At 61.6% G+C, this 56,820-nt stretch carries 51 protein-coding genes and 4 pseudogenes (1 of these 55 cut by a window edge); 15 read left to right on the plus strand and 40 right to left on the minus strand.

Annotation, left to right across the window (positions count from 1 at the left end; genetic code table 11):
• The 3 genes from BFE01S_RS28955 to BFE01S_RS28965 all read left to right on the plus strand — a co-directional run.
• Positions 1-514, plus strand: the 3' portion of a protein-coding gene (locus tag BFE01S_RS28955) for a DinB family protein (RefSeq protein ID WP_028228506.1). Its footprint begins 17 nt before the window's first position; 514 of the gene's 531 nt are visible here — the last part of the coding sequence; its start codon lies off the left edge, out of view; it ends in the stop codon at positions 512-514.
• A 122-nt stretch (positions 515-636) separates the two neighbouring features.
• Positions 637-1,041, plus strand: coding sequence for a hypothetical protein (locus BFE01S_RS28960; protein WP_028228507.1), 405 nt, complete (start codon positions 637-639; stop codon positions 1,039-1,041).
• 314 nt (positions 1,042-1,355) lie between these two features.
• Complete coding sequence (locus BFE01S_RS28965; protein WP_028228508.1) at positions 1,356-1,568, plus strand: hypothetical protein; 213 nt, start codon at positions 1,356-1,358, stop codon at positions 1,566-1,568.
• A 74-nt stretch (positions 1,569-1,642) separates the two neighbouring features.
• Here BFE01S_RS28965 and BFE01S_RS28970 read toward each other — a convergent pair whose 3' ends face one another.
• The 14 genes from BFE01S_RS28970 to BFE01S_RS29040 all read right to left on the minus strand — a co-directional run bounded on the left by BFE01S_RS28970 (position 1,643) and on the right by BFE01S_RS29040 (position 17,544).
• Complete coding sequence (locus BFE01S_RS28970; protein WP_028228509.1) at positions 1,643-3,229, minus strand: rhodanese-like domain-containing protein; 1,587 nt, start codon at positions 3,227-3,229, stop codon at positions 1,643-1,645.
• Positions 3,230-3,309: 80 nt separating this feature from the next.
• Positions 3,310-4,356, minus strand: a complete 1,047-nt coding sequence (locus BFE01S_RS28975) for an ABC transporter substrate-binding protein (protein WP_028228510.1) — start codon at positions 4,354-4,356, stop codon at positions 3,310-3,312.
• 32 nt (positions 4,357-4,388) lie between these two features.
• Positions 4,389-5,126, minus strand: coding sequence for an ABC transporter ATP-binding protein (locus BFE01S_RS28980; protein ID WP_028228511.1), 738 nt, complete (start codon positions 5,124-5,126; stop codon positions 4,389-4,391).
• Complete coding sequence (locus BFE01S_RS28985) at positions 5,119-5,958, minus strand: ABC transporter permease (RefSeq protein ID WP_028228512.1); 840 nt, start codon at positions 5,956-5,958, stop codon at positions 5,119-5,121. Before BFE01S_RS28985 ends, BFE01S_RS28980 begins: the two co-directional genes overlap by 8 nt.
• Before the next feature lie 71 nt (positions 5,959-6,029).
• Positions 6,030-7,391: an LLM class flavin-dependent oxidoreductase gene (locus BFE01S_RS28990; protein ID WP_028228513.1), complete on the minus strand. Its 1,362-nt coding sequence runs from the start codon at positions 7,389-7,391 to the stop codon at positions 6,030-6,032.
• 37 nt (positions 7,392-7,428) lie between these two features.
• On the minus strand, positions 7,429-9,093 hold the full coding sequence (locus tag BFE01S_RS28995; RefSeq protein WP_028228514.1) for a rhodanese-like domain-containing protein: 1,665 nt from the start codon (positions 9,091-9,093) through the stop codon (positions 7,429-7,431).
• Between the two features lie 66 nt (positions 9,094-9,159).
• Positions 9,160-10,383 carry an acyl-CoA dehydrogenase family protein gene (locus BFE01S_RS29000; protein WP_028228515.1) on the minus strand — a complete coding sequence of 408 codons (1,224 nt, stop codon included), beginning with the start codon at positions 10,381-10,383 and terminating at the stop codon, positions 9,160-9,162.
• 57 nt (positions 10,384-10,440) lie between these two features.
• Entirely contained in the window at positions 10,441-11,598 is a 1,158-nt protein-coding gene (locus BFE01S_RS29005; protein ID WP_028228516.1) for an LLM class flavin-dependent oxidoreductase, read from the minus strand.
• A gap of 139 nt (positions 11,599-11,737) precedes the next feature.
• Entirely contained in the window at positions 11,738-11,932 is a 195-nt protein-coding gene (locus BFE01S_RS29015) for a hypothetical protein (RefSeq protein ID WP_028228517.1), read from the minus strand.
• Positions 11,929-13,008, minus strand: coding sequence for an ABC transporter ATP-binding protein (locus BFE01S_RS40605; RefSeq protein WP_084170217.1), 1,080 nt, complete (start codon positions 13,006-13,008; stop codon positions 11,929-11,931). The genes BFE01S_RS29015 and BFE01S_RS40605 overlap by 4 nt, the downstream gene beginning before the upstream one ends.
• Positions 12,998-14,041, minus strand: coding sequence for an ABC transporter ATP-binding protein (locus BFE01S_RS29025; protein WP_028228518.1), 1,044 nt, complete (start codon positions 14,039-14,041; stop codon positions 12,998-13,000). The genes BFE01S_RS40605 and BFE01S_RS29025 overlap by 11 nt, the downstream gene beginning before the upstream one ends.
• On the minus strand, positions 14,038-14,919 hold the full coding sequence (locus BFE01S_RS29030) for an ABC transporter permease (RefSeq protein WP_028228519.1): 882 nt from the start codon (positions 14,917-14,919) through the stop codon (positions 14,038-14,040). The genes BFE01S_RS29025 and BFE01S_RS29030 overlap by 4 nt, the downstream gene beginning before the upstream one ends.
• The gene (locus BFE01S_RS29035; protein WP_028228520.1) at positions 14,916-15,941 is read right to left on the minus strand and encodes an ABC transporter permease; all 1,026 of its coding nucleotides are present in this window, start codon (positions 15,939-15,941) and stop codon (positions 14,916-14,918) included. The genes BFE01S_RS29030 and BFE01S_RS29035 overlap by 4 nt, the downstream gene beginning before the upstream one ends.
• A complete protein-coding gene (locus BFE01S_RS29040) occupies positions 15,934-17,544 on the minus strand; it encodes an ABC transporter substrate-binding protein (RefSeq protein ID WP_028228521.1) in 1,611 nt (536 codons plus the stop codon). Before BFE01S_RS29040 ends, BFE01S_RS29035 begins: the two co-directional genes overlap by 8 nt.
• 223 nt (positions 17,545-17,767) lie before the next feature.
• On the opposite strand from BFE01S_RS29040, the gene BFE01S_RS29045 reads away from it, so the two are divergent.
• Positions 17,768-18,583 (plus strand): IclR family transcriptional regulator, encoded by an 816-nt coding sequence (locus BFE01S_RS29045; RefSeq protein ID WP_028228522.1) that lies wholly within the window; start codon positions 17,768-17,770, stop codon positions 18,581-18,583.
• Positions 18,584-18,928: 345 nt separating this feature from the next.
• Here the strand turns inward: BFE01S_RS29045 and BFE01S_RS29050 are convergent, their stop codons facing one another.
• Positions 18,929-19,594: a GntR family transcriptional regulator gene (locus tag BFE01S_RS29050; RefSeq protein ID WP_042338921.1), complete on the minus strand. Its 666-nt coding sequence runs from the start codon at positions 19,592-19,594 to the stop codon at positions 18,929-18,931.
• A 564-nt stretch (positions 19,595-20,158) separates the two neighbouring features.
• On the opposite strand from BFE01S_RS29050, the gene BFE01S_RS29055 reads away from it, so the two are divergent.
• Positions 20,159-20,716, plus strand: coding sequence for a flavin reductase family protein (locus BFE01S_RS29055; protein WP_028228524.1), 558 nt, complete (start codon positions 20,159-20,161; stop codon positions 20,714-20,716).
• Positions 20,717-20,787: 71 nt separating this feature from the next.
• Positions 20,788-21,969: a porin gene (locus BFE01S_RS29060; RefSeq protein WP_156967187.1), complete on the plus strand. Its 1,182-nt coding sequence runs from the start codon at positions 20,788-20,790 to the stop codon at positions 21,967-21,969.
• Between the two features lie 337 nt (positions 21,970-22,306).
• On the opposite strand, the gene BFE01S_RS29065 is transcribed toward BFE01S_RS29060, so the two are convergent.
• The 13 genes and pseudogenes from BFE01S_RS29065 to BFE01S_RS29120 form a co-directional block, all read right to left on the minus strand.
• Positions 22,307-22,981 (minus strand): GntR family transcriptional regulator, encoded by a 675-nt coding sequence (locus BFE01S_RS29065; RefSeq protein WP_028228526.1) that lies wholly within the window; start codon positions 22,979-22,981, stop codon positions 22,307-22,309.
• Between the two features lie 564 nt (positions 22,982-23,545).
• A pseudogene (locus BFE01S_RS43525) lies at positions 23,546-23,759 on the minus strand (IS5/IS1182 family transposase); the annotation flags it as partial.
• A gap of 286 nt (positions 23,760-24,045) precedes the next feature.
• Positions 24,046-24,297, minus strand: coding sequence for a hypothetical protein (locus BFE01S_RS29070; RefSeq protein WP_028228527.1), 252 nt, complete (start codon positions 24,295-24,297; stop codon positions 24,046-24,048).
• Between the two features lie 308 nt (positions 24,298-24,605).
• A complete protein-coding gene (locus BFE01S_RS29075) occupies positions 24,606-25,952 on the minus strand; it encodes an MFS transporter (protein WP_028228528.1) in 1,347 nt (448 codons plus the stop codon).
• 44 nt (positions 25,953-25,996) lie between these two features.
• The gene (locus BFE01S_RS29080) at positions 25,997-27,568 is read right to left on the minus strand and encodes an FAD-dependent oxidoreductase (protein ID WP_028228529.1); all 1,572 of its coding nucleotides are present in this window, start codon (positions 27,566-27,568) and stop codon (positions 25,997-25,999) included.
• 26 nt (positions 27,569-27,594) lie between these two features.
• A complete protein-coding gene (locus BFE01S_RS29085; RefSeq protein WP_028228530.1) occupies positions 27,595-28,671 on the minus strand; it encodes an aromatic ring-hydroxylating dioxygenase subunit alpha in 1,077 nt (358 codons plus the stop codon).
• Between the two features lie 240 nt (positions 28,672-28,911).
• A complete protein-coding gene (locus BFE01S_RS29090; RefSeq protein ID WP_028228531.1) occupies positions 28,912-29,757 on the minus strand; it encodes an amidohydrolase family protein in 846 nt (281 codons plus the stop codon).
• Positions 29,758-29,807: 50 nt separating this feature from the next.
• Positions 29,808-30,911: a zinc-dependent alcohol dehydrogenase gene (locus BFE01S_RS29095; RefSeq protein WP_028228532.1), complete on the minus strand. Its 1,104-nt coding sequence runs from the start codon at positions 30,909-30,911 to the stop codon at positions 29,808-29,810.
• Positions 30,912-30,934: 23 nt separating this feature from the next.
• A complete protein-coding gene (locus BFE01S_RS29100; protein WP_028228533.1) occupies positions 30,935-31,729 on the minus strand; it encodes an amidohydrolase family protein in 795 nt (264 codons plus the stop codon).
• Between the two features lie 7 nt (positions 31,730-31,736).
• Positions 31,737-32,990: a Rieske 2Fe-2S domain-containing protein gene (locus BFE01S_RS29105; RefSeq protein ID WP_028228534.1), complete on the minus strand. Its 1,254-nt coding sequence runs from the start codon at positions 32,988-32,990 to the stop codon at positions 31,737-31,739.
• Between the two features lie 56 nt (positions 32,991-33,046).
• Entirely contained in the window at positions 33,047-33,343 is a 297-nt protein-coding gene (locus tag BFE01S_RS29110) for a hypothetical protein (RefSeq protein ID WP_028228535.1), read from the minus strand.
• 9 nt (positions 33,344-33,352) lie between these two features.
• Positions 33,353-34,537: an acyl-CoA dehydrogenase family protein gene (locus BFE01S_RS29115; RefSeq protein ID WP_028228536.1), complete on the minus strand. Its 1,185-nt coding sequence runs from the start codon at positions 34,535-34,537 to the stop codon at positions 33,353-33,355.
• Positions 34,538-34,610: 73 nt separating this feature from the next.
• Positions 34,611-35,753, minus strand: a complete 1,143-nt coding sequence (locus tag BFE01S_RS29120) for a WD40/YVTN/BNR-like repeat-containing protein (RefSeq protein WP_028228537.1) — start codon at positions 35,751-35,753, stop codon at positions 34,611-34,613.
• Positions 35,754-36,032: 279 nt separating this feature from the next.
• On the opposite strand from BFE01S_RS29120, the gene BFE01S_RS29125 reads away from it, so the two are divergent.
• The 6 genes from BFE01S_RS29125 to BFE01S_RS29150 are packed head-to-tail and all read left to right on the plus strand — an operon-like array spanning position 36,033 to position 41,115.
• The gene (locus BFE01S_RS29125; RefSeq protein ID WP_028228538.1) at positions 36,033-36,992 is read left to right on the plus strand and encodes a PDR/VanB family oxidoreductase; all 960 of its coding nucleotides are present in this window, start codon (positions 36,033-36,035) and stop codon (positions 36,990-36,992) included.
• A 58-nt stretch (positions 36,993-37,050) separates the two neighbouring features.
• Positions 37,051-38,064, plus strand: coding sequence for an amidohydrolase family protein (locus BFE01S_RS29130; protein WP_028228539.1), 1,014 nt, complete (start codon positions 37,051-37,053; stop codon positions 38,062-38,064).
• A 27-nt stretch (positions 38,065-38,091) separates the two neighbouring features.
• Entirely contained in the window at positions 38,092-39,090 is a 999-nt protein-coding gene (locus tag BFE01S_RS29135; protein ID WP_028228540.1) for a DODA-type extradiol aromatic ring-opening family dioxygenase, read from the plus strand.
• Positions 39,091-39,107: 17 nt separating this feature from the next.
• Positions 39,108-39,770 (plus strand): RraA family protein, encoded by a 663-nt coding sequence (locus BFE01S_RS29140; protein WP_028228541.1) that lies wholly within the window; start codon positions 39,108-39,110, stop codon positions 39,768-39,770.
• 2 nt (positions 39,771-39,772) lie between these two features.
• The gene (locus tag BFE01S_RS29145; RefSeq protein ID WP_028228542.1) at positions 39,773-40,450 is read left to right on the plus strand and encodes an RraA family protein; all 678 of its coding nucleotides are present in this window, start codon (positions 39,773-39,775) and stop codon (positions 40,448-40,450) included.
• Positions 40,447-41,115 (plus strand): 4-carboxy-4-hydroxy-2-oxoadipate aldolase/oxaloacetate decarboxylase, encoded by a 669-nt coding sequence (locus BFE01S_RS29150; protein WP_028228543.1) that lies wholly within the window; start codon positions 40,447-40,449, stop codon positions 41,113-41,115. The genes BFE01S_RS29145 and BFE01S_RS29150 overlap by 4 nt, the downstream gene beginning before the upstream one ends.
• A gap of 66 nt (positions 41,116-41,181) precedes the next feature.
• Here BFE01S_RS29150 and BFE01S_RS29155 read toward each other — a convergent pair whose 3' ends face one another.
• From BFE01S_RS29155 to BFE01S_RS29175, 5 genes are all read right to left on the minus strand, one after another.
• A complete protein-coding gene (locus BFE01S_RS29155; RefSeq protein WP_245621221.1) occupies positions 41,182-42,636 on the minus strand; it encodes a DHA2 family efflux MFS transporter permease subunit in 1,455 nt (484 codons plus the stop codon).
• Positions 42,633-43,706, minus strand: a complete 1,074-nt coding sequence (gene dctP, locus BFE01S_RS29160) for a TRAP transporter substrate-binding protein DctP (protein ID WP_245621222.1) — start codon at positions 43,704-43,706, stop codon at positions 42,633-42,635. Before dctP ends, BFE01S_RS29155 begins: the two co-directional genes overlap by 4 nt.
• 80 nt (positions 43,707-43,786) lie before the next feature.
• The gene (locus tag BFE01S_RS29165; RefSeq protein ID WP_084170219.1) at positions 43,787-44,857 is read right to left on the minus strand and encodes a porin; all 1,071 of its coding nucleotides are present in this window, start codon (positions 44,855-44,857) and stop codon (positions 43,787-43,789) included.
• Between the two features lie 55 nt (positions 44,858-44,912).
• Complete coding sequence (locus BFE01S_RS29170; protein WP_245621223.1) at positions 44,913-45,401, minus strand: DoxX family membrane protein; 489 nt, start codon at positions 45,399-45,401, stop codon at positions 44,913-44,915.
• A gap of 48 nt (positions 45,402-45,449) precedes the next feature.
• Positions 45,450-45,953 (minus strand): hypothetical protein, encoded by a 504-nt coding sequence (locus tag BFE01S_RS29175; protein ID WP_042338930.1) that lies wholly within the window; start codon positions 45,951-45,953, stop codon positions 45,450-45,452.
• Between the two features lie 153 nt (positions 45,954-46,106).
• On the opposite strand from BFE01S_RS29175, the gene BFE01S_RS46300 reads away from it, so the two are divergent.
• Positions 46,107-46,523 carry an IclR family transcriptional regulator domain-containing protein gene (locus BFE01S_RS46300; protein ID WP_084170220.1) on the plus strand — a complete coding sequence of 139 codons (417 nt, stop codon included), beginning with the start codon at positions 46,107-46,109 and terminating at the stop codon, positions 46,521-46,523.
• A 43-nt stretch (positions 46,524-46,566) separates the two neighbouring features.
• Positions 46,567-46,862, plus strand: a pseudogene (locus BFE01S_RS46645) (hypothetical protein); the annotation flags it as partial.
• On the opposite strand, the pseudogene BFE01S_RS46650 reads toward BFE01S_RS46645, so the two are convergent.
• Positions 46,793-47,086 (minus strand): annotated as a pseudogene (locus BFE01S_RS46650) (phage integrase central domain-containing protein); the annotation flags it as partial. The pseudogenes BFE01S_RS46645 and BFE01S_RS46650 sit on opposite strands and share 70 nt — an antisense overlap.
• Here BFE01S_RS46650 and BFE01S_RS40610 point away from each other — a divergent pair.
• Positions 47,044-47,475, plus strand: a pseudogene (locus tag BFE01S_RS40610) (O-methyltransferase); the annotation flags it as partial. The pseudogenes BFE01S_RS46650 and BFE01S_RS40610 sit on opposite strands and share 43 nt — an antisense overlap.
• Here the strand turns inward: BFE01S_RS40610 and BFE01S_RS40615 are convergent.
• From BFE01S_RS40615 to BFE01S_RS29215, 6 genes are all read right to left on the minus strand, one after another.
• Entirely contained in the window at positions 47,444-49,180 is a 1,737-nt protein-coding gene (locus BFE01S_RS40615) for a cyclic peptide export ABC transporter (protein ID WP_042338947.1), read from the minus strand. The pseudogene BFE01S_RS40610 and the gene BFE01S_RS40615 overlap by 32 nt on opposite strands.
• Before the next feature lie 58 nt (positions 49,181-49,238).
• Positions 49,239-50,075: an ABC transporter ATP-binding protein gene (locus BFE01S_RS29195; protein ID WP_084170222.1), complete on the minus strand. Its 837-nt coding sequence runs from the start codon at positions 50,073-50,075 to the stop codon at positions 49,239-49,241.
• Positions 50,076-50,181: 106 nt separating this feature from the next.
• Entirely contained in the window at positions 50,182-52,188 is a 2,007-nt protein-coding gene (gene fhuB, locus BFE01S_RS29200; RefSeq protein WP_028228551.1) for a Fe(3+)-hydroxamate ABC transporter permease FhuB, read from the minus strand.
• Between the two features lie 5 nt (positions 52,189-52,193).
• The gene (locus tag BFE01S_RS29205; protein WP_169742678.1) at positions 52,194-53,150 is read right to left on the minus strand and encodes an ABC transporter substrate-binding protein; all 957 of its coding nucleotides are present in this window, start codon (positions 53,148-53,150) and stop codon (positions 52,194-52,196) included.
• Positions 53,140-55,689: a penicillin acylase family protein gene (locus tag BFE01S_RS40620; protein ID WP_456088838.1), complete on the minus strand. Its 2,550-nt coding sequence runs from the start codon at positions 55,687-55,689 to the stop codon at positions 53,140-53,142. The genes BFE01S_RS29205 and BFE01S_RS40620 overlap by 11 nt, the downstream gene beginning before the upstream one ends.
• Before the next feature lie 23 nt (positions 55,690-55,712).
• Positions 55,713-56,820, minus strand: a 1,108-nt coding sequence (locus BFE01S_RS29215) for an AMP-binding protein (protein WP_028228553.1), incomplete at its 5' end; no start/stop codon positions are given.

Consider the following 56,820-nt stretch of genomic DNA (forward strand, 5'->3'; position numbering starts at 1 on the left):
TTTGGCTTCGCTATTCGAGTACAAGACCTGGGCCGACGAGAATCTCATCCGCGGACTGCTTGAAAACGAGAGTCTGGCTCACGACTTCAAGTACCAGACGGCAACGCGAATTTTCGAGCACGCGCACATCGTCGATTGCCTGTTTCAGGCGCATTTGCAGCGTAAAAACCATTCGTACTCGCGCACCGAGTCTGATGAACCGCCCGATCCGAAAGTGCTATTTGAGAGCATCCGGAATCTCGATCGCTGGTATGTCCACTACCTGGCGAATCTCGACGAAGCCGACTTGAGCGAAGCCATTACGTTTTCCTTTACCGATGGCACGACTGGCACCATGACCCGCGAGGAAATGCTGGGGCACCTCATTGCACACGGCGGATATCATCGCGGCGAGGTGGGTCAGATTCTGACCCAGCTTACGGGGTCTTCGCCGCGCGACACGTTCACAGGGTTTCTTCATGAAGTCGAGCCGCAGCGGAGTGTCGGTGAGTCTCCCGGGAAACACCGCAACTAGCCGCGGCTGCCCGGTTCGATGTCCGCAATAAATAGACTCCGTGCCCGCACCGTTGCAAGTTGACTGTAGGGCGCGCGCGATAGCATCCCGGGAGTGCATTCGATCCTGAACCCACTCCTTCGATGAATCACGCCCGCGCCTTTTTCGACGAACTCAATCGCCACTATCTGGACCTGCTTCGGGACGAGGGCACGCTCTATTGGTCTACCCACACCGGCCAAAGCGACGCACACGACGCTTTGGCCGCCGCTTCGCTCAAACGCAAGATGTTCGCGGGGGATGCCTCGCGTCTGGTACAGGTGCGCGAGCATCTTGCGAGGCTCAATGCCGCGGAGGCATCTCCCGCCCGGGACACGCTGATCGGCGGCTTGCGCGGATGGCTGAAAGTTCTCGAAGCCAATGCAACGGGCAGCGAACGCGCCGCAACACTGCTGTCCGAGCTTCTCGAACAGGACCGGGCGAACTCGACTCCTCGATTACGATCGTTCACGGCGCACAGCGGATTGCAGCCAACGACGAATCGTTAGCCGCCTTGTACGCGGCATTCGAACGCTGGATTGAAAGCGCGCGGCCTTGAAGGTGTCCGCAGCAGTATTTAGGAACCCGAATTCAAAAGGGCGCCGCCAATCGTGCCGTCATCGGAAAGCACGAGCCGCCAGATACTCGATCCGCGCTCGTGCCTGGCCAGATAAACGTCCCACCCCTGATTGCCGACACCGATAAAACGCAGCGATTCCAGCGGACCTGGCTGGTCGAGCGCCGCCTTGCTCTATGACCACGCCGGGGACCATGAGCCGCGCGATCCCGACAGCCGGCTCGGCGCCCGGGCTGGTGGAATCCCGTGGCGCCACTGCCACGCGTCGACGGTAACGCCGACCTGCACGGTCTCGAACCCGAAGAGCGCAAAGTCTGGTTCGACCTCGATGAGGGTGTCGCCCATATGGCGGTGCCTGGTACGACGCGTGTACGCAAGACCCGCCTGTGCGAGGTCCTGGTCGCCCAGGATACGCGCCTGCAGGAAATCCTGAACGCGGCGAAGGACCGGGCCGCGTAATCCCGCGTTCGCTGGTGGCGCGCGAGGTTGCACGGATGCACAGAGGGAACTACAACGCTCACCCCGGCATCACCTCACGGCGCCAGCGGACGAAACGCGCCGCGCTCCTGCTCATCCAGTTGCGCGACCAGTCCCAGTTCCCACTCGAGATAGGCGCGCGATGCCGCCTTGTTTCCCGCATGCCGGTCATGGACGAAGAACAGAAAGTCGATCCGCTCAACGGGCGTCAACCCTTCCGGCGCGTGGCGCACCTCCCCGCCGTGCGCCTCCCACGCTGCGAGGCCGCCCTCCAGCACGGTGAATACACGCCACTCCGTCGACGGCAGATCCGCCACCGCCCATGCGGCGAGACGCGGATCGTCGACGATGAACGTGACCGCTGAGCCGGATCGGCCGAGTGCATCGGCAATCCGCGGACGGATCGACCAGATGCTGCCGGGCACGTGGCCCGCGAGCCATGCCGCGCTCGCGCGTAGATCCAGGACCGATGCAGTTCCATTGGCGAGACGTCGACGGAGTTCGTCTGCCGAAACCGTCGGCAACGCGACCGCGTTGGGCGCACTCGGGTCGGACAGCGCGAGCCCGCTGCGCAGGCCCCCTTCGAGCACCCACGCCTCGTGCCCAAGCTGCCTTAGCCAGCTCGCAGTGACGGGCGCACGTACACCGTCGCCGTCGTCGTCGTCGAACAGCACGACGATCGCGTGACGCACACCGATGTACTGGTCCGTCGCCTGCTGCAACTGTCCGCCGGGCGCGTGCTGCGCGCCCGGAAGCGTGCCGGCGGCGAACTCCTCCGCCGTGCGGACGTCGCACAGGTAAACGGTACGCTCGCCCGCATCGACCCAACCGCGCACCGTGCCGGCATCGGCCCACTGCACGCCGGCGCGCTGCGCGAGCGCGCGCGCCGCCGCGATGTGCTCCGGCGTGGCGCGCACCTCATCGCGATAGCGGCGTTGTTGACCGCGCTCCAGCGGCAGGTCGGCGAGCGACCATCCCTGCGTGCCGTTCTCGAGCGCATACACCGGATTGCGCACCCCGAGATTCAGCAGCGTCTGCGCGCCGATAATGCTGCGCGTGCGACCCGCGCAATTGATGACGATCGGGGTATGGTCGTCCGGTACGAGCGAATCGATCCGCAACGCGAGTTCGCCGTTCGGGCAGCACGCCGCACCGGGAATGCTCATCGCGGCGAATTCGCTGACCGGACGACCATCGAGCACCACGGGCGGCTTTGCCGAGCGTTGCCATTCCAGCAGCGTCGCGGCGGACACATGCGGCGTGTGCGCGACCGTCTCGACGAGTTCTCCAAACGCCTTCGATGGCACGTTGACGCCTTTGAACAATACGAGTCCGGCTTCCTGCCAGCCGCGCACGCCACCTTCCAGCCGATGCACAGCGGTGTAACCGAGCCCGGCAAGCCGGGCTGCGGCCGCGCGGGCCGGCCCACGTTCTCCGTCGTCGTCATCGAAGAGCACGATGCGCACGCGGCGGTTCGGGGCGAGCCGCCCCACGTCGCGCTCCAGCACGCTATACGGCAGCGGCACCGCGTAGAACGGGTGGCCTTCGCCATACTGCCCATGCTCGCGAATGTCGAACAGCGCGATTTCGCCGCCATCGTGCAGCCAGCGTTTCAGGGTTGCTGCCGGGATCGTGTGGGTCATGCTTCGCATCCGTCGTGCACGGTCGATTGCCCGCGCGAGTGTTCATCCACCTCCGCGCAGATATGGCGCGGGATCTCCATTCAATTCTTCGACGGGATCGGCCAGACCGCTTTCTGTACGCCGTTGAACTGCGGATCGTATTCGACGTCGACCTTCACTTTCTTGTGGATCGCGTGGCCGTCGTACAGGATGTCCGCGATGTGCTGCTCTTCGCCGATCAGTCCCGCGTCGAACTTCACGAAGCTGCCGCTGCGCACCTGATACTCGAACGCGGCCCGCTCGTCGGAGACCTTGAGCGTGTCCTTCAGGACCGCAATCACGTCGTCGCGATGCGCGTCGTGCCACGCCCAGTAGCCCGACATGCGCGAAAAGAAGTCCTGCAGCGCGGCGACCTTCGCCGGGTCTTTCAGATCGGCGGATGTCGTGGCCCACACGTTGAGCGCCGGAATCTGCGTATCGCGATCGGTCAGCAGGATATGACCCGCGCCCGATTTGATCGTGGGCAGGATCGGCCCGAGCGCGCCCGCGTACACATCCACCTCGCCGGCGTTGAAACCGGCCGCGGAGGTGGCGCCATCGGCGAACTTGACGGGCTCGATGTCCTTTTCCGTGATACCCGCCTTCACCAGCGTCGCGAGATATTGCGAGTGGTTGTAGCCACCATAGTTGTAGCCGACCTTGTGCCCCTTGATCTGCGAGACGCTCTCGATCTTCGAGCTGGTGCGCACGGCCGTCACGACCGGAGGGTAGTCCTTCGAGTAGAAGTTGCGCCAGCCCGCGACGATGTGCAGCGGCGCAGCGTCCTTCGTCCATTCGGTGCGCGCGTTCGACTGTTCGATGGTGAGCGAGGTATCGCCCATGTGACCGAGGTCGATCCGGTTTGCGTACAGCGCCGACAGGTTGGCGGCAGGCCCCGTCAGCAGCACCCATTCGATCTGGTACGGTGCGGCGTTCACCACGCCGGATTTGCGGATCAACGCGGGAAACGCCGGATCCTGATAGGCGATCACGAGCTTCGTGTTCTTCAGGTCGGGCGGATTCTGGGCGCTGGCATTGCCGGCGAACCCGAGCGTGGCGGTAGCGAGCAGGACAGCGACGCCCGCACGGAAGATGTTCTTCAGCGACATACGGTACCTTGTTCGAAGGATGGAAAAATACGTCAGGAAAGGCTCTGCGAAAACTGGCTGAGCAGATCGCGCTTGAGTGCATTGAATTCGGGCGACGTGACGTCGCGCTCCCGCGCGAGCTCGACACGCGTCTCGTGACAGATCCGCCCTCTCGCAAGAATCACGATGCGGTCCGCGAGCACGAGCGCCTCGTCCAGATCGTGCGTGACGATCACGAGGCCGAACCTGTACTTCGCCCACAGCTTCAGCACGAGGCTCTGCATGCTGCGTCGGGTGAATGCATCGAGCGCGCTGAACGGTTCGTCCAGCAGCATCAGCTCCGGACTGCGATAGAGCGCCCGCGCCACCGCCACGCGCTGCGCCTGACCGCCGGACAGGTTGACGGGCCAGCTTTCCAGCTTGTCCTCCAGACCGACGTCCTGCAGCGCGGTGCGGGCACGCGTGCGTGCGTCGGGCAGCCCGGCCTCGTTCAGCAGGACGTTCTTCCACACGCGCAATGCCTGTATGAGGCGCGGTTCCTGAAACACCACCGACGTATTCCGCGTGACTTCCGCGCCGCCGCCCGATGCGGACTCCAGCCCGGCCAGCAATCGCAGCAGCGTGGTCTTGCCGGTACCCGATGGCCCGACGAGCGCGACACACTCGCCCTTGCTCACCGAGAAGTCGACGTTGTCGAGCACGGTGTGCTCGCCATAGCGCTTTCTGACGCCCGTCAGTTTCGCAACGACGGGCGCCCGGTCGATGGCCGGTGCGGCAATGACTTCAGACATGGTTGCCCCTCCACGCGAGCGCCTTGCGTTCGACGTAGCGCAGCAGTGCGTCCACGCCGATTCCGAGCAGCGCATACACGAGAATGCCCGCGATGATGATGTCGGTGCGCTGGAACTGGTTCGCGTTGTTGAGGATGTAGCCGATGCCGGCGCTCGCATTGATCTGCTCCGCCGCGACGAGCGCGAGCAGCGCAATCGCCGCGGAATAGCGCACGCCGACGAGGATGCCCGGCAGCGCCATTGGCAGGATGATGAGACGGATCTGGTGGCGCCGCGACAGGCGGAAGGTTCGGCCGAGTTCGAGCAGCTTCGGATCGATGCCGCGGATCGCGTGATAGGTGCTCAGATACATCGGCGATAGCGCCGCACCGGCGATCAGTGCAATCTTCGACACTTCGCCGATGCCGAACCATACGACGAAGATCGGCACGAGCGCGATGAACGGGATCGTGCGCAGCATCTGCAGCACGCCGTCGAAGCCGCGCTCGGCGGGTTTGCTGAGGCCCGCCGCGATACCGAGCAGCAGTCCCGCTCCGCCGCCGATCAGGAGCCCGAGCGCCGCGCGCGCGAGCGAGATCTTCAGCGCGTCCTGCAGGTCGCCGGACTGCCAGAGTTCACGGAACGCAGCCAGCACGGATGCCGGCGAAGGCAGCACGAACTCGCTCGCCACGCCAAGCGACGATGCCGCCTGCCACAGCACGATCAGCAGTACCGGCACGACGGCGCGCCAGGCAGGCTCCCGCAGCCCCGACAAGCGGGCGGAAGGTCGGGCAGGCGCCGCGGAAGGTGCCTCGGAAGGCGCCGCGGTCAGGGTCGATTCTCGGGAAGACATACGTGTCCTCGTTCAGGTTAACCGGATCGCAGCCAGCCATGCGGCTAGCCGCGCATCACACATGCTGGCGCTCAGGTCCCGGCGTTGACCGGTTCCGCGGCCTTCGCCGCTTCCGCCATGCGCGCATAGCGGCTCGATGGCCGCGGCAGGCCGTAGTGCTCGCGCAGCGTGGCCCCTTCGTAGTCGCGCCGGAAAATGCCCTTGCGTTGCAGCAGTGGCACAACGTGATCGACGAAGTCCGCGAGGCCCGACGGGAACACATCGGCATTGAGATTGAAGCCGTCGGCGGCGCGCGTATCGAACCAGCGCGCGATGTCTTCCGCGACGGTCTCGGGCGTGCCGACCACCATCCGGTGCGCGCCGGGATTGCGATCGAGCAGATCGCGCACGGTCAGGTTCTCGCTCCGGGCGAGCAACACGGTGGCGCGGATGAAGCCGCGCGACACGTCGGTGCGGGTGCCCGCGTCGATGCGCGCATAAGGCAGCGGCCCATCGAGTTGCAGATCCGCCGCGTCGAGACCGAGCGCACGCGCGAACTTGTTGAGTTCGGAACTGCGATCGAGCAGTGCATCCATCTCTGCCTTGCGCGCACGGGCCTCGGCGAGCGTGCCGCCGATCACCGGGTACAGACCCGGCAGCACCAGCAGATGGTCGGGGTCGCGGCCATGCAAGGCCGCGCGGGCCTTGATGTCGCGATAGAACGCCTGCGCGCCATCGAGCGTGGTCTGCGCGGTGAACACCGCATCCGCGTGACGCGCGGCGAGCGCAACGCCTGCCTCGGAACCGCCCGCCTGCACCAGCACGGGCCGCCCCTGCGGGCTACGCGGAAGATTGAGCGGTCCCTCCACCTGGAAGTGCTCGCCGCGATGCGCGATCGCGTGCACGCGTGCCGGGTCCGCGTAGCGGCCGGTTGCCCGGTCGGCGATCAGCGCGTCGTCTTCCCAGCTGTCCCACAGCCTGACCACCACCTCGACGAATTCCTCCGCGCGTGCATAGCGGGCGTCCTTGTCGAGCGGCTCTCCGATGCTGAAATTCGCGGCCGCATCCGGGTCATAGGTCGTCACCGCATTCCATGCGACGCGGCCGGCGCTCAGATGGTCCACCGAGGCGAAGCGGCGTGCCAGATTGAACGGATCGTTGAAGGTAGTCGATGCCGTACCAACCAGTCCGACGTGCTGCGTCACACCCGCGAGCGCGGTCAGCAGCACGGTCGGTTCGAGCGATTGTGCCGGCCCGTGCGCATGGCCGCGCAGCGCGAGCGCGTCGGACAGGAACACGGCATCCAGCTTGCCGCGCTCCGCGATTCGCGCGATCTCCGTGAAGAAGCCGAGGTCGACGATCGACTTCGGATTGGCGAGCGTCCGCCATCCGGCGGGATGACGGCCGGTTCCCGTGACATTGGTATTCAGGTGGAGTCTGCGTGGCGCAGTCATGGTCGCGTTCCTGTGCAGGTGAACCAGCGCGTGCCGTTCATGCCGTACCGCGCAGCGTCGCGAGGCGCGCCTCGCTGCGTGCATGGGTCGGGGTGCCGAAATCGATCACGTCGATCGACGCGATCCGGTCGCGCTCGACCTGTTCGACGAGTTGCAGCTCCCACGCAAGATAGCCCCGCATCTGCTTCGCGGATTCTTCGGGTGCGTAGTGATAGGGGCTGTACCAGGCGTCGTCGTCGCCGGTCAGATTCCCTTCGTCGCCGGTGGCATGCGGAAGTCCGAGCGCGAGCCAGCGCTGCGTGCCGCCGAGCAGCGCCACGACCCCGTCGCGACGGTTGCGCAGTTCGGCCGCGAGCAGCCCCGCAAGCACACCGTCGCCCGACGTGATGACGAGTTGACGCGACCGGTCGTCGATCCGCTCCAGCACGGATTCGAGCGCGCTTGCCGCCACGAAGCGTGCGCCCGCGATGTGCGCGCGACGAAACGCGAGACTGCTGTCCACGTCGACGACCTGCGCGGTGCCGGCCTCCAGCGCCTCTGCAACGCGGTCTGACTCGATCCATCGGGCGCGGCCCGGTGCGCGGAAAATCACGGGCGCTTCTGGTCCGCTTTCGAGTTCGACCGCCGCGTCATCGCCGGTCAGCACGAACACCTGCAGATAGCCGAGTTGCACGAGCCACGATGCCGTCATGCGCGCCCGCACGCCGTCGTCATCTGCGAGCACGACGCGCGAATGCAGCGTGCCCACGTATTCGTCGGTCGCCTGCACGAGCTGTCCGCCGGGTGCCGACCGCCAGCCGGTACGATGACCCGCTTCGTATTCCAGCGGACTGCGCACGTCGAAGCGGTAAAGGGTCTGCGTCCCGGCTTCGCGTTCGAAGCCAGCGAGCGTTGCATGATCGATCTCGATCACGCCGGCCCGCTTTGCAGCGCGTTGTGCAAGGGCACGTGCATCGGCGAGCGTCGCGTCGTCCGGACGCGGCGCCGTGCGGATCTGGCCGCGTTCGAGTTCGAGCCCTTCCAGCAGCCACGACATCGACCCACCCGTCAACGCCGCCACCGGATTGGGGATGCCGGCATTCACGAGCGACTGCGCGCCGAGAATGCTGCGCGTGCGGCCCGCGCAGTTCACCACGATCAGCGTGTCGGGCGACGGCGCCGCGGCAAGGGCACGGTACACGAGTTCCGCCCCCGCGCATTCGACGCCGCCAGGAATGTTCATCGTCTGGTATTCGGGGAATGGGCGGCTGTCGAGCACCACCATATCCTCGCCCGAATCCAGCAGGCGCCTGAGCGTGACGGCGTCGATGTTCGGCGTCGCGAGCCGATGTTCGATCGCTTCGCCGAAGGCTTTGCCAGGCACGTTGGTGCCGGTGAACACTTCGAATCCAGCGGCCTCCCAGCCGCTCACGCCGCCTTCGAGAATCGAGACATCCGTGTAGCCGAAGCGGGCCAGTTGCGCCGCCGCGCGCGCGGTGTATTCGCCGCCTTCATCGACGAGCACGACGGGCGTGTCGCGACGCGGCACGAGCTGCCCGACGAGGAGACCGAGCCGGCCCACCGGCGCGATCGACGAATAGAACAAACGGCGACGCGCGGAGACACCCTCCTCCCGCACATCGAGAATGGCGAGCTCGCGCCGTGCGGCGAGCGCATCGCGCAGTGCGGAAGGCGTGACCAGCGGAAAAGTCGTTTGAGTCATGTTGAGCAGAACCGGATCTGAGGAAATGAGGATGGCCAGGTCGATGGAAGCGATCGAAGCGTTCGTTCAGAAGAACGCGGCCGTAGGCAGCGGCACGCCGTTGATCGCGTGATTGCCGATCGCTCTGGCCTTGTAGAGCCCTGGGTTGTGCGACGCGATGGTGCGGATATTGCGCCAGTGACGGTCGAGCTGCGCGGCCTGCTTCGCCGCCGATGCGCCGCCCACGTCGAAGAGTCGCGTGCCGGCTGCGAGCGCGAGCTGATCCACCACCACCTTCGCTTTCGCGCTGCGCAGCGCGGCTTCCACGAACAGCGGGTCGTTGGGCTCGCCTGCGATTGCGCTGTCGAATGCTTCGCCGAGCACGGCTGCCGCATTCAGCACGGCAGCCTCGGCGACAAATGCCGCGCTCTGCAGTTCGCCCACGGCTTCCTGCAGCAGCGGATCGTCGGCGGGTCGGGGCGCCACCGCGTGGTAGTAGTTGCGTTCGCGCTGCTGCACGAGCCGCACCGCGTCTTTCGAAATCCGCCGCAGAATGCCCGCAACGATCGTGGTCAGATAGAGCTGCGCGAAGGTCGCCTGTTGCGGGAGCTTCACGTCGTCGTCGAGCACGAGCACATCGTCGGCCGCAACGTGAACATCGCTGAACACGGTCGTGCCGCTCGCCGTCTGGCGCTGGCCGATACCGTCCCAGTCGTCGCGCACGTCCACGCCCGGCTGGCGCACCGACACCCGCGCGCCGACGAAGCGGCCGTCCGGCATCTTCGCATTGACGATGATGTGATCGAAGTACAGGTTGCCGGTGCTGTAGTACTTGGTGCCGCTCAGCCTGAACGCGCCGCCATCCGGTTGCAGCCGCGTATTGCCGTCGCCATCGCCGATGTTCTGCGTGCCGAGTTCACTTGCGCCGAGCCCGAACAGCTCGTTGTCGTTCACGTGCTGGAGCCAGCGCTGGTATTGCGGCAGATGGCGCGCCCGCAGCGCCTTTTCGACGAACGCGAAGTGGTTGCGCAGGATGTGCGGAATGTTGGAGTCCGCTTCCGCAAGATCCAGCACCAGCTCGTAGAGTTGCGGCAACGTCGCGCCCGCGCCGCCTTCCGTGGTCGGCACGCGGAACACCCCGAGCCGTGCGGCACGCACCAGCGCGATCGCATCGAAGGTGTCCGCTTCGCCGCGGTCGCGCGCCAATGCGCCTGCCGCGAGCGCGGCGACGAGATCCTGCAAGGCAGGTGAACCGGGTCCTGCCGCGCGGGCGGTCAGGTCATCCGCGAGTGTCGAGTCGATCGTTCCCATCTGTACTGTTCCCTTGAAATCGTTGACGTGCATTCATGTAGCGGCGCGCGACCGCGCTCAACCGGCTGCGGGCACCCGCACCCGGAGGCCGGCCTGCTCCAGCAGCGGCAGCACCGCCTCGCCGAAGTACGCGAGATCGGGCTCGAAATCGAAGAACGTAAGCTGCACGCCGTCGATACCGGCCGCTTTCAGCCGCAGCAGGTCGTCCACCACGCGCTCGGGCGAGCCGATGATCTGGATGTTGCCGCCGAGCACGCGCTGCTCGCGCTGGTGGCCCTTCCATGCTTTCGCATCGCTGCGACGGCCGGTGAAGCCGTCCACCGCACCGAAGTCGGCATGCGACACGATCGCGTCGTAGTACGCGAGCGCTTCCTTCTCAGTGGGCCGGCACACGATGGTCGGATTGATCAACGTGCGCACCGTGCGGCGCTCGGCTTCAGCGGCCGCGCGCACCTGTGCAGTGTGCGCGGGCAGTACCTCGAGCGCCGCGTCGATCTGCGCGCCTGCGGAACTCGTGATGAAGATCAGGTCGGAGTACTTCGCTGCGTATGCGATACCGGCGGGCGAACTGGTCGCGTTCACGAGCACCGGTCGCCCGAAGCGCGGCTTCGGCGAAACGAATGCATTGCGCGTGCGATACCACTCGCCGTCGAACGTGAGGTTGTCTTCGGACGACCAGAGCTGCTGCATCACGTCGATGAATTCGCTCGCCATTTCGTAGCGCTGATCGTGTTCGAAATGGCCAACGCGGCCGAACATCTCCGCTTCGTCGATCGAATGGCCAGTCACCATGTTGAGGCCCCAACGCCCGCCCGAGATGTGATCGAGCGTCGCGCCGAATTTCGCGAGATGCAGCGGGTGCCAGTTGCCATAGAGAATGTGCAGCGTCGACACGAGCAGGATGCGGCTCGTGACGGCCGCGAGCGACGCGATCGTGATGAACGAGTCGAGCGATTCGCGGCGGTAGCGGGTGACGCCGCCGTGTCCGTCCTTGCCGAGCCACTGCGCGAGCCCGAAGACCAGATCGAAGCCGAGATCTTCCGCCTTGCGTGTGAGCCGTGCGTTGTAGTCGAAGCTCCAGTCGGTCGTGCGCGGCAGCGTCGACATCGACCAGCCGCCGCTCTGGATCGGCAGGAACAGGCCGAGCATCAGCGGCTGCGAGAGCGCCCGTGACAGCGGGCTATCGGGAAACGCGGCGGGCGACTGGGTAGACATGGGGCACCGTGGAGAAATAGGGAAGAACGCGATCAGGCGTTGCGGACCGGCGCGAGCGAGGCATACGCGCCCATCGGCGTGTTGCTGAAACCGTTGAGGCTCGCCGCATGAATCGCGTAGAAATACAGTTCGAGAAGATTCACCGATGGCACCTGCTCGTGCGCGATCTGCTGGAGCTGATCGATGGTTCGGGGACGATCACCGCCTGCAGCACGTCCGTTTGCGCACCGGTAGCCAGGGTCGATGCCCCCCCTTGCGCGGCGAGCGAGACACCGGGCAGCAACTGGCTGGCCGCGGACGCGGCCATCTGAAAGAACTGACGGCGGGTGATCAACTCAGGTACTCCTTCTTCGCTTCGGGTTGGCGTGCTGCTGCGAATTGGCGGGGCGCATCCGCCGTGACGACGCGCGGTGCGTGACGAGCGTGACGAGCGTGATGAGCGTGATGAGCGTGATGAGCGGGTTGCACGACCTGCGCGCCGTCGCGATACAGATGACACGCCACGACATGTTCGCCGCCGACCGTGACCGGTTCGGGCGGCACTTCGCGGCAGAGGGACTGGACATGCGGACACCGCTGCTGAAAGCGGCAACCGGCAGGCGGCGCATAGGGATTCGGCAGCTCCGCGGCCGTTGGTGGCGGCAACGGTGCGCCGCGTGCCGGAATCGATGAGATCAGCAACTGCGTGTACGGATGCGCGGCGTCCTGCCACAACCTTTCTCGCGGCAGCACTTCGACGATCTGACCGAGATACATGACCGCAATGCGATCGGCGAGATAGCCCACGGCAGCGAGATCGTGGCTGATGAACAGACACGCACTGCCGCGTTCCTGCTGCAGATCGGCGAGCAGGTTCAGCACCTGCGCCTGCAAGGAAACATCCAGCGCGGAGACAGGTTCGTCGCAGATCAGCACCTCGGGATCGAGACTCAGCGCACGCGCGATGTTCACGCGTTGCCGCTGGCCGCCCGACAGTTCGTGAGGCATGCGCGCTGCCAGCGCGGGCGCGAGGCCCACGCGATGCAGCAGCGCATCGACGCGCTCGCGCCGCTCCGCACGCGTGCCGATGCGATGCACGTCGAGCGGCAAGGTCAGCGTGCGGCGTACGGTCTTGCGCGGATCGAGTGCGCTCAGCGGGTCCTGAAACACCATCTGCATGCGTCTGCGCCACGGAAGTAGCTGCGCCTGGCTCAGCGTACCGAGGTCTTCGCCGTCGAGACGCACGGTGCCCGATGCCGGTTCGATCAGCCGCACGATGGCCTTGCCGAGTGAACTCTTGCCGCAGCCCGACTCGCCGACGAGCCCCAACGTTTCGCCGCGCGCGACATCGAGCGACAGCGTGTCGATCGCGGTGAGCACGCCTCGCCGCGTGTGATAGCGCACGCTCAGGCGGTCGACCTCAAGCAGCATGGCTCCTCCTCTCGTTCGCATGCGCGATCGTGCTGCTTTCAGCGTTTGCGTCCACTTCGTCGAGTACGCAGCGGATTCCGCCTGTACCGAGCGAGCGCCACGCAGGTACCGCCTCGCGGCACGCTGCATGTGCGAATACGCAGCGAGGCGCGAACGCGCATCCGCTCGCGACCGCGCCAGGTGCGGGCACTGCACCTGCGATCTCCGTCAATCGCTCGCGCACGGCGCCACGGCGCGGTCTCGCGGCAAGCAGGCGCTGGGTGTACGGATGGCGCGCGTCGTCGAACAGTTCGTCCACGGGCCGCTCTTCGATCTTGCGGCCCGCGTACATCACCGCCACGCGATGCGCGAGCTGCCCCACGATGCCGAGATCGTGCGTGATCAGCAGCAGCGCCATGCCCGTCTGCTGCTGCAGGTTGCCGAGTAACGCGAGAATCTGCGCCTGGATCGTCACGTCGAGCGCGGTGGTGGGTTCATCGGCGATCAGCAGGCGTGGCTCGCCCGCCAGCGCCATCGCGATCAGCACGCGCTGGCGCATCCCGCCCGACAGTCGATGCGGATAGTCGTCGATACGGCGCGCCGGTTCCGGAATGCCGACAAGCCGTAGCAGTTCGAGCGTTTCGCTATGAGCCGCGCGACCCGTCAGGCCGCGATGCAGGCGCAACGCTTCGCCGATCTGCCGGCCCACCGTGCGCACCGGATTGAGCGCGGCGAGCGGGTCCTGAAAGATCATGCCGATGCTGCCGCCGCGCAGCCGCCGCCACGACGCTTCCGGCAGGCGCGACAGATCGGTGCCATCGAAACTCAGGCGGTTCGCGCCGACACGCGTACGGTGCGGGTCGAGCAGGCCCATGAGTGCCAGCGCGGTGGTCGATTTGCCGCAGCCCGATTCGCCGACGAGCGCGAGCGTCTCGCCGGGATGAATTGTCAGCGACAGACCGTCGACGGCCAGCGCGCCGCCACGCGCTGCACTGGACGCCGCATTGAACGAGACAGTCAGGCCGTCGACGTCGAGCAGGGGCGTACCGCTCATCGCGTCCTCCGGCGATGCGGATTGGCGAGATCGTTCAGCCCGTTGCCGATCAGGTTCAGGCTCAGCACGGTCACGAGTACGGCGAAGCCCGGCAGCGCGGTCATGTACCACGCCGTTTGCAGCGCTTCGCGGCCCGAGCCGATCATGCTGCCCCACGTGACGACGTTCGGATCGCCGAGCCCGAGGAACGACAGCACGGCTTCGGTCAGGATCGCGTTGCCCGCGAGAATGGAGAGCATCACGATCGCCGTGGTCGCGACGTTCGGCAGCACGTGCGTGACGACGATGCGCGGTCGGCGCATGCCGGTCACGATCGCCGCCTGCACGTATTCCGCGCGGCTCACGCGCAGCGCTTCGGCCCGTACGAGACGCGCGACCTGCGGCCAGTTCGTCAGCGCGACGCCGAGCACGATGGTCGCGACGCTCGGGTGCAGCACGACCACCATCACGATCGTGAAGAGCAGCGCCGGCATGGTCTGGAACAGCTCGGTGATGCGCATCAGCAGATCGTCGACGAGGCCACCGTAGAAGCCCGCTACCGCGCCGATCACGAGACCGGCAAACGTGGCCAGCAATCCGGCGGCCAGGCCGATCTCGAGCGATACGCGCGCGCCGTACGCGATACCGCTGAACATGTCGCGTCCCATCATGTCGGTGCCGAGCGGAAACGCGGGGTCCGCGCCGGGCCAGGAAAACGGCGTGCCGACCATGTCGAGCGGGTCGTTGTGCGTGAAGTACGGCGCGCCGATCGCCAGCACGCAGATCGCGAGCAGCAGCAACGCACCCATGGTCAGGCTGGGCGAGTGCGAAGCAAGCGTCAAAGCATGCCGCCAGCGCGACTCGCGCGTTTGCGTGGAGGTCAGCAGTGCATCGCTCATCGCTCCACCTCGATACGCGGGTCGAACCAGCCATACACGAGATCGACACCCAGGTTCACGAGCAGCACGAGCACCGAGCTGAAGAAGAGGATGCCCAGCAGCAGGTTCAGATCGCGCGAGGCCACGGCGTCGAGCGCGAGCTGCCCAAGCCCCGGCCAGCTGAACACCGTTTCGATCGCAACCGAGCCGCTGAACAGCGCGCCGAACTGCAATGCCGTCATCGTGACGATGGGCAGCAACGCGTTCGGAACGACGTGCGACACGATGGTCCTGCTGCGCGACACACCTTTGGCGCGCGCGGTGCGGACGAAATCGAGGTGGCTCACTTCGAGCACCGAGGCGCGCATCAGTCGGGCGTAAATGGCAAGGTAGTACGCAGCGAGGCAAAACACGGGCAACACCATGTGTGCCGCGAGATCGCGTACGTGTGCCCAGCCCGTGGACACCACGCCGGGTGTCGCAATGCCGCCCGCCGGCAGCCAGTGCAGATGCGCGGAGAACAGCACCATCAGCATGAGTCCGAGCCAGAACAGCGGCGTCGCGAAGCCCAGCGTGGCGAGCACGGACACGACGATGTCGATCCAGCGCCGGCGCGACACCGCGGCCACAGTGCCCGCGAGGCAACCGAACACGAGCGCGATCACGAGCGCGCCGACCATCAGCAGCGCAGTCGCCGGCAACCGGTCCACGATCAGGCGCAGTACCGATTCGTTGTAGCGGAACGACCAGCCCAGATCGAGGTGGGCGATACGGTTCAGATAGGCCAGAAACTGCAACGCGAGCGGCTGGTCCGTGCCGAACTGATGGCGCAGCGCAGCCAGATACTCGGGCGTTGCCGCGCCCGCTTCGCCCGCCATCACGTCGGCGAGATCGCCAGGTGCCAGGCGCAGCCAGAAGAAGTTCAGCACCGCGATCAGCACGACGAGCGGCAGCGCCTGCAGCAGCCGGCGCAGCGGATAGGGCCATACACGACGCGGCTTGCCGGACTCGTCCCTTGCGGCGCGGACGGACAGATCAACCATGACCCGGCGCACCCATGCTTACGTCGTCGAGCGACGCGTACACGCCGATCGGCGTGGTGTTGACGTTCTGCAGACTTTTCGAATAGATGCGGAAGAACTTCAGTTCCGCGAGCGAAATCGACGGCAGATCGCGTTGCGCGATCACCTGCATCTGGTGAATGGCCTGCGTGCGTTTGTCAGGATCCTGCTCGGTCTGCACAGCCTCGATCACGCGATCCATTTCCGGCGATGCATAGCCGGATCCATTGCTCCACGGCGCTCCGCTGATGATGTTCTTCGACCAGAAGCGGCGGATCACGCCGATCTGCGGATCGGCGAACGCTGCGTAGAACACGTTCATGGTGTCGAAGTCGTGTTCGGTGTAGATCTTGCGCAGATAGGTCGGCAGATCGTAGTTGACGAGCGTGACCTCGATGCCGATGCGCTTGAGCTGCTGCTGGATGAACTGGCCCGCGCGCTGGAAGTCTTCGCCGTACGTGTGGTTCAGATGGTTGAAGCGCATGCGCACACCGTCCGCGCCGCGCGGAAAACCCGCGGCTTCGAGCAGCGCTTCCGCCTTTTGCGGATCGTACGGATACTGCGGCGTGTCCGGGGTGTAGAAGCGCGTCTGGTAGCTCGGGACCGGGCCCGTAGCGGGGGTCGCAAAATCGTAGAAGACGGTTTTGGTGAGCAGCTTCAGGTTGATGGCGTGCGCGATCGCCTGGCGCACGCGCACGTCCTGAAAGCGCTTCTGCCGCAGGTTGAAGTCCATGAAGAATATCGGCGCGTTCGAGCGCCAGCCCTTCGTATCGACGACGAGCGACGGATTCTGCTCGAGCCTGCGCGCTTCGACGAGCGACACCGGCGTGAGCGGCGCGTATTGCACGCTGCCGTTCTGCAGCGCGATGCTGCGCGCGCTCGCATCCGGAATGATGCGGAAGATCAGTTCATCGACGCGTGGCTTGCCCTTGTCCCAGTAGTCCGGATTCTTCGCGAGGCGGATGTAGTTGCCGCGATTCCACTCCTTGAACACGAATGCCCCGGTGCCGACCGGCTTCGCGTTGTACGGATTGGTCAGCGGATCGGTGCCGGCGTACAGATGCTTCGGGAAGATGAAGGCGGAGGATGTGTCGAGGTAAGACCAGATCACGGGCGACGGCTGTGCGAGCCGGAACACTGCCGTGTGCGGATCGGGCGTGTCCACCGCGATGATCTGCGCGAACGTGGGCCGCGCGATCGGATGGACTTTCTTCGAGACTTCCATGATCGAGTACTGCACGTCCGCCGAGGTGAACGGCGTGCCGTCGTGCCACTTCACATCGTCGCGCAGCCTGAACGCGATCGTGCGACGATCCGCCGACTCGGTCCATGAGGTCGCGAGCTGCGGGACCGGACGGAACTGCTCGTCGTAGGTGATGAGTCCGTCGAACAGGTTGCTCGATACGACGTTGGTCGGATTGGCCGGCGTCGAGCCCGCCGCGAGACCAGCAGGCTCGGGCAGCGTGTTAGCGACGAGCGTCGTACCCGACGGCGTGGCCGCGGCCGCACCTGGCGCGAAGTCGCCCAGCAGGCCGCCGCTTACCATCGCACCCGCCCCGATCAGGAATTCTCTACGTGTGGTCATGAAGTTTGAAGTCTTGTCGAATCCGCGTCGGGCATTGGCATTGAGCTCTTCCAGAAATCGCGTCTTATGTACAATATTTCGGAATTAAGATTCCGATTTATTCTAGGGGCTGCCCCTTAGGCAACCAACGAAGCAATTCGTATATGCAATTCAGCTCAACACGAACCAACGCGGGCGGCGCCAGTGCGCGGCCTGCCGGCATCTCTCCCGGGGGCAGCCATTCATGGCGTCAGTGAATAGCGGTGAAGCCGTCGCGGAACGGCGCGAGACGGAATCGGGCGCGCTCGCCCGCGGGCTCAACGTGCTCGCGCGGCTGCATGAAGCGGCGCGCCCGCTGAGCCTGCAGGAAATCGCAGACAGCGTCGGGCTGCCGGCCAGCACGTGCCACCGACTGTTGCAGTCGCTGGACACGGCGGGCTATATCTACCGTGAAGGTGCGTTGTATTGCCCTACGCCCAAGGCCACGTGCCCGCTGCCGCTCGAGCATCCGCTGAACCGGCTGCGGCGCGATACGAGCCCGCTCATGCGCGAACTGCAGGAACGGCATGGACCGTCGGTGCTGCTCATTGCGTTTCTCGGCGACCACCGGATGACCGTGGAAAGCGTTGCGGGCAATTACAGCGTGGCGCCGTACTTCGACACGGCGGTCACGGCAGCGCTACACGCATCGGTATCGGGCAAAATTCTGCTGAGCGACCGCACGCCGGCACAGCGCGATGCGCTGCTCGGGCCGGCGCCCTATCCCGCCCGCACCTCCGCGACCGTCAGGGACCGTGACTCGCTGTTCGCAGAACTGGACGAGGTGCGGCAGCGCGGATGGGCGACCAACGAGAATGAGAACGTCACGGGCATCAGCGCGATCGGCACACGTTTGTCGACGCCCTCGGGTCGGGCGTTGGGTGCGATCGTCCTGACCGGCCCGAACCGCTTTTTCAGCGATGGCAACGAGGCGATGCGCGACGACCTGATGCGGGCGTCGGATCTACTGAATTCGACCTCGCATGCCGTACGGGCGATGGCGCAGTTTCTTGGGATATAGGGATGTGTGCACGTACAGCGGGACGATGAAACCGTTCCCGAGGCCGCCTCCGGTGGCGGCAGGATTCGGTGAAAGTCAACAGGGTTGGTACAGGCGCTGGTTCATGGCTTGCCACGGTCGCCTTCAGAGGCAGCATTCAAGACCTTGCTAGCGACCGCGCGAAACAGCGTCGACAGTAACGTGACGTGCCCCCGGTTTTGGTACGAAGCACAGTTAGCGTCCGAGGTTAAAAATTCCTTCGCTCTATGTGCCTGTGCAAACTGCACCGGCGCCAGATAACCGGGCGAGTTGTGAGGCCGCTCGATGTTTTACTCGATACGCGACGACCTGACCCTACCTCGACGCTCAAAGCCCGCGTCCTGCAAGGACGGCCAAGATTGAACTCATGACCGTTTCCCGCTCCGTTTCATAAACGCGCATTAGTTTTTCGCGATCCCGGCTGCGCATCACGGTCATCAACTTGTGCTCCAGATGGGCTTTCATACGCTCGTCGGATCGACGAATCTCCGTAGCCAGTACGCGGTACCGGTCCGTCAGGCGGATCAAGCGCAATGCTTCCCTACGAATGACCTTGTCCGGCGAGAGATCGAACAACGTCCCATAGAAAGAATAGTATCCGTCGATCCACTCGGCTCGCCGGTGGTTCTCCAGGGATTCGTCGAGTTTGACGATCATCGCGTTCAGCGCCGCAGTCTGGCTCCGATCCGGCCATTCAATCGAACGAAACAACTCTCCCTCGATCAAGAATCGATACCGATAGAGTTGCGATGCCTCGCTCGAGGAAAGCGGCGCGACAAAGAAGCCACGGTTGGGATCGTGCACGATTACGCCGCCCGCTGTCAGCAGGTTCAGCGCCTCCCGCACCGGCACCCGGCTGACATCGAACCGCTCCGCCAGCTCAGACTGACGCAGTTGCTGCCCCGGAGACAGGATGCCCCGATTGATTAGCCTGCGAGTTTCCTCTGCGATCTGTGCGGGGAGATCGCTATCCCTCAGTTCGATTTTGCTCACGTGTCTCGTCGCATAGCGGATCGCCCTGTTCGGCGGTTTTCAGTCGAATGATTACGAACCGCATTTTAAGCCATTTGTACCGCTTGTCGACAGGGCCACACGGAGCGTTACGTCACGACGAAAACGGGCCCTGCCGATGATTTACCGCGAGCCCTAAAAACGCTGCCCAGAGAACGCACGGAGACTATCCGGCAGGCTCCCGGAAAGAATCGTCGATGCCAATGCCTACGATGGTAGTCAAAGTCTTCATCCACAACCCCATGATTGCGGTCAATTCCGTCTCCTATGGTTACCCCCTTGACTTCGTCCAATTCCTGGGCCCAGCGTCGCGAGTAGGGCAAACTCGCTTTGACTTTTCTATTGCTAGTCTAAATAATATTCAACATAGAATTACGAACCAGGGGAAATACCCTGCTGGCCAAGCGAAGCGGGAACCGGGAAAGCGATGGGGTCGAACAAGGTATCGGTCTTGACGCGGGCAGTTGGGGTGGCGCTCTCCCGCTGAGTGCCAGAGTGTCGTTGAGCGTTCTACGCTGCTCCACGACCCTCAAAACAGGAGAATCCGTGACTATTGAAGAAACGCATTTCAAGGCGGCAATGCGCCGTCTGGCCGGACATGTCTGCCTCATCACAACGTGCTCCGACGACGGCGAACGTGGCGGATTGACAGCAACTGCAGTGTGTTCAGTGAGCGCTAATCCACCGCTCTTACTCGTGTGCATCAATAGAGCGAATACTTCTTGCGCAAGCATTCAGGCGGCGGCCCGCTTCGCCGTAAACGTCCTACCACGCAGCGACCAGGAGTTGGCTCAACGCTTCGCGCGGCCTCTGCCACCGGACGAAAAATTCGCCGAGGGTGAATGGCGGACGCTGAAGACCGGTGCGCCGATCCTCGCCTCATCACTCGCGAGCTTCGATTGCAAAATCGAGCGGATCATTCAGGCAGGAACCCACGATGTGATTTTCGGCCACGTCGAAGCCATCGCAACGCGGGAAACGAACGCGTCACCGCTGCTATACGCTAGCGGCGCCTACGGTGAGCTCCATTCGCCTCAAAACGTCAATCTCCGGGATCTGCTCTGGATCTCAAACTGGGGGGAGGAAACTGACTTGAACTTCTGATGACAGCGACAGCAGTAATAACAAGGCGATTTTTAATTCACAACGAACGTCCTTAGGAATCCTATATTTTTATGAAGCATTGGAGAAACCAGATATGGGCGATTCCGCCTGTCGTGGCTGCAATCATGGCCCCAGGCGTCTGCCCGTCGGCATACGCCCAGTCGAGCGTCACTTTAGGGGGGTTTCTCGACGTGGGTGTCGCGGCATATCGTGACGGGAACGGGTCCCGTCTGATACAGATGCAAGACTCAGCAATCTTGCCCACGAAATTCTTCATCCGCGGTACGGAGGACCTTGGCGGCGGACTGAGCGCCACTTTCAGTCTGGACTCTTTGTTCGATTTGAGCACGGGGGGCCTCGATCCGCAATCTCGCGGCGGCATGTTCGAGGATTCCGCGTGGGTTGGCTTACATCAGGCCGGGCTTGGCGTCGTGCGGCTTGGTCAGCAGAACGATTTCGCTCTCGACTACTTTCTGATCGGCGGCATCGATCCGGCCATTGGCATCGCTGGCGGCATGCTGAATTTCCGGACGGGCAGCTTCGGAGCCGATCTGCTAGGCGTTTCCGGGCCCGCTCAGATCGGCGCGGCGGCCGCGACTGGACCTTATGCGCCGATCGTCAACAATGGGGTACCCACCGGAATGGCCGCCATCAATTGGGACCGGGCCGGTGGCGAGCGTATGTCCAACTCGGTGAAAGTTATTTCGGATGAGTATGGCGGCTTCTCCGCCGGCGCAATGTACAGCCTCGGTGGAGTCGCAGGCGATTTCTCGAATGGTTCCGGCAAGAGCGCAGCGGTGAGCTTCCGCGCCCAGGAGACACGCGCAGCCGTTGTGTATACGGAACAAAACTTCAGCCCCGTGGCCGACGGTCATGGTGGTATCGCAAATCTGCTCGCCGGCATACGCACCAAAATCTCCCGGTTCACGCTAGCTGCCATGTACAGCGACGCTCGCAATACCGTCACTGGTGCAAAAATCTACGCGCTTGCAAGCGGAATCGGCTACGACATAGCCCCAACATGGAATATCGGTGCCGCTTACACCTATGAGAACGGCAATGCACTGCTGAAGAACGTAACCATCAATCAGGCAGCTTTACAACTCACTCATGCCTTATCACCCCGAACGTCGATCTTCATGACAGGCACCTTCCAGCGCACAAATGGTGCGTACCCTGCTGAAATTGGCTTCACCGTCGCAGCGGGAAATATCCAGTCCGTAGTCGCGATCGGGTTGCAGTCTCGGTTCTGACAAGAGTAACGGATAGCGGCTGCCCCAACTTCCACTCGTCTCATCCGCGGAAGCTGGGCGCCACCTGGCACGACGATGCAGTTCTTTCGCGTCGAAATGGCGACGGTTAGCTGGGGCCGCGCCGATACTCACTTCCTTGACAGCTCTGAGTCTCGTTAAGACATCCAAAGAACGCCTAATCGATCCCTTGAGGCATGCTGGTGCCGGAGAACTCATAGAGAATCAGGGCCGCGGCAGCAATGACTTCGCCTGCAGCAGCCTGCAGACACGCTTCTATAGTGCTGTTGCGGGTGCTCCGCCGTGTGGGCCGGGCCCGTCGCCTTCGTTTCCCGTCATTTTAAGCGCCGCGTGCCGCAAGGACGGCCATCAAGCCCTCTAGAACCATTGTTCGGCCCTTGTCGTACGTGCCGAGCAGCAGTTCGCGGTTCTTGGTCTCAAGAGCCTTGACAAGCTGCATTTCTATCTGGGCATTCAGGTGCCCATGCTGCGCCGTTACATCTGCCGCAAGCGCGCGATAACGATCTGTCAAACGCAACAGACGCAGCACCTCACGTTTAAGCACCTTGTTCGGCGAGAGATCGAAGATTGCGTCGTGGAACGACCTATGGTGTTCGATCCACCCGTCCCGGTCGCCTGCTGCCAGCAGCTCATTGAGCTCGGCAAGCATCGTTCTGAGCGATTTCAGTTGGGCCGCCGTTGGCCACGTAACGCTAGCGAGCAATTCAGCTTCCAGCAGGTTCCGCATCCGGTACAGTTGCCTCGCCTCGTCGCTGGACAATTGCGCGACGAAAAAGCCCCTATTCGGATCATGTTCAATGATCCCTTCGGCTGCCAGAAGCTTTAGCGCCTCCCGCACGGGCACGCGACTAATCCCAAAACGGTCTGCAAGGTCGGACTGCCGCAACTGGAAGCCCGGGGCGAGCGTTCCGCGGTTAATTAACTTGCGGGTTTCCGCCGCGATTTGGGCAGGGAAGTCGATCCCGTCCAGTTCCGGAAGTGTCACAGTGGTCATTCCGTTCCCCCGAGAAATATTATACATTTTGGCATTATATCCCCAAATCCCGGTGACAATCGATCCATGTAGGCATCGACACCCTTCTCGCTCTGGGTGTTTCACCGAACGCAAGTCTGAGCGCGAATCCTTCACGGCGCAGATCGCCTCCGAACGTCGCCGGAGCGCCGATAGACGGACTGCTGCCCTGACAGTTGCCAGGGTTTCACCGAGTATGCCTTATAATTTTTGACTTCTATATTGCATTCGTCTTTGAATCCACAACCTACGGATCAGTTGCAGTGCGAAGGAATCTTATTGGTCAGGCACGGACATCCGTCTTCATTCATTGCTGCCCGATCGCGGTAGAACAGTTCAGCTCGGGCAACGATTCTCAGACCAACGGTCGGGCGGAATATCTAGCCGCAGTCCGTCGGCGGGTCTCGTAATCTCCTTTCCAAATGACGCAACGAGCTTGGCGCCACGAATCATCGCGGTATCATTCGCAATCCATACCATCGTTGTGAGAAACTGTTCTCTGACGTATGGAAGTGGTGGCCCATTGCTACCTGGTCCGGTCTGAAGTGGGGCCTCGCGGTTGTAGTTCTGTCGCAGCTTCAGGCCGTGCCGCGCAGCGGCCTTCACCAGATGTTCGCGACAGCGTTCCAGCAGTCGTGAGTCAGTCGGATGTGCGATCGCCTTGGGCATCACGGTCGTATCGACGATGACCCGCTTCGCCAGGCCGTTTGCGCCATCGCGTCAGGCTCGATGGATCGATCGGCGGCTCGTCATGACCATATCGGCGAATCTCAAAGCCTCAACGGGACTCGCCGTCGTAGGCTGGTCAATCGTATCCGGCCTTGGTGGCGCTGACCAACGCGACTAGTGCGCAGCTCTTGTGCACGCAATAGGAGAGCGATGCCTGCGGCATACCGAATGTCGCTGCCGACCTGCCGGCTTAGGGCGTTGCTTGCTCTGAGTAATTTGTGGACCGTGCGGACACTTTACCAGATGGGTAAAACCCTTTTCGCTTATTCCATGGAGTTTCAGCGCTGGAAAAGATTGCACAGACCTTACGAAGACCGCTAACTCGTTACCAGAATCAGAGCTTCGAGGCCGAGAAAGTAATCCCCAAGATCCCGACCATAATCATCGTTGAGCCGGCGACCATTTATCGGCCTTGCCACCGATTGTTTTCGCAGGACGTGCCCGGAACGAAGTACCATTGTTTTGCAGCCGGGCGTACAGCCCGGAAGGTTCATGGCAGTATCGCGCTCGGCGAAGTCGTCAAATTTTTCCGGGGCGGCGGCCCCCTCCAGGACGATTGACGGTGACATTGTCTGCCTCCTGATTGATCCTTTAAACGTTGACTCTAGATGTACCGCGCAATAGCGGTGAATACCGGAGGTGGTCCTCTGCCAAAATTCCGGGTCCGCCGCGACCATCGAGCAACAATCGCACCAATCCCCGGATGACTTGTTAACGACATCCCGTTGAGCAACCGGTCAACTATTCGACATCACGGCGGCCACGTGCGCCGCTTCTATGTCCGTCACTCGGCAGGCCGTCATCCTGTGCGCCTGGTACCCGATCTACGGGCCCAAAACCGGACCGTGGCGCTCATAGAGGCCACGGCCACAGAGATTCATTGGTTGGTTGCTCCAGCACGGCGCAATGCGCCGCTGACGCGCGTCAGCAGAACGACGGCCAGTGCAACTGACACGACATAGCACACGACGAAAGAGGCGCCCAATGCATTGGGACCCGGGAAGAACAGTGTGGCCACGAGCGCAACAACCGTGGGCCCAAGCGCCAGTCCGACAAGATTGGTGATCAAGTAGTAAATTGCCGTCAGTTTGCCCATCATGTTGCCGGGCGTGAAATTCGCCATCGTTGCGCCGCCGGCCACCGCAAACATCGAGAACATAAAGGTCTGCACGAAGTATGCGATCAGACCGATTCCCATCGTATGGATCAGCGGGAAGCATGCAGTAACGATTGCAGCGATTGCCGTCGTGACTGCTGCAACGCGCACAGGGGCATCGATCATGCCGCGCTTGCGAAGCCAGTCGGCGATGCTACCAAGAATCAGAAGTCCGAGCGGCGATGCCAGGAGTGCGGCCCCGCCGAGTGCCTTGCCGATCTCAGGTCGACCGACATGCAGAGTCCGGGCGATGATCTCCGGGAGCCAAGCCATTTGTGAGCCAATGGCAATGCCGTACAGACAGATCGCGATCCAAAGTTGAACGTAGACAGCCTTGTTCGCCCAGGCGAAGTTTAGTGCCTGTTTATAAGTCACATCGTTGCTAATCTTGACGTCGCGACGTGCCGGCTCCCGGACCAGCCAAAGCAGAATGGCGAACGGAAAACCGATAAGGCCCGGCACCAGCAGAACAAAGTGCCACGGCTTCAGAGCACCTATCAACGGCAGGCCCGCGAACGCTCCTGCCGATGCTGCCTTCAAGAGGAGGCCACCGAGGCCAAGAGCCAGCCCAGTACCCAGAAGCGGCCCAATGTTGTAGATACCGAATGCAATACTGCGACGTTGCGGCGGAAACGCGTCGCGAATCATTGACGCCGCTCCAGGCGAGAGAGCCGATTCGCCGACACCAAGACCGACGCGCGTGAGGAAAAGCTGAACGTATGTGGTGCTGAAACCGCAGAGGGTCTGCACAGCCGACCATGTCAGGATAGCTCCCCCGAGAATTCGCCTGCGCTGGTATCTATCGACCAGCGCCCCCATCGGAATTCCGAGCAGGCTGTACAGCAGCATGAACGAGAGTCCAAGCAACCAACTGACCTGGATATCGGAGATGCCGAGGTCGTGCTTAATCGGTCCGACCACGAGCGAAAGCGCCCCGCGGTCGATAAACGACACGACGTAGGTCGCCGTCAAAACGGCGAGCATCCACCATCCGCCCCTGGACACTTTCGAGTCCGAAACGACTTCGGTCGGTGCCGACGTTGCTTGCACGCCTGTTATGTCATTCACTACGCTGTCTCCTTCTTTATTGTCCGTACGACTTTTCAAGTCCTTTACTGATTCCCGCTGTCGGCGAGCGCGGTTTTTGCCGCAGTAATACCTGATACGATGAATTCAGCGATGTCGCCCATCGAGTTGTAATACGGACCCCATAAAGATCCACATTCACCGACTGCATAAAGACCTGGAATCGGTTTATCACGATGGTCCAGAACACGTTGCCCTGCATCGTGCTTAGGCCCACCGTGAGTGTTTAGATACGTCGGCAGCATTGGCCCAATGGCGTAGTACGGTCCAGTGTCGTCGAGCGGTACAAGGAACGTTTCGCGGCCGAAATCGGGATCGGCACCTTGACGGCATTGCTCGTTGTAACGCTTGACCGTTTCAACCAATGCCTGCGGATCGAGTTGACCTGCTCTGCAGACGCCCGGGATTTCTGGCCACTCGCACTTCAAGGCCAGTTCTTCGAGCGTGTCGGCTTTGACAATCAGGCCTTCCTCGAGTTCGCGGAGGTTGTCTTGACTCCACGGCGGCACGCGCGAGTTTAGAGTTGTCATCGCCGCACCACCCACACGAACCTTTTCGTCGAAGATGTGGAAAGCCGGCACGTTAGTGAATTCAGGGATGCCCGGCGTCGTCGCCAACCATGTATCACGATTGGCCAACCCGTGTTGAACCACCGAGGTATCGACCGTCTCGTTGTGGAAGCGCTTTCCTTGCCGGTTCACCCACAGCAAGCTACCGCCGTCCTTGAACGCACCCGATTTGTAACCGAAACCAGCAATTTTGTTCAGGTCATAGGTGACGTAGACGTAGCCCTCCCTTGACTTAATCCCCATGTTGAGAGGACCTGCAACAGCATTCATGTGCCATAGCTGGGCGCCGACCTCCTGAGCCATGCGAATTCCGTCGCCAGTCAGATTCGGGCTTCCCAGGAAATAGATTGGGCACGCGGTGAGGAATTGCTTGCACATGGCTTCGTTTGCCTCGAAACCACCGCTGGCCAACACCACAGCCTTGCGGCCGCGAATAGCGATCGGTGTCCCGTCTTCGCATTCCGCCTCGACACCGAGAATCGTGCGAGTGACCGGATGCTGAACGAGACGCGTGACCCGCGTGCTGTATCTCACCTTCGCACCTGCCTTTTCTGCCTGCGCCGAAATCGCGTTATATAGACCTGCACCGCCCGGCGCAGCAACAACGCTCATGCCCCTGATACTTTGGCTACCGGGAGCACCCGCGAATTCGGGGAAGAACCCAGGCGCCGAGAACGGCTGCGGATTGTCCTTAAGCGGCAACTCCAGTTTGTGCTGGAACGACGGTATGTCTTTGAGGCTCGAAACGAAATGACGAAGTACGCTCTCTTCGGTCTGACCGGCGCATAGCCAATTCAGATATTTGAACGACTCTTCTTCATCAACTGACGTCATGATCAGACCGCCAGCCACACAGACGGAGTTACCACCGCCTTGAGCACCTTTTTCGAGGATGAGCACGTCAGCACCCTGCTCCGCGGCTGCAAACGCGAATGTCGCGCCTGCGCCGCCATAACCGACAACGACCATATCGGCTTGCTCGTCCCATTGGGGCTCGGTCCAGTTCACGTCCATCTTTTCGTTATTCATCGTTCTCTCAAACATACCGGCGCTTGTTACCCTGCCTGGACTGCCGCAGCGGGTGCTTGTGCTGCCTCAACCGCTTCCTTCGCGCGAAGGCCGTCGTAGATCTCGTTATAACGCAGCACCGGCTGATCCATCGCAAGCATGATCATCTTGCGGCCCGGTACCTTCTGGATCATCGCCTGCTGCGCTTCGATGATTGCCTTGTCCTCGGCGAACGCAGCGTTGGCTATCGCGAATGCGTGTTCCTGCAGATCAGCGCGCTCGACGCCGGGCCCGAAGTTATAGAAGAACATCGATTCCGTGTCATTGATCGGCGTAATCATCTGACACGTGCAGCGGCGGAAGATCGGCTCTTCCGCCGGCTCGCCGTCAACGAGGCGATCCTGTACGCCCGGAGCGTACGAGTGAATCGTCAGGATGAAGACGCCCGGTACCAGGAACGTGCTGATCACGCGGTCGTCGGACGGCACATCGCCGAAGTAAGGATTTGACTGGCGTCCCGAGTGCCAACGGTCGGCACGCACGCCGCGCTCGAGAACCGTAGTGCCGCGCTTCGTCTCGCCCTCCTTCATCAGCTTCAGGCTCTTCATGTTCGAAGCGCCGAAAGTCGATTCGTGAATAAACGGTGCGTGCGACAGATCGAGCAGATTGTCAGCCACAAGTTCCGCGTTGCCCTTCATCACGAACTTCGCGCAGACCATCGCGAATTCGGTGCTGTCCGGGCCCGAGATCGGCGGGATCAGTGATACGTCGGCCCGCTCCGCCTCGCCCATCCAAACCCATGCCGCGCCGTGTTTCTCTTCGATGGGGTAGCTACGGACGCACACCTTTGATGAGATGCGTTCCTGGCCGGGAATTTCCGTACACCGACCATCGGCGGCAAACTTCAGGCCGTGGTACATGCAGCGCAGTTCGTTGCCTTCCTTACGGCCGGCAGTAAGCGGAGCCAGACGGTGCGGGCACAGATCTTCCAGAGCGGCCAGGGTGCCATCTTCTTTACGATAGATCGCCAGCGGCTCGTCCATGAGGGTGAATGGGACGATATCAGTCGCCGAAAACTCGCTCGACCATCCGACCATATACCAGCAATTCCGAAGGAACTTCATTTGCAGTCTCCCTAGAGAGAATCACGAACGGATAAATCGAGCGTACGGTACGACACGGCAAGCCAAACCTTGCTGTACCCGAACCTTGACGAAGAAACCCGATGGACTCGCCCTAAATAGTATTCAATTAAGTATTCTTCATCTTATCCTGTTCTCGGCTACGACAAGACTCGGGAATACCCCTAAATGCCAAAAACCGCGTCCCGTTCGACCAAGACAGGTTGCTGTTTTTACGAACTATCAGTTGAAGTACACGCGCTCAGCGGTCGTGTGGAGCACCTTCTGCCGATCTGCTTCCGACAGGGACAACACGGAGTCTTTTGCCAACTGAACCATGTCCTGATATTCGCCCTTCGACTGAGCGATGTCGGAACCCCACATCACGCGCTCCGCTCCGAACAAGCGAACGACACGCTCAACCACGGGCGCCGAAGGCAGATTGAGCGCCTTCAGTTTCCCGAGGTTGATCATTGAATACAGCAGGTAGACGTTCGGCGAATCGGCGAATTTCAACAGCGATTCATCCACGCCGTAGTCCGGTGCGCCGGACTCGCCGACGATATTCGAGAAGTGGTCGAGGACGATCGGCGTACTCGGGAATAGCTTCACGACCTTTTGCAGTGCGTCGAGTGCCGCCACACGATTCCAGCGGTAGAAGTGCAGACGCACCGAACCACCGAGATCCGACACAGCCGACCATGCACGATAGGCTGCCTTCGATGCGAACCAGCTTGAGTCCGCGCCCTTGTGCGGCTCCGTCAGACGAATGCCGACTGAACGGCGCTTGTCAACCCAGTACCGCACCGTCGCTTCGACGTTGTCGGACAGCGCGTCGATCATGCACAGCGAACGCAGACGATCCGGATACTGCTGGGCCGAGTCAACAACGTAGTCGTTGTGGAAGCCATACAGGTGAGCGCGCTGCACGGCCAATGCGCGCTCCACTCCGTTCGCATCGAGCAACTCGATCAGACGCTCAGCCGTAACCGGATCGTCGAATGCGTTGTCTTCAAGTTTTCCGCTCAAAGGCGACGGCGGATACTTCTCGCGGTTAGTCGAAATCAGGTGGGCGTGACTGTCGATCATGACGTTCCCTTAGTTATAAATTTCAGTCTTACCAGACGATATGGGGCGGCTTACTTCCAGGGGTCCACGCAAACGTGAATTGCACCCTGGACACCACGCCCCGCCGTCGCCAGAATTGCTTCGTGCGTTTGGGCCAGACCGAACGTATGCGAGCACACTTCGTCGATCGGATAACGCCCCGAGCCGATGTAGCGCAGTGCCAGTTCGACTGCGGCATAGCTACGGCCACGCGGTGCACGCACTGTCAAATAGCGTTTTTTAATTTCACCGATGGGAACCTGTTGCTCCAGGCCGTTGAGGCTCAGGTAAGCACCCTTCGCTGCCAGGACGATCGACTGCTTGACGATATCCCCCTTGGGATCGCCTGTTGTATCTACAACGACGTCGACGCCACGGCCCTTCGTGATGCGCATGACTTCGGCTTCAAGATCCTGCTGCTCGACGTCGATCGAATAATCGGCGCTCAACCGGAGAGACAGATCTAGCCGGCTACGATCGCGCGTCATGCCTGCAAGGATCACGGTGTAAGAGCCGGCCGCCTTCGCTGCCAATACGCAGCCCAAGCCTTGCTGGCCAGGGCCGAATACGAGCACGACCTTACCGGGACCGGCGCCGCCATCGAGGCATGCCCACTGGACGCCGTTACCGAACGGCACGGCCAGCGTGGCATGCGTGGCCGTCATGTTTTGGGGAATTTTATGCATCACCGCATTGAGCGGCAGATGCATATACTGCGCGTACCCGCCCCACAAGTGCGGTGCCTTGTTGGCGGTCGACATGCCAAAACGATCGGTGTTCAGTCGATCCTTTACGTTGAAGAAGTCGACCTCCATGCACAGGCGGAAATCGCCCTTCATACACCATTCGCAATGCCAGCAGGGCAGATATTCATGGAGAGCAACGCGGTCGCCGGCCTTAACGCCCCACCGCTTCGCAGCAATCTCACCCACTTCTTCAATGGTTCCGACGTTCTCGTGCCCCATGATGACGGGAACGTGACCCGCCTTACGATACAGCTCCGGATCACTGCCGCCTACGCCGCTGGCTTCGATACGAAGAATTCCCGTTTCCGGTTTCACGATCGGATAGTCGAATTCGCGCAGTTCGGTCGTTTCGACGTCTGTCTTGACTGCCGCGAGTACCTTTTTCGTCATGTTCGTCTCCTGCTGTTTTGATCTCAATTTTTTGAAAATACGCGTCTGGCGTTGCCGCCAAAGATCGCGTTGAGATCATCATCCGGCAACCCGTTAAGTGCGATGCGTGTGAGTGTCAGGGCGTTTGCGTAGCCCTCGCGGCCGCAAACTAGTGGAAAGTCAGAGCCCCACATAAGGCGATTCGCGCCGAAGGCGGTGACCGCTTCGTGGAGAAGCGATGGCGTCGAGTCGCCGAAAGGACGGCCCGAGTGCCACGTTTTCGGATTACGGGGCATCAACTCACCTAGTCCCGGCACCTTAAGCATGACGTTCGGAAACTCCGCCAGCTTGAACACCTCCCGACGGACTGCCAACTGCTCGTCGGACGTGACCGGCGTGCTGGCACCACCCAAGTGTTCGAGGACGATGGCTGTTCCCGCCAACCTGGCGACCATCTCGACGAAGCCCGGGGCATTGAATGTCTCGGCGGACCCCACGCAGCTGACGGGAAGTCCAGTTGCCTGAACCGCTCGCCATGCCCCGGGTAGACGACCATCAGCGAGGCATGCCGACGGTCGCAACCGGATACCTGACACACCTTCGCGCGCCAGATTCTCGATCGTCACCGAAACATCGAGGGCCTCCGCATCGACCCAAGCCACGCTCGCCAGACGGCGCGGATATCGTTTAATGCAATCCTGCTGATATCGGTTGTCCGTCTGCCCAATCATCTGCGTGAGCACCGCGAGATCGACACCGGACTCATTCATCTGATGGAGCAGCGTCTCGACGGGCTCATACCAATGAGGCGAGACGTGAGCGTGGCTGTCAACGATCATGCGAACCTCAAGCCTTGAGAGCGACGTCCGGGTTAAGCGGTACTTGCTCCTTCCACGTGCGGTCGTTCGGGAAGATCACCGTGGAAGCGTGAATCTGGTTCCACGGAATCGTATTCGTCAGTACGCTGGGCAGTTCACCGCTTTCAGCGTATGCGCGGGCCGAGCGGATCATTTGACGACGCCATGCGACGACTGCCACGTCCGACGTGCCGAGGTGTTCCTTCGTGCGGTCGAGAATGCGGCCCTGCGTTTCGCTGACCGCATGGTCCTGCGTCAGGATGCCCTTGATACCCGACATCGACGACGTCTTCATCGCTTCACGGTCCTGCCTGTACCAGTTGTCGATGTTCAGTTCCTTGCGGAAGTTTTCATCGAGCCAGTGGCCGCCTTCCTGAATGCGATATTCGATATCGACCGGTTGCGTTTCGTCGAAGAACCACTGGATGTGCCACGTCGACTGGTCGTCGCGCGGGACAAACGCATTGGCCATGCGACGGTTCTTGCGAACGCCAAAGCCATCGGGCGGGATCAGCGTGAAGAACGGCAGGATCACTTCCGTAACGCGGGCGTGCAGCTTGCCTTCTTCGCGGAAATTGCGGACACCGGCGTAGCGCAGACCGTAGAGCGTGTATTCGACTTCGATCTTCGGGCGAAGATCACGCTCGTGTTCGTACTTCGCCGGTTCCGACCACGGCTGTTCGCGGTGCAAAACGCCTGCATGTGCCGAGTCGATCGTCCCTTCGACGGCCTGAGCGTAATTGCAGTCTTCCAGGACCTTGAATGCTGCAACCTTTTCGGCCGGGTACGACATGAAGTCGAATTCGGGAAACTGCGGAACCTTCGCAGGGTCGCCCATGTACGTCCAGATCACCCCAGCGACTTCGCGCACCGGGTAAGCCACCGCCTTGATACGCGAGCACAGCTTTGATTCTTCCGGTTCGGTCGGGGTATCCTGACACTGGCCGTCAACACCGAACTTCCAGCCGTGGTAGAGGCAACGCAGGCCACCGTCCGAATTGTCGCCGAGCGCGAGCGATGCGCGACGGTGCGGGCACTGTTCTTCGAGCAGCCCGACCTTACCGTCGCTGTCGCGAAACGCAACGAGGTCTTCGCCAAGCAAACGAACGCGGACCGGCTTGCCGCCCGGCTCCTTGACTTCCGACGCAAGCATCGCCGGAATCCAGAACTGACGAATCATGTCGCCGTTCGGGGTGCCTTTACCAACTTGGGTCAGTACGTCATTATCTTCACGGGAAAGCATGTTTGCTCCTGATCTTTATATCTGTGAATGTCCGCGGGGATCTCTCCTCGCTGGCCTTAAACGAGTGAGACGGCCTGCAGCAATCGTTCGCGAGCGTCCACCGTGTTGCTATCGTTGCCGATCAAATCGTGCGCTTCGATAATCAATTTACGTAATGTCACGAGATCCTGTGCCGCTGCAGAATTGTGTGACGCCGCAACGATGTCGCTGTCGAGCAGTCGCCAGACTTCATCCAGTTCGGATTCGCGATAAATCATCTGTTCGAGCTTGTGCGAGCGCTCAACTCGCCTGATTAATTCGCGCAGCGTTTCCGACGAGTAATCCTCGATTGAATGCAGATCATCGACGTTCATGGAAAGCTCCTATTTCTTGGGGCCAGGGCCGAACTTCGAGGGCGCGAGATCGAGTGCCTGGCGACCATAATTCGTCAATGCGCTGTCCCAGGTGAATGCGAAGTGCTGTGCGGCCGAGTTGACGTCGCGCCAGATCCGCTGGAGATCTGACGCGTTGTAGATACTGGTGCCGCCTGCGGCTTCGAACAGACTGTTGACTGCACGACGAGCGACCTGGGCCGAATATGCCCAGTCGCGGGGGATACGTGCCCATTCGAGAGCGGTCAACGAATCCGCGCTCTCCGCCGTGTCAATGCGATGCGTGTCTTCGAGGATCAGCGCACGGGCTGCGTCAATATCAGCCACCGCGTGAGCGAGCCGCTCGATCGTTGCCGATTGCTCTGCCGCCTGTTCGCTGGAAAATGCCTTCAGACGTGGCGACAAACCTTCCGTGAATGAGCGGATAGCAGCGCGGGCGATGCCTAATGGAGCGCCGATGAGCGAGAACGGTGTCACGTTCTGGAACGGCATGCGGTAGATCGGAGCCCGCATCGCATCGGCGCCTTCGACGTTGCCGGTCATCATGTCCCTGACGGAAACGGACCGGTGCGCGGGAATGAATGCCTCTGCGACCTTGATCGTACGGCTACCGGTGCCGCGCAGGCCAGCGGTATGCCAGTCGTCGACAATCTCGATATCCGAGCGCGGGACGACAAAGAAGCGCGGCTCGGGCGGGCCCTCCGGGCGTTGCACTGCGTTCCCGATGATTACCCACTGCACATGGTCGATACCGGAGCAGAAACGCCCTTCGCCGCCGACGAGACGATACCCGCCGTCGACTTCAGTGATCGTACCGCCCAGACGGAAGACGGTGGCCGTGAGCGCATGACCTTCGCCGAGGACGTCGCGTTGTGCTTGCAACGGGAACAGATTCAGCATCCAGCTATGACCGGCGAGGACGCCAAATACCCACCCGGTCGAGCCACAAGCCGATGCGATTTCCGCAGTCACTTCGACCAATGTCGTAAATCCCAATTCGGAACCACCAAACGACTTTGGCGTGATGATATTGAAGAGGCCCGAATCGCGCAGCGCGTCAATGGTTGCTCCAGGCACCACGCGCTCGCTTTCAGTCTGCGCGACTCGCGAACGGATCGCATCATGCATACTGCTGGCTAGAGCGAGGGCTTCCTCGTGACTATTGATACGACTCACAAACTTCTCCTGTAGGACCTGTTGCGCCGCGGCCGGGACCCCGACGTTCCGAATAGCTCTGTTCAATTGCCGGTCAGTGTTCGTTGCGACCATAACGGCCTTCCACGTTCACACGCTCCCTGGCGTCGAGGAACCAGCGATAGTGCCCCCCCTTCGAAATCGGCGGCACGTCATCGGAAATCGTGTACCAGCTTTGGCCGTCGTTCTCCGTCGCGTAGATTTCGCCCGTCGCCGTGCCGGCGATGAGCATGATCCTGTCGTCCCAGTGGTACAGCCCCATGCCCTCGATGTTGCCGAGGACTTCCGCGGGCAGTCCATTACGCATATGTTCCCAGGTGACACCGCCATCGGCGCTACGCAGAACCGTTGCGTTCGCCGACTTCCGTGCACCCCAATCACGCGGAGCATTGCCCGGGCCGCCCAGGTACAGCACGTTTTCGTTGCGCGGATCGATGAACATCGCGTCGGGATACCCGATGGCGCCTTGACGCGTCATCAGATGCACCCAGGACTCACCCGCGTCGGCACTGTAATGCAGGCCTTCGCCGCCGCACATGAACATCTGCGCAGGATTTGACGGACGAATCAGCACGCGGTGGTTGTCGTGGTAGAACTTGTCGTTTTCCGATTCATAGCTACGCGGCTCTGTCCACGTCTTGCCGTCATCGACCGTCTTGAGAAGCGCACCCTGCTCGATACAGACATAGAGCGTCTCAGTCTCGGCAGGATGGAACGCGATGTTCTTCACGTGCGCGACGTGCGGGGGCGGCGGGAATGTCCACTTGTGCTGATCGGGGACCGTCATCATCTCGGGGATTTCGACCCAGTTGGCGCCTAAGTCATCGCTGCGATAGAGTGCGGACGGCTCCGTGCCCAGGAACAGCACCGTGCGGCCGTCGCGCTCCTGCTGAGCCATGGTGTAGATGTGCGTGCTGTTGATGCCGTTGTTGCACGGCTCCCACGTCACACCCAGATCCTTGCTGACCGAAAGACCGCCCTGGCCGTGTGCGCCTGCGAACAGCAGCCCTGCTTTCGGCACATAGAGCAGCGCGCTCACATGGCGATCGTCAAGTGCCTTGCGCGTGAGCCTCCACGGCGCACTGCCGTCGGGACGCTCGAATACCAGCATGCCTCGAATCGTTGCGGCCAACAGCGTCGTTGCCGCAGCTTCACCGTGCGTCACGGTTCCACCGTTAGTGGTCAGAACTGCAATCATCTCTCCTCCTGGGGAATACCCCTGTTATGTCGCCGGTTTTCGGCGGAAACACAGCCTTCAATGCCTTCGCCACGACAACTCACTGCTTTGGCGCCGGAGAGTCTTTGACTTTTTTCTGGCTAGCCCAAATAATATGCAAAAAAGAATTACGCGTCAATGAACCCGCAACACTCGCAGGGTGCGATTCAGGCGTAAGACATTTGGAATAAAGGAAGCGTGATGTGTGATGCTTGCGCACCGTTTGCGCGGTTCCCCGCGCTCTACGATTTTGGAGGTGACATGACCGAGCAACTGAATGAAGTGATGACGCTGCGCTTGAGCGCGATCAACTACCTGGCCCGCAACACCTGGGCCTTCACGTTCGAAGACCCCGCGGGTAATCTGCTGCCGGCGGCTGAACCCGGCTCACACGTTGCAGTGGTGTTGCCGAATGGTCTGACGCGTCAATACTCGCTACTGGAATCGAGCAACAGCCTGACACAGCGATCGTATGTGATCGGTGTCAAACTTGATCCGCAGTCGCGTGGCGGCTCCCGCTACATGCACGAAACGATGCGCGTTGGGGACCTGGTACAGGTCGGTGTACCGCGCAACAATTTCCCGCTGAACGAAGACGCCGCTCATACGGTCCTCGTTGCGGGCGGTATTGGTATTACCCCTATCCTGTGCATGGCGCGACGCCTGAAAGAACTCGGGCAATCACCGCGTATCTATTATTCGTGCCGTGATCGCGTTGACGTCGCGTTCACCGAAGAACTGAAATCATTCGAGCACGCTCTTATCCACGTCGATGCCGAGACTAACGCGTTCCTCAATATCGCGGACATCGTGCAGCGCGAAGGCCAGGACGCTCATTTCTACTGCTGTGGCCCCGGCCCGATGCTTGTGGCGTTCGAAGCCGCCTGTGCTGCGCTTCCCCCGGAACAAATTCACGTCGAATACTTCACCGCCAAGCAAGAAGCCGCCCTCGACGGCAACTTCGTTGTCGAATTGCGCAAGAGCCGTAAAACGCTGACCGTGCCGCAAGGGAAAACTATTCTTGGCGTCGTCCGCGAAGCAGGCGTTCCCGTTTCGTACTCCTGCGAAGAGGGTGTGTGCGGAGCGTGTGAAGTTCGCGTTCTCGAAGGTCAGCCTGATCACCGCGACGCTATTTTGTCTGAGCCCGAAAAGGCTGCCAGCAAGACGATGATCATCTGCTGCTCCGGGTGCAAAGGGGATCGCCTCGTCCTCGATCTCTAAGTAAAACACTGGGCGAGGAGCTCGCCCATCCTCTCACGTTAAGTTAGGAGACAAGCAAGTGATTATCGATTGCCACGGTCACGTCAGCCCGCCCGCCGAGCTCTGGGTCTATAAGGCGCACATCCTCTCGCATCGCGGCGAGCACGGTCGCAAGATGCCGGAAGTGACGGACGAAGAAATTCTCCACTATGCCAACCGCAAGGAAATGGCGCCGGTCGGCCACATCGACATGCTCGACCGCGTGGGCACGAACGTTCAGCTCCTTTCGCCGCGTCCGTTTCAGATGATGCACAGCCAGAAGCCGGGCAAACTCGTGCACTGGTTCACCGAAGAAACCAACAATATCATTTCGCGCACGGTCAAACTGCTGCCGACCCGCTTCATCGGTATCGGCGGTCTGCCGCAAGTCGCGGGCGACCCGATCGAAGTCGTACTGCCGGAGCTCGAGCGCTGCGTCAAAGAGCTCGGCTTCAAGGGCGTGCTGCTCAATCCCGATCCGTTCGAAAACAACGGTAGCGAGGCACCCGGCCTCGGCGACCGCTACTGGTATCCGCTGTACGAAAAGCTATGCGAACTGGACATACCGGCGCATATCCACGCAACGGGTTCGCATTCGGCTCGCACGCCCTACACAGTTCACTTCATTAACGAAGAGACCATCGCCGTTTTTGGCCTCGTCAATTCGAACGTGTTCAAGGACTTCCCGAAGCTGAAGGTGCTAGTCTCGCACGGCGGTGGTTCGGTCCCCTACCAGATCGGCCGTTTCCAGTCGGGCGCAATGCGCGCCGGTCGCGACTTCCTCGAGGGCATGCGTAATCTGTATTACGACACCGTGCTCTACTCGGAAGAGTCGCTGCGTCTGCTGATCAAGACCGTTGGTGCTGACCGCTGCCTGTTCGGCGCCGAGTGCCCTGGCGTTGGTTCGGCAATCAATCCGGCAACAGGTACCACGTTCGACGACATCAAGCCATTCATCCAGGGCTTCGACTGGCTCTCGCAGGACGAGAAGGACAAGATCTTCTTCGGCAACGCCCGCGATCTGTTCAAGCTCAATCTCGCGGACTACCAATAATCCCCGGCGCTGACAGGACCCGAAATCATGGCAAAAATCGTACTGGGAATGGGGACATCGCACGGCCCCATGCTGGTGACGCCGCCTGAGACCTGGGGCGCTCGTGTGCCCGACGATCGACTGAGCAAGCATCACTTCGAAGGCCGCGAATGGTCCTTCGACGAACTCGTCGATTATCGGCGTGCCGAAAACCTCTCGGAACAGATAACGCTCGACGTGTGGACGAAGCGGCACGGTCAGTGTTTGGCCGCAATCGAGGAAATGGCTCATGTTCTGGCGGATGCCAGGCCGGACGTCGTTGTGATTGTTGGCAACGACCAAATGGAGATTTTCGATACTGATTGCATCCCTGCACTCAGTGTCATGTGTGGCCCAACGATCGTCAACAACATGATCAGCCACGAGAAGCTCCAGACGATGCCCCCGGGTGTCCGTCATGCGATGCCCGGCTATATGCCGGACACCGCAACCTACGCTGGCGTTCCCGAACTCGCGAAACACATCATCAAAAGTGCGATGGCCGACAACTTTGACGTCGCGGCCCTTCAGCGCCTTTCGGAACACGAAACGCCTCACGCTTTCGGATTCGTTTTCCGTCAACTGATGAAGGATCAGGTGATCCCGACCGTGCCGCTGCTGGTCAACACGTTCTACCCGCCGAACCAGCCGACGGTCGAGCGTTGCCACGCGTTCGGTCGTTCTGTTGGTCGTGCTATTCAGTCTTGGGATAGCGACGCGCGGGTTGCCGTCATTGCCTCGGGCGGACTGACGCACTTTGTGATCGACGAGCGCGTTGACAACCTGGTGCTCGACGCGATGAAAAGGCACGATTTCGCGCCGGTCTTCGCCCTTGGTGAAGAGATTTTCCAGGCTGGCACTTCCGAAATCAAGAACTGGATTCCTGTAGCGGGAGTGATGGACGAAATCGGGTTCGACATGACGGTGGTCGACTATGTGCCCTGCTATCGGAGCGAAGCCGGTACCGGCAACGCGATGGGCTTCGTGTACTGGAAGCCCCAGGACTGAGAAAAGGACTGTCAAATATGAAAAGCAAAGACGAATTGGTCCATCGCCTTCGTCGGCTGGACTGCTGTGCTGTCTCCGATGCGCTGGACAAACTCGGTTTGACGGGAGTTGTGAGCGGCGTGGCTCAGGCATCGGGCACCCGGCGCATCGCAGGCCGGGTCATTACCATGAAGCTCGGCGTGGGAGACCCGCCTCCGGGACCACCTCGCCACTTGGGCACGACCGCTATCGAACTCGGTGGTGCCGACGACGTGATCGTGGTCGAGCAGCGCACTGGTATCGAAGCCGGTAGCTGGGGCGGCATTCTCTCGTTGGGCGCCAAGGTTCGCTCTATTGCCGGAGTAATCGCCGACGGCCCGGTTCGCGATATCGATGAATCCCGCGAGATGGGTCTGCCGGTGTTCGCGAACGCATTCACCGCCCGCACTGCCCGCGGTCGCATCGTCGAGAAAGGTGTAAACGTCCCCGTCGAAGTCTTCGGTACCGCGGTCGAGGCCGGTGACTATGTCATCGCTGATAGCAGCGCCATCATCTTCATTCGCGCCGCCGACGTTGCACGCGTTGTTGAAACGGCCGAATCGATCGTGGCTCGTGAAGCCCTGATGGCGAAGGCTGTTCTCGCCGGCACTCCCATCAGCAAAGTGATGGGCGGCAACTATGAACTCATGCTGAAGGATTAAAAATGTCCGATATTCAACAAGACAAGAACGTTGCGCGCGCAGCGAAACTGGAGACGGCGACCCTCAGCGACGCACTGGATCGCTTGGGCTTGAACGGTCAGTGCTCGAAGATCAAGCCCCGGGATCCATCCTTCCGCATGGCTGGCCGTGCGTTCACGATTCTCTATGGCCCGGCTGCTTCGCCCTCGGGCACCGTTGGTGACTTCATTGACGACGTGCCGGCCGGCAGCGTGATCGTCCTCGACAACGGTGGCAGGACCGATGCAACAGTTTGGGGCGACATCCTGACCGAAATCGCGCACCGCCGCGGCATCGCCGGTACAGTGATCGACGGTATCAACCGCGACGTCCACCTCTGCCTGTCCCTAGGCTACCCGGTGTTCTCGAAGGACAACTGGATGCGTACGGGCAAGGATCGCGTACAAGTCGAAGCCACGAACGTACCGGTCAATATCGGCGACGTCCGTGTTGCTCCCGGTGACCTTCTACGTGGTGATGCCGACGGCGTGATCTCGATCCCCAAGGAACACGAAGAACGTGTGTTAGCCGCTGCTGAAGAAATCGAGGCGGCAGAAAAAGCAATTCGCGAAGCGGTTGCTTCGGGCATGCGCCTCGACGAGGCGCGCAAGCAGTTCAAGTACCATCACTTGCAAACACGTAACGCGGAGAGTGCAGCATGACCGGTCCACGTTTCAATTCTGACGAGACCACGCGTCTCGACATTCAGCGACCGGACATCGAATTGATCCAGGCGGCGAGCAGATTACCATCTGCAACGCTGCACGAAGCCGCTGGTAAGATCGGTGCGCTGCCGGCCGCAATCCAGCCTGTGGCGCCCGACTTCAAGATTTGCGGGCCTGCTGTGACAGTTCATTCGCCGGGTGGCGACAACCTCTGGCTTCATCGGGCGATCTATGCAGCACAACCCGGTGATGTTCTGGTCGTTTCTGTAAGCGATGCGTATGAACATGGGTACTGGGGCGAAATCATGTCAACGGCTGCGAAGGTTCGTGGCCTCGCCGGCCTCGTCATCAACGGCTGTGTTCGTGATCAGCGGTTGCTATCCGAAATCGGATTCCCGGTTTTCTCCCGTGGACTGTGTATTCGCGGCACAGGAAAGGATTTCGGCGCACGTGGCTGGATCAACGCACCGACACGGTTCGACGACGTGACGGTGAACGCAGGCGATCTGATTGTTGCCGACGAAGACGGCGTCGTTTGCATTCCGCGAGAGCAGGCAGCGCAGGCAATCATCGCTGCGGAAGCGCGTGAAGCAGCAGAAGCCGAACAATTGAAACGACTCGGGGTGGGTGAGAGTACGCTCAGCATTTTCGGCTGGCTCTGATTACAAGCACGAGGCGTGCTTGCTTCCAATGGGGGCGGGATTGACCGCGGGGGCAGCTGATATCGTTCATCGCATTTCAGCGTCCTCTTCGTCCTTCAGTTGAGCGAATGCCACGATCGACAGTAAAGACAACGCCCCGACGATGAAGAACGTCGCGGGAAAATCGCGGAACGTCAGCCGTTCTGCACTATGACCATGGACGTGCGCCGTAACCGTCAGGCATGACGTACACAGCGCGACACCGAAACTGATCGAAGTTTGTTGCATCATCGTCGACAGCGCAGTTGCTTTACTCATTAGATTTTGAGGCACACCCAAAAAGCCCATCGTGTTCATAGAGATCATGCCCAATGCGTTAGCGATCCCGGCAATGAACAGAACGACGAACATAAAATAAATGGATGTGTTTGGGGTAAACAATCCGTAGCAGGCGAACGTCGTCCCCGTCAATGCGGTGGCCACGATCAGGATCGGTTTGAACCCGAATGCATGAATCGCATGCCGCATAATCGGACGCACACAGAATGCGCCGATTGCAAGCCACGCACCCATCAAGCCAGCCTGAACAGGCGTGAAGCCGAGCCCAACTTGCAACAGCACCGGGATAAAAACGGGAGCGGAGCCAACTGCCAGACGAACCGGTATCCCACCGACAGTTGCCGCACGAAACGCTTTATATCCAAAGATCTTGAGGGGAATGATGACATCGACGCGGTCCCGACTATGGATCACATACGCCACAGCGGCCGCAAGTCCGAGGCCTGTAACGACAATCGTAACCGTCAGCGGCACGAAAGTGTGGCCGGCCGTCTCCAGGCCGAAGACGACGCCCGAAAGCGCTATCGCCATCAAAACGAATCCCCTGAAGTCAAATCGGTCGACTTTTTCGGAGCGCGAGTCAGGCACGAACTTCAGCGATAGCAGGATGCCCAAAACGCCGAAAGGGACATTGAGCAGGAAAATCCACCGCCAGGAGGTCAGCGTCACGATGAGGCCCCCGAGAAGCGGTCCAACGACGCGTCCAATCGATCCTGGGACAGTGAACCACACCATCGCCACTACCAGTTGCGCGGGCGGGATACTGCGCAGCAGAATCAGACGTCCCACCGGCACCATCATGGCACCGCCCAATCCTTGAAAAATCCGGAACAATACGACTTGGGTAATCGATGTGGCCGCACCGCAGAACGCGGATGCCAGCGAGAAAATAGCGACCGCTGAGCAGAAAACTTTCCGGGTACCGAACCGATCTGCGAGCCATCCACTCGCGGGAAGAAACAATGCGAGACTTAGAAGATACGCTGTGATAGCGAAGTTGAGGTGGAGGATCTCAACGTGTAGAGAACTGGCGATCGATTGAAGTGCCGTACCCAATATAGAAGTATCGAGACTCTGCAAAAACATCGGCACCGCGACGATCATTGGAATCAATCTTGCGTGATTTGATGTAGCGCAGTGGGATGACTCCGAAATCGCCTCGGAGTCCATCACATCATCAAGTTTCGACTTATCCTCAATCACTGGGTTGTTGAAAGCATTGCGATCTGATGTCGATAAATATCGACAATCTCAGGGTCGTAATTATGGAAAAACTGGCGTCTGACGGATTCAGTCATTGCTGCCATCTTCGCGATCTCTTTCGGCGAAATTTTATAAATCCTCATACCGTGACGTGCAAGTTCCAGACGATCGGTCATCGCCTCTTCCCGAATTAAATCGCGTTCGTAGCGTCCAGCCTCTACCGCAGCACTTCGTAAAACGCGTTGATCTCGAACCGACAATTTCTGCCAGACCGACGAGTTCGCAACTACCGCAATCGCACTATACGAGTGATTCGTAACCGAAATGGCAGACTGGACGTCATACAGGTGCCCGGCGAGGATTTGCGAGTCAAAGTTATCTTCGGCCTCTACCTGCCCGTTCTTCAGCGATTCGAACATCTTCGGATACGGAATACCGACGACATTGGCGCCCAAGGCCTTAAACGTCTCGATGAAAGCGGGTTCCGGAATGACACGAACGGGCCTGTTCGTCAAATCGTGCGCGGATACAAATGGGATGCCCGACGTCGTTATTTGACGGAATCCATTCTCCCACCAGGCCAATCCCGTCAGGCCATGACCGTTGAGGCGCGACAGCAGAGTCTGGCCGAACTGCCCGTCTAGAAGTTCATGCGCTTCGCGATCTCCGTGGACGACGAATGGAAGATCCATGATTTCGAATTCGGGCACCAGGTGGCGTAGGGCGGGAGTGACGAGCAACATCATGTCGGGCCTGCCGATGCCGCCTGCCTGCAGGGCCTTGATTTGATCCTCAGGCGAACCGGGAATGGTATCCTGGCTGACAGTCACTATCAGACGACCGTTCGATTTCCTCTTTACGATCTGAGCGAACTTGATCATACCGCGCATCGTCGGCTGGTCTGACGTCACATGCGGTCGATATTCGGCAATACTGATGGTTTGAACAGGCTGCGCGTGCGCCACGAAAGGTTGCACGAGCAACAGCGCCCCCAATAAGAAACCCATCGTATCGCTGGAGATGCGGTACAACGACCCGCCTTTTTTAAAATGGCGTGCAACTCTCTTCATCAGATATTCCCTTAAACAAAAAAAGCTACGTCGCTGCCACCGCAGCAACGTAGCTAACCCTCACTCTGGGAGACACCGGATCAGAACTTGTGAGAGATACCGACACCGACAATGCGTTGGCTGGAATCCGATTCGAGAGGCGACGGCAGACCGCCCGGCAGGAACGCCGTCTGGTGAGCGTTACCGCTGTTCCACAACTGCTTGGCGAAAGCGTACAACGACGTCGATTTCGAGAGGAAATACATGTAGTCGATCGCCACTGCCGTCAAGTCCCAGCTGCCATTCTTCTGCCCGCTGTTCATCTTGCCGCCACCGATACGAATCTGGCTTTCCGTATTGATCGGGATCGCTGCCCCAAGCGTCCAGCCCTTATCGGCGTCGAAACCCATGACGTTACGGTACATGAACGTACCGTAAAGCGTCGCGTACTTGATGTTATACGAAACGCCGATATCGGCTTCGTTCTGCGCTGACGTCGCGGGCGTCAAGCCATCCCCCGGACCAACGCGCGCAAGCAGCACTCCGGTCGTCAGCGGACCTTGGGCGTAGTAGAGTCCCAACACGTTGTAGCTCGGCGAGTTGTCGGTATCTGCCGATCCGAACGAGTAGGTGTACTGCGCATTGAAACCGTGGATGTTCGGCGTCTCGTACGAGAGCGTATTCGGTAGACGACCCGGATCACGTTCGTTGTTACCAACGAACGGACGCGGCTGGTCAGCGACGAGCGAACCGAGAACGGACGCTGGGGCAATCATCATTACATCGTATTGCGACGCCCAGTTGTAACCGGCCGTCTCGATGAGACCCATCTTGACCGTACCGTACGTCTGGTTGGACATACCGACGTATGCACGACGGTCAAAAAAAGCCCCCGGCGTGGGCGAGTCCGACTGCCCATTGCTGGCCAGAAATCCCGCTTCGAGGTTGAAGATGACCTTCGTACCGCCGCCGATATCTTCACTTCCGATCAAACCGATACGGTTGCCGTGCATTCCTGCATCGCTCAATGCCGTAAGGTGCTGCCCCCCGCCGCTCATGTTTTCCACGAACTCATCGACTACGCCGTATAGCGTTACGCTCGATTGTGCATGTGCTGCACAGGAGAGAAGCGCCGCCGCTCCCAATGCAGATCCTTTAACGTATCTCCTCACCTTGTCACCTCTTTTCTATTAATTTAAACAGCTGCTTCAGCAAGCGGTCGCCTGATTAAGCGACGTCCGACCTGAAGATGTTGGGCAATTTTTTCCAATCGCCGATGCGGCCGACCGTCGGCTTGAACGTCATCATTGGCAGGTAGTAGCGGACGTACCAAACCATCAGCACCAGGTTCATGTACAGACAGCCAACGCCCATGTATGGCGTTAAAATCTTGTCGAAGCGATGGTTCAACACGATCGCGTTGTACCAAACGACGAACGACACGGGCAGGAGCATAAGCAGGCCGACCGGTACAAAGACACCAAGAACCAGGGACAGGCCACCCAAGATTTCGCAGGTCTTCACGATATGGAAGAAGTGCGTGTGAACCATCGTTACCAGCAGTTCGTTCGACGCCGGAAGCGTGCCGAACGGCTGCGGGAAGATCGGCGACATGCCCAGAACCGTCCGCCAGTAGCTGGTGCCGCTGACACACATCCAGCCACCGAGATAGAGGCGGCAAAACGTCAGGATGACTTTGCCCACGAGCTGGGGCATCGTTTTGCGATCATCGTTATGCATAGTGTGTTTTCGCTCTTTCGTTGCTTAGTTCGCCGCCGGTCGTTGCACCGCTGCCGGTTGCGCAATGCGATCGTGCCGGATGATCCATCCAGAACCGCTGATCTCGTACAGATCCACGACGTCTTGTGCAGGTTGGCCTCGGGTCGCACCGACAGTGTGATAGACCGCTACGTCCATGCCTTCGACGACGATCTTCCTGACTTCGTCGGGAATCGGTGCGCCGTCCTGATGGTCGATCGTATTCGGTGCGTTATCGACGGCCTTTTCCGAGAAGTACGTCTTGTATGCCTCGACGCCCTTTCCTTGCGTGTAGGCTTCGTTCATGAACTCCTGAACGATGTCACCGGGCAACTTGCCGGTACCTGCGTGCCAGTGCCAGCGCGGATCCGTATGCAGGCCGTATGCGATCTGCGCCACGAAACAGAACCCGAGAATTGCAGTGGCGACGCGTCCCGGAATACTGTCCAGCCACTTGTTAATCTGTGTGGCTCTATCCGCCGACGAGACACTCCCTTGAACATCTGTCATCCTGCCTCTCCTTGAAAGCATTGTAAAAAGCGAAACGCTTCGGCTGCGACGTTTGCATGCGTCTTTGTATTTAATTTAGCCTAACGCATCGTATAACGAGCCTCACCCTCGGTAAACGTCGGGATTACCCCATTTGACTAATGCGTCAGTGGGATGCTTTTTGCGCGTACACCATTGAGTAATCGGAAGAAATATTCAGTTGCCCCCCCACTCACGAAGTCGCGTAAGGGGTTGCGCGTCGGGCGTCACGCCGCGTGGAGCCCTTCCCCCGGGCTGGAGAGGATCACGAGCCGAACGATCACCGACCCTGTGAAGTTGCGCGACGAGCTTGACCAGATGTTTCGACGAGGCTACGCCGTATCGGACGGCGAACGGGTGCCCGGCATGGGCACGCTCGCAGTTCCGGTGGTTACCCATTCAGGTCAGATCGTTGCCGCGATAGGCAATGCATTTCCAACGCGAATGGTGTTTGTCGATGACCGCGAATACCATGTGAAGATTCTCAAGAGTGGCGCGCGATCTCTTGTAGAGTTAATCGAGGGTCCGACTCTCCCGCATCGGGCAGGCTGAACGAAGGCTCGGGCACTACGCCAATCGGGCCTTAGTCTCAATGAACGTTGCGGAGACGGGTTTTCGGGGCTTTGCACGTGTCAGCAGCGGCGCGGAGACGCAAAATCGCGTCGTCGTCCGTACGGTGAAGCCCGCACGCGGGGGTATTTCGATGATGAATCCGCGGCGAATGCCGATGACCCCGTGCTGGCGTCGGTGCCGGCCGAACGCCGCACGACGCGAAGAACGCGCCGGCAGCATCGTGTATCGCTTCGACAGCCAGATCGGCCAAGCACACTCACGACGAGCGTCGTGTCAATATCGCGTGCGGACAGCGACCCGATGACCGGTAACGCGTAGTCGGCCAGCGTGCTCTCCCATTGCCCGGCGTGCTTGCTGCTTTTCCACCCCGCACGGTTGGCCCTGATGAACGCTCTGGCACACTCATCGAATGTCCTGCCGCGCGCAGCTATTGCCCGCTGATCTGTGCACTCCGCACGCCGTGCCTCGATCGGGTCGATGCCTTCCAGAACCATCTTGCGGTATCGCGATGGGCCTCTCCACCCTCTATCTGGCAGCCGCATTGCGCGACACGGGAGGCGGCCATCTGATCGGCACCGAGCTGGAACCCGCCAAAGCGGCGCGCGCCGTAACCCATCTCGAAGCCGCCGGCCTCGCGGATCTCGTTGAAATCCGCGTGGGCGATGCGCGCGAAACCCTCGTCAACGTACCCGGCGAGATCGATCTGGTCCTGCTCGACGGAGCGTTCAGTCTGTACCTGCCCGTGTTGAATCTGCTCGAACCGCGTCTGCGCAATGGCGCATTGATCCTCGCGGAGAATGCATTCGATTGCGGCAACGCTTACCTGGACTATGTTCGTAATCCGGCCAATGGATATCTTTCGCAGTCCATTCCAATCAGTGAAGGCCGGGGTAACGAATTCACCCTCGTGACGGACCGTCCCCAAGGGTGAGCGCTTCCCTTGCCTTGTACAACGAGCGATCCTCGTAGTTGAACGCGGCACCGGCAGCCGTCTGGATGATCTTGCCGTTCTCGAGGCGCACCACCTTGTCGGCAACGTCGAAATAGCGGTCGTCGTGCGATACGACGATCAGCGTCTTGCCCTGCCGCTTCAACTCCGGCAGAAACTCGGTGTAGAAGACACGCCGGAAGGTAGGGTCCTGATCGGCCGCCCATTCGTCGAACATCATCACGGGACGCTGTTCGAGCATCGCGTGTATCAGCGCGAGGCGCTTGCGTTGGCCAGTCGAAAGATCGACGGTCGAAAACGCCCCGTCCTTGATCTGCACCTTGTGGGCAATTTCAAGCTGCTTCAGGTACGCCTCGGCACGCGCGAGCAGCGCGGGGTCGCGGACCACGAGGTCGTCGAACAGGTGGTAGTCGGAGAACACGGCCGAGAAAATCTGCCGGTAGCCGTCCATCTGCCCGGGCGTCACCGGCTGACCGTTCAGGCAGAGCGCACCCTGATCGGCGGGATAAAGTCCGAGCAGCAGCTTGATGAGCGTCGTTTTTCCGCTGCCGTTCTCCCCGATCACGAACAGCGTCTCTCCGCGCTCGATCTTCAGATCGACGGGGCCAAGCTCGAACGGCAGTTGCTCGCCTATCGAGGGAAACGTCCACGTCGCGCCGCGCAATTCGATGCTGTGCAGTTCCGGCAACGAGCTTGCCGCGCTTGCGGCGTCGAGCAGGCGCGTCTCGCGGTTCGTGAACTGCGACGAGAGCTCCGCAATGCGCTGAAACGAAATACGCGCCTGGCTCACGGCGGGCAGCGCGCCAGCGAGCGTTTCGACAGGCCCGCGCACGTATAGCAGCACGATCACGAAACCGCTCACAACGCTCCCCTGCACGCCGAGGCGAGTCTGAAGCAGCAGGATCGCACCGATTGCGAGGAAGAACAGCGTCATCCCCAGCGCGCTGGACCCATAGAACAAGCGCATGGCGCGTATCTTCAGATCCGCGATCTGATCGGCGGCACTCGAAAGCAGCGTGCCATACACGCGAAGGCGGCGGTCCTGATTGACGCGCAACTCCTTAGCGCCCTCGGTAATGGCGCGATACTGCTTCTGCAACTCGTCCTGCGCGCCCCGCACACCCTTGTAATAGCGGCCCCACTGCATCATCGCGTACTGGTTGATCAGCACGCCGACGACGATCGCAACCGCTGCGATCACGAACAGCAGCGGCGAGAGGAACAACAGGTACGCCACGCATCCCGTCGTAACGGCCAGCGCCACCGCATAGGTCGGGAAGCTGTACGTGAACGCGCTGACCGTTTCGACGTCGCTGTTCAAGGTCGAGATCAGACGATGGATGCGGTAGCGCTCGATCGCCGCTATCGGCGCGCACACGATTCTCGCCGAAATGTCCTTGCGCAGCACGGCAATGATTCTCTGCCCGATCACGCTGTTGCCGATGCCCGCGGCTGCATTGCACGACAGCGTGACCGCGCACAGTGCGAGGAACTTGACGACCATGCCCGTGGTTACGCCGCCCGTTGCATGCAGCCCCTCGTTGATCGTTGCAAGCAGCCACGCCGTGCACAGGCCGCCGACAATGCCGAGCACCGTTGCGAACAGCATCGTCGGCCAGAATGGGCGTAGCAGGCGGAAGATCTCTCTCGATCCCGTGGAGGACGGCTGTGCCGGGTCCTGTTTCATCTGGTTTTCCTCGTTGATTCGCGTATCCATGCCGGTTTCGACCTTGCGCTGCACACGCCTAGCGGACGAAGCTCAACGGCTCGCCGGTATCGGGGTGCGCAATCACGCCCATCGAGACGCCATAGATCTCCTTGAGCCTGGCGGGCGTAACGATCTGCGCCGGCGAGCCCTGTGCAACCAGCTTGCCGCCGCGCAGCGCCACCAGTTCGTCGCAGTAGCGCGCGGCCATATTGACATCGTGAAGCACGACCACGACGCCCAGCCCGCGCTCGATGGCGAGTTTGCGCACGAGCGACAGCACCTCCACCTGATGCGACACATCCAGCGCCGAAATGGGCTCGTCGAGCAGCAAACATTCGGCGTCCTGTGCAATCAGCATCGCGAGCCAGACGCGCTGTCTTTCGCCGCCGGAAAGCGTCTCGACCTGCTGATCGGCGAACTGGATCACATCGGTCGATGCCATCGCATCGTCTATTTTGCGCCAGTCATCCGGACCGAAGCGGCCGAGTGCGCCGCGCCAGGGATACCGGCCGAACGCGACCAGTTCCCGCACCAGCAAACCGGCTGCGGACGGCGGCGTCTGCGGCAGATACGCGAGCTTGCGCGCGAACTCCCGGGTCGGCCAGCCTGCGAGCGGCCGACCGCCGAACGCAAGCGTTCCGTGCGTCGCGTGGAGTTGCCTTGCCAGGAGCTTGATCAGCGTCGACTTGCCCGATCCGTTGTGGCCGATCAGACCCGTGACCCGACGCGCATAGAGCGACAGCGACACGTCGTCAACCAGCCTCCTCCCCGGCACCGAAAAGCCGACGTGCCGCAACTCGAACAGCGATGCAGCCCCGGATGGGGCATCCTGCGCCTCCGGCAGCAGGGGAATGACATTCGCCTGAGACTTCATGCGCGCTCCCCGGTTGTGCCAACATCGTTGGCATAACGAACGACATGACTGCCGGCACAGCGCGACCGGCACGACCAGCGCGACCAGCATGCAAACGGATCTTTTTTCATCGGTTCTGCTTCCACATCAGCATCAGGAAATACGGGCCGCCGACGAACATCACGAGCAGCCCCGCCGGCACCTGGTTCGGGAACAGCGCGTTGCGGCCGAGCCAGTCCGCCATCACCAGCAAGACCGCGCCGATACAGGCGGCCATCAGCGCCTGCATGGCTGCATGCCGGAACCCGAGTAGCCGCGCGATGTGCGGGGCCATCAGCCCCACGAACGACACCGGACCCACGATGACGGTGGCCGCACCGGTTGTCAGCGCGCAGAGGCCCAGCATCGCGAGCCGGTAGCGCCGCACGGCAACGCCGACCGAGCGCGCCGCCGGCTCGCCCAGCGCGAGGATTTCGAAGGGCCTGGCCAGGAACGGCAGCAGCGCAGCGGCCGCGATCAGCAAGCCCATGGCCAGCGCCGCCGCGTGCATCTGCACCCGGTACGTCGAGCCGGACATCCACGCGGAAAGAAACGACATCCGCGGATCGCCGCTTGCCATCAGCAACGCGACCAGACTGCTGAGCACCGTGGTAATCGCGATCCCGGTGAGGATCAGGCGCTCCGCCGAATACGTACGCCGCATCGCCATCGCGAACACCGAAGCCGTGGCGATCAACGCGCCCAGCGCGCCCGCCAGCATCTGCACGCCCGACGCCGCGCCTGGCAGTGCGAACATCAGCACGATCATGGCGAGCGACGCGCCCGACGATACGCCGAGCACTTCCGGGCTCGCCATCGGATTGCCGGTCATGCGCTGCATCAGCACGCCGGCGATGCCCAGCAGGCCGCCCGCTGCCGCCGCGCCGCCAATACGCGGCGCGCGCAGCGGCAGCATGGACGCAACATGGTCCCACGTGCCCCAGTTCCATCCGGCCAGTTCCCGGTTGAACGTTGCGGCAACCACGGTGCAGGCCAAAAGAACGAGTACGGCGCCGACGCCCCATGCGGCACGATGCTGCCGGTCCGCACCCGAGGCCGGCAGGTCGCGCGACGACGATGCGGAAGGCAGATCCCGCAAATAACGCATCATCCACAGCAACAGCGGGGCACCGACCAGGGCCGTCACGGAACCGGTCGGCACTTCCGCGCCGGGTTGGCCTAGCGCCTGCACGCAGCCATCCGCGAGCCAGAGGAGACAACCCGATATCGCGGGCGCCCATACGAGCCGCTGCGCGAGCGTGCGCGCGCCGCTGAAGCGCGCGACCCACGGCCCGACGAGCCCGACGAAACCGATCACGCCCACCGCGCTCACGACCGCACCCGCCAGCGCGGCCGCCACCACGAGCGCGAGTGCCCGGATCAAACCCGGCGGCATGCCGATGCTGCGCGCACTTTCGTCGCCGAGTTCGAGCACGGCCATCGGCCGCACCATCAGCGCGACGACAACGAGGCCCGCGACGGCTTCGAGCGCCAGATGCGTTGCGACGGACCAGCCGCTCTGGTACAGGCTGCCCGTCTGCCACACGAAGACCGATACCAGGCTCTCGCCGAAAAAGAGCATCAGCACCGACGTGGCAGCGCCTGCGGTGAGCGTGACCAGCAGCCCACCCAGGATAACGCCGACCGGCGAAAATGCCCTGCGCCACGAAACGGCCATCACCACGCCCAGCGCAATCATGCCGCCCGCCAGGGTGACGACCTCGCGCCCGTACACGAGCAGCGACGGAAACCACAACGACACGACGGCAAGCGAAAGACTGGCGCCGGCCGAAACGCCGAGCGTGGTCGGGTCCGCCAGAGGATTGCGCAGCACCTGCTGGAGCACGACGCCCGCCACGCCGAGCATCGCGCCCGCCAGCAGGCTGACCACGCAACGCGGCAAATAGACGTACTGCGCCATCAAGAGGCGCAAATCGTCGCTGTGCGCGCCGGTCAGCAAACTTGCCCACTGCGCGAACGGCACGTAGCGCGAGAGGCAGACCGCGCCAATGCCGGCTGCGATCAGGCCGAGCACACCGGCCGTCAAGGCGGGATGCAGACTCGGGCCGCCGGTGCGTCTGAGCGAGGTTGTCATGCCGTTCATCCGCGCCCCCTTGCGACGACGGCAGCCCGGAAACTGTCCGCGAACTGGATCGCCGTCGGCAGCGCGCCGAGCGGATCGAATGGCGCGATCGGATAGACACGCCGCTCTCGCACCATCGGCAGGCTGTTCCAGACACGGCTCTGCGCGAGTTGCGCCAGTGCCGCCTGTGCCTGCGCTCCGTAGTCGATATAGAAAATCTCTGCTTCCGGCGCCCCCGCGAGTTGGTCGATGCCGACCTGCACGCAGCCGTAGGTGTTGGTGGCTCCGGTCCATGCGTTGTCGAAGCCCACGCGCTGCATCACGTCCCAGGTCACGCAGTTCTTTGCGTAGAGGAACACGCTTTGTCCGGAGGGGTCGAGTTGGGCAATGAACGCCGGACGCCGCGCGTATCCGCGCATTTCGTCGCGAAGCGCGGCCAGCCGGCTGTCGAGTTGGGCACGATAGCGCCGCGCGGCGTCGTCGCGGCCGATGCTGCGCGCGAGCCGGAACATTTCGGCGCTGGAGCGTTCGATAAAGTCCGGATGACCTTCGCCCGAATAAATTTCCATCACGAAGATCGGCGCCACGCGCTGGAGCACGTCTTTCAGGTTCAGGCTCATCGCCTCGATCACGATCAGATCGACGCGCAACTCGCGCATGACTTCGAGGTTCGGCTCGAACCAGTAGCCGATGTCCGCCACCGCCTCCGGCAGCGCAGGCGTTCCGCCCATCGCGGCGTAGATCGAACGCGCACCGGCGGCGACCGGCGCGACGCCAAGCGCGAGCAGCGTTTCGGTGCCGACGCGGTCGGGTGTGGCGATGCGATAGCTCGCGGCGCGGGCGCCAGGAAGCGCAGCGTGCGCCGCCGTGGCCACTGCCGAAAGGCATGAGGCGACGAGCAGCCTGCGCCGCTTCAGGTCGATGCGTTGGCGATTGGGCGTTGCCATGCCGTCAAGCCCCCCGTTATTCGCCATGTGCTGCATCCAGTACCTGCACCGAGAGTTCCGGATCGGCCAGAATTTCCGGCTCGCGAAACGGAAAGCGCAGCCAATTCTTCCCGGCATAGCGCTGCGTTCCGCTGCCCGAATCGGCCCGGCTCGGGTCGTCGGACTCCGAAGTCGCCAGCATCGTATGCGCATCGACGCCCTGCGTATCGAACGTCACCGTCTGCAAGTAAGTACTGCCGATCAGATTCGCACCATCTGCGCGCGCAACGCCGTTGGGCTCCGGATACGCGCACGCAACGGTAAAGTAGCCCTCCTCTCCGCAGCCGCCGTAGAGCCTGACCGTATGGCCATTGGCGCGCACGGTCAGCGCTTCGCCCGCCGTCGAATCGAGCGGCACATGCTGCCGGTCCATCGCCAGTATGGCAGCGCCCAATGCCTCGCCTACCGCGGGATTCTCTACGTCGAGTTGCCGCGGGGTATGCAGCGGGTCGGCCGGATCGAACGGCACGCGATAGCGCTGCGCCGGCTCGATGCGCGCCGCGCGGGCCCAGAACTGCGTCCAGAGACGCGCGCCACGCGCACCGGCATCACCCGTGTTGTTCCATGCGCGCAGGATGCGGCATGCGGGTCCGACATCGACGGTACGCGGCGGCGAGAACGCTTCGTGTGTCAGCGCATCCTGCGCGACCTCGACGCTTCCCTTTTCGCAAACGCTGCCGAGCAAGTCGTCCTTGAACAGCGCCGCGGAAAGCACACGGCTATCGAGCACGAGTCGCCGCACCGTCTCTGCCGTGTCCGCGCCGTGTCCGTTGCGCGCCTCCATCAGCACCTGGCCGGCCAGTCGATGGCCGAGGCGCGCCCGCAGTCCGATGTCTTCCGGCGCGGCGCCAAAGATGCGCGCATAGCCGGTGAGCGGCACGAGCGGGTTCGCGAGCCAGTAGCTGTTGTTCATGTTCGCCACGTAGTCGGTTCGCAACAGATGCGGCATCGCCGACGCCGGCATTGCGCCTGGCTGTGCCGAACCGGGATCGGTGATCCAGTCGCACGAGGAACGCGAGCCGTCGAGGAACGGCACGCCGGGCGCACCCTGGTCGAACGCCTTGCCGAGCGCAGTGGTGCACCGCGCGGCCAGCGCGTCGGACACATTGGGAACCGCGCCGATATCCGCGTACCAGGCCCTCGGGTCGTTGCGCGCCACGGCGAGCGTGTTGACCCACGGCACCGCGGCCAGCGTGGTTTGCACGCGGATAAAGTCGTCCAGCGAGCGTGCCTCGCCCCATTGAAGGAAGTTCGTGAACACCCGGAAGTTCTCGGCGTTGATGTCGCGAAGCGCGAACGCATGCGCGCCATCCCACCGCAAGGCAGGCGACATCGACGCAAGATTGACAAGCGGCCCGAAACGCGTGGTGTAGAGCGTACGGGCGCGCGTGTCGATGCGGCCATCCGTTTCGCGCACCGGAACCTCGATGCGGACCGGGGTCATCGGCACGGGCTTGCCGTCGTAGAGATACGTCGTGGGCTGGCCCGGCACGAGCGCCAGCTGGAAGATGCCGAAGCGCCGCGCCGTGGAAACGGTATGGGTCCACGCGACCGAATCGTTGAAGCCGATCATCACCACCGGCACGCCCAGAAACGACGCGCCGCTCACATTCAGCTTGCCCGGGATGGTGAGCTGGGCCTGGTAGAAACGGTCGGGGCCGCGCCAGAACCAGTGAGGATTGCCGAATAGAAGCGGTTGATTCGAAGCCGTAGCGTCGCCGCCGAATGCGATCGCGTTGCTGCCCAGACCTTCGTGGCCGCCGGCCTGGAACCATCGCTGCGCAATGCGTTCGGTGGTGGCGGTTAGCGTGTCGGTATGCTGCCTGTCATCAGGATTACTATCTGAATCATCGTCGATACGATCGAAACTGATGGGCGATTGGGCTTCGGCAGGCGGCTGCGCATTCGCAATGCCTTCGACAAAATGCGCAGCACCGCCCGCGAGGTTCGCCGCGTAGAGGCGGCGATAGATGTCGCTCTCGGTAATATCCGTCACCCACGGCTGAGCGCGGCAGGCGGCGGACTGCCCGGGCCACTCGCCCGCGCGCAGTTCGCGGACGTAGCGGTTGTAGCCCGCGGCGAAGCCCTTCGCGAGCGCGCGCAACTCAGGCGGCTGGGCCGCACGATAACGTTCGGTAACGGCATCGCTGTCGAGCAGACGGAAGAAGAAGTCCGAATCGAGGTTCTTCGGCTGCCCCACCGTGGACAATCCGTTCAGGCGCGCGTCCGGGCCGAAGTAGCGCGAGCGCTCGCCCCGCCAGGTGACGAAGGCGTCGGCCATCGTGCAGAGATCGTCCGTTGCCTCCGCGTAGCCATATCCGTAGCCGAGGCTCGCCCAATCGTCGGCCTTGATGTGCGGTATGCCGCCTGCGGTTCGCCGGATCTCGACGTGGATCGGTCCTGCCGATTCGATCCCGGCTTTGTCCACGGTCTTTCCACCCGTCGTGCAGCCGATTACCGATGCCGCGACCATCGCACACACCGCTGCAGTGCGTAGCGTTTTCACCCATCCCGGCATGTTACCCATCACGTCTATCATCTGGTTATTCACTAAACCTGGTCCGCCAGTTCATCGAGCAGAGAGCGCATCGTGTCGAGCTCGTCGCAAGGCGCTGCGGCCTTTGCGGCCCGGCTCGATTCGCAGGCTTGTGCGAGTTGTTCGAGTGTGACGGCCACGAAGAAAGTCGAGAGCGGAATGCTCAACCCGAGGCGGGTCAGCACGCGCTGCTGCACCTGCATGATCGTCAGCGAATGGCCGCCGAGTTCGAAGAAGTAGTCGGTGCGGCTCACTTGTTCGATGCCCAGCACTTCGGACCAGATCTGCGCGAGCGCGGCTTCTGCTTCGCCCTGCGGCGCTTCGTAGTCGCGTGCTGCGTATTCCGGTGCGGGCAGTGCCTTGCGGTCTACCTTGCCGTTCGGGTTCAGCGGCAGTGCGGACAGCACCAGGATCGTCGAGGGCACCATGTAGTCGGGTAGTTGCCGTGACAGCGCCTCGCGCAGTGCCGCCTGTTCTATAGCGTGATCCGCGTGCGCCGTCACATACGCAATCAGGCGCGTGCCGCCCGGGCCTTCCTGTGCCGTTACGACCGCTTCTCTTACGCCAGCCTGCGCCACCAGTTGCGCCTCGATCTCTCCCAGTTCGATGCGCAGGCCCCGTATCTTCACCTGATGGTCGATGCGGCCCAGATACTCCAGGGCGCCTTCGTTCGTCCATCGTGCTAAATCGCCCGTGCGGTAGAGCCGTCCGCCGCTCGCATCGAACGGGTCCGGCACGAGACGCTCTGCGCTTAGTGCGGCACGGTTCAGGTAGCCTCGGGCGAGGCCCGCGCCTCCCAGGTACAGTTCGCCTGCTACGCCCTGCGGCACAAGGCTCATCTGTGCGTCCAGCACGTGTGTGCTCACGTTGCCGATTGGACGGCCAATCGGCACCACCTCATCGCCCGTGCGGCATGTCCAGTGCGTTACGTCGATTGCGGCTTCCGTCGGGCCGTACAGGTTGTACAGGCCCACGTTCGGTAGCTGCTCCAGCGTGCGGTTTGCCAGATCTGCGGGCAGGGCTTCGCCACTGCAGACGATCCGTTTCAGCGTCGTGCAGTTTTTTGCTTCCTCGTGGGCAACGAACGCCTGAAGCATCGACGGCACGAAGTGCAGTGTCGTC

This window comes from Paraburkholderia ferrariae NBRC 106233 (assembly GCF_000685035.1).
Taxonomy (GTDB): Bacteria; Pseudomonadota; Gammaproteobacteria; order Burkholderiales; family Burkholderiaceae; genus Paraburkholderia; species Paraburkholderia ferrariae.

Coding starts and splice junctions, on each gene's coding strand:
- BFE01S_RS29110 (WP_028228535.1), bottom strand. CDS start 33,343: ATGAACGTCGATGATCTGCATTCAATCGAGGATTACTCGTCGGAAACG.
- BFE01S_RS28970 (WP_028228509.1), bottom strand. CDS start 3,229: ATGACCCACACGATCCCGGCAGCAACCCTGAAACGCTGGCTGCACGAT.
- dctP (WP_245621222.1), bottom strand. CDS start 43,706: ATGAAGAGAGTTGCACGCCATTTTAAAAAAGGCGGGTCGTTGTACCGC.
- BFE01S_RS29175 (WP_042338930.1), bottom strand. CDS start 45,953: ATGACAGATGTTCAAGGGAGTGTCTCGTCGGCGGATAGAGCCACACAG.
- BFE01S_RS29005 (WP_028228516.1), bottom strand. CDS start 11,598: ATGTCTACCCAGTCGCCCGCCGCGTTTCCCGATAGCCCGCTGTCACGG.
- BFE01S_RS29205 (WP_169742678.1), bottom strand. CDS start 53,150: ATGGCGAATAACGGGGGGCTTGACGGCATGGCAACGCCCAATCGCCAA.
- BFE01S_RS29080 (WP_028228529.1), bottom strand. CDS start 27,568: ATGAATAACGAAAAGATGGACGTGAACTGGACCGAGCCCCAATGGGAC.
- BFE01S_RS29105 (WP_028228534.1), bottom strand. CDS start 32,990: ATGCTTTCCCGTGAAGATAATGACGTACTGACCCAAGTTGGTAAAGGC.
- BFE01S_RS29095 (WP_028228532.1), bottom strand. CDS start 30,911: ATGACGAAAAAGGTACTCGCGGCAGTCAAGACAGACGTCGAAACGACC.
- BFE01S_RS29070 (WP_028228527.1), bottom strand. CDS start 24,297: ATGTCACCGTCAATCGTCCTGGAGGGGGCCGCCGCCCCGGAAAAATTT.
- BFE01S_RS29145 (WP_028228542.1), top strand. CDS start 39,773: ATGTCCGATATTCAACAAGACAAGAACGTTGCGCGCGCAGCGAAACTG.
- BFE01S_RS29030 (WP_028228519.1), bottom strand. CDS start 14,919: ATGAGCGATGCACTGCTGACCTCCACGCAAACGCGCGAGTCGCGCTGG.
- BFE01S_RS29025 (WP_028228518.1), bottom strand. CDS start 14,041: ATGAGCGGTACGCCCCTGCTCGACGTCGACGGCCTGACTGTCTCGTTC.
- BFE01S_RS29100 (WP_028228533.1), bottom strand. CDS start 31,729: ATGATCGTTGACAGCCACGCTCACGTCTCGCCTCATTGGTATGAGCCC.
- BFE01S_RS29045 (WP_028228522.1), top strand. CDS start 17,768: ATGGCGTCAGTGAATAGCGGTGAAGCCGTCGCGGAACGGCGCGAGACG.
- BFE01S_RS29065 (WP_028228526.1), bottom strand. CDS start 22,981: ATGACCACTGTGACACTTCCGGAACTGGACGGGATCGACTTCCCTGCC.
- BFE01S_RS28980 (WP_028228511.1), bottom strand. CDS start 5,126: ATGTCTGAAGTCATTGCCGCACCGGCCATCGACCGGGCGCCCGTCGTT.
- BFE01S_RS29000 (WP_028228515.1), bottom strand. CDS start 10,383: ATGGGAACGATCGACTCGACACTCGCGGATGACCTGACCGCCCGCGCG.
- BFE01S_RS29150 (WP_028228543.1), top strand. CDS start 40,447: ATGACCGGTCCACGTTTCAATTCTGACGAGACCACGCGTCTCGACATT.
- BFE01S_RS29060 (WP_156967187.1), top strand. CDS start 20,788: ATGAAGCATTGGAGAAACCAGATATGGGCGATTCCGCCTGTCGTGGCT.
- BFE01S_RS29195 (WP_084170222.1), bottom strand. CDS start 50,075: ATGAAGTCTCAGGCGAATGTCATTCCCCTGCTGCCGGAGGCGCAGGAT.
- BFE01S_RS46300 (WP_084170220.1), top strand. CDS start 46,107: ATGCTTTTTGCGCGTACACCATTGAGTAATCGGAAGAAATATTCAGTT.
- BFE01S_RS29125 (WP_028228538.1), top strand. CDS start 36,033: ATGACCGAGCAACTGAATGAAGTGATGACGCTGCGCTTGAGCGCGATC.
- BFE01S_RS29140 (WP_028228541.1), top strand. CDS start 39,108: ATGAAAAGCAAAGACGAATTGGTCCATCGCCTTCGTCGGCTGGACTGC.
- BFE01S_RS28990 (WP_028228513.1), bottom strand. CDS start 7,391: ATGACTGCGCCACGCAGACTCCACCTGAATACCAATGTCACGGGAACC.
- BFE01S_RS40605 (WP_084170217.1), bottom strand. CDS start 13,008: ATGCTGCTTGAGGTCGACCGCCTGAGCGTGCGCTATCACACGCGGCGA.
- BFE01S_RS29135 (WP_028228540.1), top strand. CDS start 38,092: ATGGCAAAAATCGTACTGGGAATGGGGACATCGCACGGCCCCATGCTG.
- BFE01S_RS29170 (WP_245621223.1), bottom strand. CDS start 45,401: ATGCCCCAGCTCGTGGGCAAAGTCATCCTGACGTTTTGCCGCCTCTAT.
- BFE01S_RS28960 (WP_028228507.1), top strand. CDS start 637: ATGAATCACGCCCGCGCCTTTTTCGACGAACTCAATCGCCACTATCTG.
- BFE01S_RS29090 (WP_028228531.1), bottom strand. CDS start 29,757: ATGATCGACAGTCACGCCCACCTGATTTCGACTAACCGCGAGAAGTAT.
- BFE01S_RS28975 (WP_028228510.1), bottom strand. CDS start 4,356: ATGTCGCTGAAGAACATCTTCCGTGCGGGCGTCGCTGTCCTGCTCGCT.
- BFE01S_RS29085 (WP_028228530.1), bottom strand. CDS start 28,671: ATGAAGTTCCTTCGGAATTGCTGGTATATGGTCGGATGGTCGAGCGAG.
- fhuB (WP_028228551.1), bottom strand. CDS start 52,188: ATGACAACCTCGCTCAGACGCACCGGCGGCCCGAGTCTGCATCCCGCC.
- BFE01S_RS40615 (WP_042338947.1), bottom strand. CDS start 49,180: ATGAAACAGGACCCGGCACAGCCGTCCTCCACGGGATCGAGAGAGATC.
- BFE01S_RS28985 (WP_028228512.1), bottom strand. CDS start 5,958: ATGTCTTCCCGAGAATCGACCCTGACCGCGGCGCCTTCCGAGGCACCT.
- BFE01S_RS29120 (WP_028228537.1), bottom strand. CDS start 35,753: ATGATTGCAGTTCTGACCACTAACGGTGGAACCGTGACGCACGGTGAA.
- BFE01S_RS40620 (WP_456088838.1), bottom strand. CDS start 55,689: ATGGGTAACATGCCGGGATGGGTGAAAACGCTACGCACTGCAGCGGTG.
- BFE01S_RS29035 (WP_028228520.1), bottom strand. CDS start 15,941: ATGGTTGATCTGTCCGTCCGCGCCGCAAGGGACGAGTCCGGCAAGCCG.
- BFE01S_RS28995 (WP_028228514.1), bottom strand. CDS start 9,093: ATGACTCAAACGACTTTTCCGCTGGTCACGCCTTCCGCACTGCGCGAT.
- BFE01S_RS29040 (WP_028228521.1), bottom strand. CDS start 17,544: ATGACCACACGTAGAGAATTCCTGATCGGGGCGGGTGCGATGGTAAGC.